Annotated in this window: 59 protein-coding genes; 25 read left to right on the top strand and 34 right to left on the bottom strand. The window is 69.5% G+C overall.

Features of this window, described 5'->3' with window-relative positions:
- The first annotated feature begins 134 nt into the window (after nt 1–134).
- Both Ato02nite_RS20780 and Ato02nite_RS20775 read left to right on the top strand, forming a co-directional pair.
- Nucleotides 135–1,001, top strand: coding sequence for an ECF subfamily RNA polymerase sigma factor, BldN family (locus Ato02nite_RS20780; RefSeq protein ID WP_438873059.1), 867 nt, complete (start codon nt 135–137; stop codon nt 999–1,001).
- A 181-nt stretch (nt 1,002–1,182) separates the two neighbouring features.
- The gene (locus Ato02nite_RS20775) at nt 1,183–2,349 is read left to right on the top strand and encodes a DUF5667 domain-containing protein (RefSeq protein ID WP_246607262.1); all 1,167 of its coding nucleotides are present in this window, start codon (nt 1,183–1,185) and stop codon (nt 2,347–2,349) included.
- Nucleotides 2,350–2,450: 101 nt separating this feature from the next.
- Here the strand turns inward: Ato02nite_RS20775 and Ato02nite_RS20770 are convergent, their stop codons facing one another.
- The 5 genes from Ato02nite_RS20770 to Ato02nite_RS20750 form a co-directional block, all read right to left on the bottom strand.
- Nucleotides 2,451–3,455 (bottom strand): lysophospholipid acyltransferase family protein, encoded by a 1,005-nt coding sequence (locus Ato02nite_RS20770; RefSeq protein WP_213008250.1) that lies wholly within the window; start codon nt 3,453–3,455, stop codon nt 2,451–2,453.
- The gene (locus Ato02nite_RS20765) at nt 3,452–4,561 is read right to left on the bottom strand and encodes an NAD-dependent epimerase/dehydratase family protein (protein ID WP_213008249.1); all 1,110 of its coding nucleotides are present in this window, start codon (nt 4,559–4,561) and stop codon (nt 3,452–3,454) included. The genes Ato02nite_RS20770 and Ato02nite_RS20765 overlap by 4 nt, the downstream gene beginning before the upstream one ends.
- Before the next feature lie 79 nt (nt 4,562–4,640).
- Nucleotides 4,641–4,742 carry a 30S ribosomal protein bS22 gene (locus Ato02nite_RS20760; protein ID WP_007465623.1) on the bottom strand — a complete coding sequence of 34 codons (102 nt, stop codon included), beginning with the start codon at nt 4,740–4,742 and terminating at the stop codon, nt 4,641–4,643.
- Nucleotides 4,743–4,915: 173 nt separating this feature from the next.
- Nucleotides 4,916–5,128: a helix-turn-helix domain-containing protein gene (locus tag Ato02nite_RS20755; RefSeq protein WP_020512985.1), complete on the bottom strand. Its 213-nt coding sequence runs from the start codon at nt 5,126–5,128 to the stop codon at nt 4,916–4,918.
- 166 nt (nt 5,129–5,294) lie between these two features.
- Nucleotides 5,295–6,215 carry a proline dehydrogenase family protein gene (locus Ato02nite_RS20750; RefSeq protein WP_213008248.1) on the bottom strand — a complete coding sequence of 307 codons (921 nt, stop codon included), beginning with the start codon at nt 6,213–6,215 and terminating at the stop codon, nt 5,295–5,297.
- A 78-nt stretch (nt 6,216–6,293) separates the two neighbouring features.
- Here Ato02nite_RS20750 and Ato02nite_RS20745 point away from each other — a divergent pair, with 78 nt between their 5' ends.
- On the top strand, nt 6,294–6,830 hold the full coding sequence (locus Ato02nite_RS20745; RefSeq protein ID WP_213008247.1) for a CGNR zinc finger domain-containing protein: 537 nt from the start codon (nt 6,294–6,296) through the stop codon (nt 6,828–6,830).
- Here the strand turns inward: Ato02nite_RS20745 and Ato02nite_RS20740 are convergent.
- Entirely contained in the window at nt 6,817–7,638 is an 822-nt protein-coding gene (locus Ato02nite_RS20740; RefSeq protein ID WP_213008246.1) for a sugar phosphate isomerase/epimerase family protein, read from the bottom strand. The two genes, Ato02nite_RS20745 and Ato02nite_RS20740, sit on opposite strands and share 14 nt — an antisense overlap.
- 111 nt (nt 7,639–7,749) lie before the next feature.
- Between Ato02nite_RS20740 and Ato02nite_RS20735 the strand changes: the two genes are divergently transcribed.
- On the top strand, nt 7,750–8,595 hold the full coding sequence (locus Ato02nite_RS20735) for a DUF3109 family protein (RefSeq protein ID WP_213008245.1): 846 nt from the start codon (nt 7,750–7,752) through the stop codon (nt 8,593–8,595).
- Here Ato02nite_RS20735 and Ato02nite_RS20730 read toward each other — a convergent pair.
- Together Ato02nite_RS20730 and Ato02nite_RS20725 are read right to left on the bottom strand one after the other, a co-directional pair.
- Complete coding sequence (locus Ato02nite_RS20730) at nt 8,577–9,260, bottom strand: response regulator (protein ID WP_213008244.1); 684 nt, start codon at nt 9,258–9,260, stop codon at nt 8,577–8,579. The two genes, Ato02nite_RS20735 and Ato02nite_RS20730, sit on opposite strands and share 19 nt — an antisense overlap.
- A gap of 31 nt (nt 9,261–9,291) precedes the next feature.
- Nucleotides 9,292–10,593: a sensor histidine kinase gene (locus tag Ato02nite_RS20725; protein WP_438873058.1), complete on the bottom strand. Its 1,302-nt coding sequence runs from the start codon at nt 10,591–10,593 to the stop codon at nt 9,292–9,294.
- Nucleotides 10,594–10,791: 198 nt separating this feature from the next.
- Here Ato02nite_RS20725 and phoU point away from each other — a divergent pair, with 198 nt between their 5' ends.
- A complete protein-coding gene (gene phoU / locus Ato02nite_RS20720) occupies nt 10,792–11,445 on the top strand; it encodes a phosphate signaling complex protein PhoU (protein ID WP_213008243.1) in 654 nt (217 codons plus the stop codon).
- 66 nt (nt 11,446–11,511) lie between these two features.
- On the opposite strand, the gene Ato02nite_RS20715 is transcribed toward phoU, so the two are convergent.
- Nucleotides 11,512–12,258 (bottom strand): phosphoglyceromutase, encoded by a 747-nt coding sequence (locus Ato02nite_RS20715; RefSeq protein WP_213008242.1) that lies wholly within the window; start codon nt 12,256–12,258, stop codon nt 11,512–11,514.
- Nucleotides 12,259–12,390: 132 nt separating this feature from the next.
- On the opposite strand from Ato02nite_RS20715, the gene Ato02nite_RS20710 reads away from it, so the two are divergent.
- Both Ato02nite_RS20710 and Ato02nite_RS20705 read left to right on the top strand, forming a co-directional pair.
- On the top strand, nt 12,391–13,629 hold the full coding sequence (locus tag Ato02nite_RS20710; protein ID WP_213008241.1) for an MDR family MFS transporter: 1,239 nt from the start codon (nt 12,391–12,393) through the stop codon (nt 13,627–13,629).
- Between the two features lie 58 nt (nt 13,630–13,687).
- Entirely contained in the window at nt 13,688–15,007 is a 1,320-nt protein-coding gene (locus tag Ato02nite_RS20705; RefSeq protein ID WP_213008240.1) for an MFS transporter, read from the top strand.
- A gap of 913 nt (nt 15,008–15,920) precedes the next feature.
- Here Ato02nite_RS20705 and Ato02nite_RS20700 read toward each other — a convergent pair.
- Together Ato02nite_RS20700 and mshA are read right to left on the bottom strand one after the other, a co-directional pair.
- Complete coding sequence (locus tag Ato02nite_RS20700; RefSeq protein WP_213008239.1) at nt 15,921–16,421, bottom strand: type III secretion system chaperone family protein; 501 nt, start codon at nt 16,419–16,421, stop codon at nt 15,921–15,923.
- Nucleotides 16,415–17,683: a D-inositol-3-phosphate glycosyltransferase gene (gene mshA, locus Ato02nite_RS20695; RefSeq protein ID WP_246607261.1), complete on the bottom strand. Its 1,269-nt coding sequence runs from the start codon at nt 17,681–17,683 to the stop codon at nt 16,415–16,417. The genes Ato02nite_RS20700 and mshA overlap by 7 nt, the downstream gene beginning before the upstream one ends.
- A gap of 138 nt (nt 17,684–17,821) precedes the next feature.
- On the opposite strand from mshA, the gene Ato02nite_RS20690 reads away from it, so the two are divergent.
- Both Ato02nite_RS20690 and Ato02nite_RS20685 read left to right on the top strand, forming a co-directional pair.
- Nucleotides 17,822–18,577, top strand: coding sequence for an SDR family oxidoreductase (locus Ato02nite_RS20690; protein ID WP_213008237.1), 756 nt, complete (start codon nt 17,822–17,824; stop codon nt 18,575–18,577).
- Nucleotides 18,578–19,333 carry a class I SAM-dependent methyltransferase gene (locus Ato02nite_RS20685; protein WP_213008236.1) on the top strand — a complete coding sequence of 252 codons (756 nt, stop codon included), beginning with the start codon at nt 18,578–18,580 and terminating at the stop codon, nt 19,331–19,333.
- A 68-nt stretch (nt 19,334–19,401) separates the two neighbouring features.
- On the opposite strand, the gene Ato02nite_RS20680 is transcribed toward Ato02nite_RS20685, so the two are convergent.
- The 3 genes from Ato02nite_RS20680 to Ato02nite_RS20670 form a co-directional block, all read right to left on the bottom strand.
- The gene (locus tag Ato02nite_RS20680; protein ID WP_213008235.1) at nt 19,402–20,949 is read right to left on the bottom strand and encodes a CBM96 family carbohydrate-binding protein; all 1,548 of its coding nucleotides are present in this window, start codon (nt 20,947–20,949) and stop codon (nt 19,402–19,404) included.
- A gap of 170 nt (nt 20,950–21,119) precedes the next feature.
- The gene (locus tag Ato02nite_RS20675) at nt 21,120–21,524 is read right to left on the bottom strand and encodes a response regulator (protein WP_213008234.1); all 405 of its coding nucleotides are present in this window, start codon (nt 21,522–21,524) and stop codon (nt 21,120–21,122) included.
- Nucleotides 21,525–21,608: 84 nt separating this feature from the next.
- Nucleotides 21,609–22,763 (bottom strand): S8 family peptidase, encoded by a 1,155-nt coding sequence (locus Ato02nite_RS20670; protein ID WP_246607260.1) that lies wholly within the window; start codon nt 22,761–22,763, stop codon nt 21,609–21,611.
- A 245-nt stretch (nt 22,764–23,008) separates the two neighbouring features.
- Here Ato02nite_RS20670 and Ato02nite_RS20665 point away from each other — a divergent pair, with 245 nt between their 5' ends.
- Nucleotides 23,009–23,221 (top strand): DUF7455 domain-containing protein, encoded by a 213-nt coding sequence (locus Ato02nite_RS20665; protein WP_213008232.1) that lies wholly within the window; start codon nt 23,009–23,011, stop codon nt 23,219–23,221.
- Nucleotides 23,222–23,275: 54 nt separating this feature from the next.
- Nucleotides 23,276–24,763, top strand: a complete 1,488-nt coding sequence (locus tag Ato02nite_RS20660; RefSeq protein ID WP_213008231.1) for a sensor histidine kinase — start codon at nt 23,276–23,278, stop codon at nt 24,761–24,763.
- A 44-nt stretch (nt 24,764–24,807) separates the two neighbouring features.
- On the opposite strand, the gene Ato02nite_RS20655 is transcribed toward Ato02nite_RS20660, so the two are convergent.
- The 8 genes from Ato02nite_RS20655 to Ato02nite_RS20620 all read right to left on the bottom strand — a co-directional run bounded on the left by Ato02nite_RS20655 (nt 24,808) and on the right by Ato02nite_RS20620 (nt 31,789).
- Entirely contained in the window at nt 24,808–25,650 is an 843-nt protein-coding gene (locus Ato02nite_RS20655) for an SRPBCC family protein (protein ID WP_246607259.1), read from the bottom strand.
- Nucleotides 25,651–25,731: 81 nt separating this feature from the next.
- Nucleotides 25,732–26,457 carry a hydrolase gene (locus Ato02nite_RS20650; protein WP_213008230.1) on the bottom strand — a complete coding sequence of 242 codons (726 nt, stop codon included), beginning with the start codon at nt 26,455–26,457 and terminating at the stop codon, nt 25,732–25,734.
- A 101-nt stretch (nt 26,458–26,558) separates the two neighbouring features.
- Nucleotides 26,559–28,118 carry a methyl-accepting chemotaxis protein gene (locus Ato02nite_RS20645; RefSeq protein WP_213008229.1) on the bottom strand — a complete coding sequence of 520 codons (1,560 nt, stop codon included), beginning with the start codon at nt 28,116–28,118 and terminating at the stop codon, nt 26,559–26,561.
- Between the two features lie 54 nt (nt 28,119–28,172).
- Nucleotides 28,173–28,415, bottom strand: coding sequence for a carbon storage regulator CsrA (gene csrA / locus Ato02nite_RS20640; protein ID WP_213008228.1), 243 nt, complete (start codon nt 28,413–28,415; stop codon nt 28,173–28,175).
- 82 nt (nt 28,416–28,497) lie between these two features.
- On the bottom strand, nt 28,498–28,896 hold the full coding sequence (gene fliW, locus Ato02nite_RS20635; RefSeq protein WP_246607257.1) for a flagellar assembly protein FliW: 399 nt from the start codon (nt 28,894–28,896) through the stop codon (nt 28,498–28,500).
- Between the two features lie 41 nt (nt 28,897–28,937).
- Nucleotides 28,938–29,852 carry a flagellin N-terminal helical domain-containing protein gene (locus Ato02nite_RS20630; protein ID WP_213008226.1) on the bottom strand — a complete coding sequence of 305 codons (915 nt, stop codon included), beginning with the start codon at nt 29,850–29,852 and terminating at the stop codon, nt 28,938–28,940.
- 19 nt (nt 29,853–29,871) lie between these two features.
- Nucleotides 29,872–31,302 (bottom strand): flagellar hook-associated protein FlgK, encoded by a 1,431-nt coding sequence (flgK, locus tag Ato02nite_RS20625; RefSeq protein ID WP_213008225.1) that lies wholly within the window; start codon nt 31,300–31,302, stop codon nt 29,872–29,874.
- A 1-nt stretch (nt 31,303) separates the two neighbouring features.
- Nucleotides 31,304–31,789, bottom strand: a complete 486-nt coding sequence (locus tag Ato02nite_RS20620) for a flagellar protein FlgN (RefSeq protein WP_213008224.1) — start codon at nt 31,787–31,789, stop codon at nt 31,304–31,306.
- Nucleotides 31,790–32,041: 252 nt separating this feature from the next.
- Between Ato02nite_RS20620 and Ato02nite_RS52550 the strand changes: the two genes are divergently transcribed.
- The 14 genes from Ato02nite_RS52550 to Ato02nite_RS20550 all read left to right on the top strand — a co-directional run bounded on the left by Ato02nite_RS52550 (nt 32,042) and on the right by Ato02nite_RS20550 (nt 45,103).
- Nucleotides 32,042–33,319: a flagellin N-terminal helical domain-containing protein gene (locus Ato02nite_RS52550; protein WP_213008223.1), complete on the top strand. Its 1,278-nt coding sequence runs from the start codon at nt 32,042–32,044 to the stop codon at nt 33,317–33,319.
- Between the two features lie 153 nt (nt 33,320–33,472).
- Nucleotides 33,473–34,825 carry a flagellar filament capping protein FliD gene (fliD, locus tag Ato02nite_RS20610; protein ID WP_213008222.1) on the top strand — a complete coding sequence of 451 codons (1,353 nt, stop codon included), beginning with the start codon at nt 33,473–33,475 and terminating at the stop codon, nt 34,823–34,825.
- Between the two features lie 50 nt (nt 34,826–34,875).
- On the top strand, nt 34,876–35,256 hold the full coding sequence (gene fliS, locus Ato02nite_RS20605) for a flagellar export chaperone FliS (protein WP_213008221.1): 381 nt from the start codon (nt 34,876–34,878) through the stop codon (nt 35,254–35,256).
- A 2-nt stretch (nt 35,257–35,258) separates the two neighbouring features.
- A complete protein-coding gene (locus tag Ato02nite_RS20600; RefSeq protein ID WP_246607255.1) occupies nt 35,259–35,573 on the top strand; it encodes a hypothetical protein in 315 nt (104 codons plus the stop codon).
- A 170-nt stretch (nt 35,574–35,743) separates the two neighbouring features.
- A complete protein-coding gene (flgB, locus tag Ato02nite_RS20595) occupies nt 35,744–36,091 on the top strand; it encodes a flagellar basal body rod protein FlgB (protein WP_213008220.1) in 348 nt (115 codons plus the stop codon).
- Nucleotides 36,092–36,094: 3 nt separating this feature from the next.
- Nucleotides 36,095–36,487, top strand: coding sequence for a flagellar basal body rod protein FlgC (locus Ato02nite_RS20590; protein ID WP_213008219.1), 393 nt, complete (start codon nt 36,095–36,097; stop codon nt 36,485–36,487).
- Between the two features lie 5 nt (nt 36,488–36,492).
- Nucleotides 36,493–36,840, top strand: a complete 348-nt coding sequence (fliE, locus tag Ato02nite_RS20585) for a flagellar hook-basal body complex protein FliE (RefSeq protein WP_213008218.1) — start codon at nt 36,493–36,495, stop codon at nt 36,838–36,840.
- A 1-nt stretch (nt 36,841) separates the two neighbouring features.
- The gene (gene fliF / locus Ato02nite_RS20580) at nt 36,842–38,461 is read left to right on the top strand and encodes a flagellar basal-body MS-ring/collar protein FliF (RefSeq protein WP_213008217.1); all 1,620 of its coding nucleotides are present in this window, start codon (nt 36,842–36,844) and stop codon (nt 38,459–38,461) included.
- Nucleotides 38,462–38,556: 95 nt separating this feature from the next.
- The gene (gene fliG, locus Ato02nite_RS20575) at nt 38,557–39,582 is read left to right on the top strand and encodes a flagellar motor switch protein FliG (protein WP_213008216.1); all 1,026 of its coding nucleotides are present in this window, start codon (nt 38,557–38,559) and stop codon (nt 39,580–39,582) included.
- Nucleotides 39,566–40,240: a FliH/SctL family protein gene (locus Ato02nite_RS20570; protein ID WP_213008215.1), complete on the top strand. Its 675-nt coding sequence runs from the start codon at nt 39,566–39,568 to the stop codon at nt 40,238–40,240. Before fliG ends, Ato02nite_RS20570 begins: the two co-directional genes overlap by 17 nt.
- 21 nt (nt 40,241–40,261) lie before the next feature.
- Nucleotides 40,262–41,569, top strand: a complete 1,308-nt coding sequence (locus Ato02nite_RS20565; protein ID WP_213008214.1) for a FliI/YscN family ATPase — start codon at nt 40,262–40,264, stop codon at nt 41,567–41,569.
- 118 nt (nt 41,570–41,687) lie between these two features.
- Entirely contained in the window at nt 41,688–42,134 is a 447-nt protein-coding gene (locus Ato02nite_RS20560) for a flagellar FliJ family protein (protein WP_213008213.1), read from the top strand.
- A gap of 4 nt (nt 42,135–42,138) precedes the next feature.
- Complete coding sequence (locus tag Ato02nite_RS52545) at nt 42,139–43,134, top strand: transglycosylase SLT domain-containing protein (protein ID WP_213008212.1); 996 nt, start codon at nt 42,139–42,141, stop codon at nt 43,132–43,134.
- A 37-nt stretch (nt 43,135–43,171) separates the two neighbouring features.
- Nucleotides 43,172–45,103: a flagellar hook-length control protein FliK gene (locus Ato02nite_RS20550; RefSeq protein ID WP_213008211.1), complete on the top strand. Its 1,932-nt coding sequence runs from the start codon at nt 43,172–43,174 to the stop codon at nt 45,101–45,103.
- Nucleotides 45,104–45,165: 62 nt separating this feature from the next.
- Here the strand turns inward: Ato02nite_RS20550 and Ato02nite_RS20545 are convergent, their stop codons facing one another.
- From Ato02nite_RS20545 to Ato02nite_RS20490, 12 genes are all read right to left on the bottom strand, one after another.
- On the bottom strand, nt 45,166–45,405 hold the full coding sequence (locus Ato02nite_RS20545; RefSeq protein WP_203812110.1) for a hypothetical protein: 240 nt from the start codon (nt 45,403–45,405) through the stop codon (nt 45,166–45,168).
- The gene (locus Ato02nite_RS20540; RefSeq protein ID WP_246607254.1) at nt 45,402–46,979 is read right to left on the bottom strand and encodes a hypothetical protein; all 1,578 of its coding nucleotides are present in this window, start codon (nt 46,977–46,979) and stop codon (nt 45,402–45,404) included. Before Ato02nite_RS20540 ends, Ato02nite_RS20545 begins: the two co-directional genes overlap by 4 nt.
- Complete coding sequence (gene flhA, locus Ato02nite_RS20535) at nt 46,969–49,020, bottom strand: flagellar biosynthesis protein FlhA (RefSeq protein ID WP_213008209.1); 2,052 nt, start codon at nt 49,018–49,020, stop codon at nt 46,969–46,971. Before flhA ends, Ato02nite_RS20540 begins: the two co-directional genes overlap by 11 nt.
- A 92-nt stretch (nt 49,021–49,112) precedes the next feature.
- The gene (locus Ato02nite_RS20530; protein WP_213008208.1) at nt 49,113–50,204 is read right to left on the bottom strand and encodes an EscU/YscU/HrcU family type III secretion system export apparatus switch protein; all 1,092 of its coding nucleotides are present in this window, start codon (nt 50,202–50,204) and stop codon (nt 49,113–49,115) included.
- Nucleotides 50,205–50,215: 11 nt separating this feature from the next.
- Nucleotides 50,216–50,980 (bottom strand): flagellar biosynthetic protein FliR, encoded by a 765-nt coding sequence (locus Ato02nite_RS20525; RefSeq protein ID WP_213008207.1) that lies wholly within the window; start codon nt 50,978–50,980, stop codon nt 50,216–50,218.
- Nucleotides 50,977–51,810 (bottom strand): flagellar type III secretion system pore protein FliP, encoded by an 834-nt coding sequence (gene fliP / locus Ato02nite_RS20520; RefSeq protein ID WP_213008206.1) that lies wholly within the window; start codon nt 51,808–51,810, stop codon nt 50,977–50,979. Before fliP ends, Ato02nite_RS20525 begins: the two co-directional genes overlap by 4 nt.
- 3 nt (nt 51,811–51,813) lie before the next feature.
- On the bottom strand, nt 51,814–52,197 hold the full coding sequence (locus Ato02nite_RS20515) for a FliO/MopB family protein (RefSeq protein ID WP_213008205.1): 384 nt from the start codon (nt 52,195–52,197) through the stop codon (nt 51,814–51,816).
- 5 nt (nt 52,198–52,202) lie between these two features.
- Entirely contained in the window at nt 52,203–52,976 is a 774-nt protein-coding gene (gene fliN / locus Ato02nite_RS20510) for a flagellar motor switch protein FliN (protein WP_213008204.1), read from the bottom strand.
- Nucleotides 52,973–53,920, bottom strand: a complete 948-nt coding sequence (locus tag Ato02nite_RS20505; protein ID WP_246607253.1) for a flagellar motor switch protein FliM — start codon at nt 53,918–53,920, stop codon at nt 52,973–52,975. The genes fliN and Ato02nite_RS20505 overlap by 4 nt, the downstream gene beginning before the upstream one ends.
- A gap of 112 nt (nt 53,921–54,032) precedes the next feature.
- Nucleotides 54,033–54,488, bottom strand: a complete 456-nt coding sequence (locus tag Ato02nite_RS20500) for a flagellar basal body-associated FliL family protein (RefSeq protein WP_213008203.1) — start codon at nt 54,486–54,488, stop codon at nt 54,033–54,035.
- A gap of 13 nt (nt 54,489–54,501) precedes the next feature.
- Nucleotides 54,502–55,524: a flagellar motor protein MotB gene (locus Ato02nite_RS20495; protein ID WP_213008202.1), complete on the bottom strand. Its 1,023-nt coding sequence runs from the start codon at nt 55,522–55,524 to the stop codon at nt 54,502–54,504.
- A gap of 3 nt (nt 55,525–55,527) precedes the next feature.
- A partial coding sequence (locus Ato02nite_RS20490) for a motility protein A (protein ID WP_213008201.1) occupies nt 55,528–56,063 on the bottom strand: 536 nt, incomplete at its 5' end.

Raw genomic sequence — 56,063 nt, 5'->3', positions numbered from 1 at the left:
TCGGATCGGGCCCGCCGGGCTGAGGAGGCGCAGTGAGTCATGTGTACGCCGGAGACCCGTACCACCGCGACGTGTTCGCGGCGCGCCTCGCCATCTCCGAGGGCCTGACCTCCCTCCGCCGATCGGTCGACGACATGATCGCCAACACCATCCGCGGCGAAGGTGCGAAGCGGACCAGCAACCGACGCCCTGTCAACGAGTCACCCGGGGTGCGGGTCCCGCCCACCGGTAACGCCAAGCCGATGCCGGGTGGTGGCCGGGTCGCCGTGCCCGGTCGTCCGCCGATGCCGGCCCAGCCCACCGCCGGTCAGCGCAGCCAGCTGCCGGAGAGCACGGCGCCGGGCGAGGCGACCGTGGTGGTGCCGGCCCAGAGCACCACCGGGCCGCCCAGCGAGAGCGAGCCGCCGAAATACCCGGCCCGCCCCGATCCGGGCGACGCCGCCGCCGAGGTGTGGGCGCTGGTCGAACGAGCCCAGGCCGGCGAGTCCGAGGCGTTCGGGCTCATCTACGACCGGTACGTCGACACCGTGTTCCGGTTCGTCTACTTCCGGGTCGGCAACCGGCAGCTCGCCGAGGACCTGACCTCGGACACCTTCCTGCGCGCGCTCAAGCGCATCGGCAGCTTCACCTGGCAGGGCCGCGACCTCGGCGCCTGGCTCGTCACGATCGCCCGCAACCTGGTGGCCGACCACTTCAAGTCCGGGCGCTACCGCCTCGAGGTGACCACCGGGGACGTGCTCGACGCCGACCGCGAGGACCGCGGTCCGGAGGGCAGCCCGGAGTCGGCCGTGGTCGACCACATCACCAACGTCGCCCTCCTCACCGCGGTGAAGCAGCTCAACCCGGAACAGCAGGAGTGCATCGTGCTGCGCTTCCTGCAGGGCTTCTCGGTGGCCGAGACGGCACAGACCATGGGCAAGAACGAGGGTGCGATCAAGGCTCTCCAGTACCGGGCCGTCCGGGCGCTCGCCCGCCTGCTGCCCGAAGGGTTCCAGTGGTGACCCAGGTCTCGCACATGTCGATCTACGTTGCCCGATATCAGCTGTTCGGCCCCGTAACCGGGGGCGAGTGTCACGCGTTTGTCCGGGTGCGACCCCGAAAGGCCTTACCAGCCACCGGTTTCGTCGCAACCGTCGGCGACGCTGCCGACGAGACAGTCACGAGCGAGGGGAGGTGCCCGCGGTGAGCTTCGACTTCTTCGACCGGCGGAGCGCCGAGCGCTTCGCGGAGCTTCTCGACGAGAGCACCGGCGGCCGGCGGCACCACAGCCACGGCCCTGCCGACGAGCGGCTCGCCGAGTTGGTCGCCATCGGTTCCAGCCTCACCGCGGCCAAGCCCGGGGTCCAGGTCGATCCCGAGTTCCGCATCGGTCTGCGAGCCATGCTGGTCGCCACCGCCGAACGGGACGGCATCGGCCGTTCCGCCACCGCCGCCGAGTCCGACGGGCTGGTGGCCGCCGCTTCGGCGGCACCGGGCCGGGCCGGGCTGCGGGCCACGATCCTCGGCCAGGGTGGCCGGCGGATCCGGGCGCGCGGCGCAATCGTCATCGGCGTCGCCGCCGGTGCACTGGCGGTTTCCGGTATCTCCGCAGCAAGCGAGAACGCGTCGCCCGGCGACGCGCTGTACGGGGTAAAGCGCTCCACCGAGCGAGCCCAACTGGCCATGGCCGGTTCCGACGTCACCCGGGGCCAGCTGTCGCTGGACTTCGCCCGCACCCGGCTCGCCGAGGCGGTCGCCATGCCCGGCAGCGCGGCCGGCTTCGCCGGGGTGCTGGACGACATGGACGCCGACACCCGCAAGGGCGTCCGGCTGCTGGACACCTCGGCGGTCGCGCACCGCGACGTCAAGCCGCTGGCCACCGTCGACACCTTTGTGCAGCAGCAGCGGCAGACGATGCTGCCGGCGCTGGACAAACTGAGCCCGGCCAACAAGGAACGGGCCACGCAGTCGCTGTCGCTGCTCGACGCGGTCGGCAAGCGCGGCGACGAGCTGCGCACCGGGCTGAACTGCCCGCAGGTGCTCTCGGCCGGTTCCGACCTGCTCGGGCCGAAGCTGAAGGACTGCACGAGTACGGCCGACGGCACCGCGTCGAACCGGCCCAACGGGCACAGCGGCAAGTCCACCACCCGGGACAGCGACAAACCGAAGGCCAAGGCGGACCGGACCACGCCGCCCGCGAAGCCCGGCGCGACCATCAAGCCCGACGTCGCGGCCAGCCCGACCGTTTCGCCGGCCCCCGGCGTCGCACCGCTCGGCGGAACACCGCTGAGCCCGTCGGAAGAGCCCGCCGAGACCGATGCCGACGACCCGGTCGGCGGCCTGCTCGGGGAGCTCTTCGGCTTCAACTAGGGCGATTCGGTTACAGATATGGCGAGGGGCGGTTGCCGGGAGTTACCGGACCGCCCCTCATCTGTCACTATAGGCGGCTTCTGTCACCGGCCGCCCTCGTCTCAAAGTCCAAACGGATCCGGGCGTTTTTCCAGCAATTCCAGCAGAGTGGCCTGGATCGTCTCGCGAACCTGGTCGGCGAGGTTGTAGACGACCATCGGATCGTCGGCGTGCTCGGTCAGGTGCGCGGTGGGGATCGGCGGGCAGAACTGGATGAGCCACTTGCTCGGCAACGGCACCAGACCCAGCGGGCCCAGCCACGGGAACGTCGGCGTGACCGGGAAATATGGCAGGCCCAGCAACCGGGCCAGCGGCTTGACGTCGGCCAGGATCGGATAGATCTCCTCGGCACCGACGATCGCCACCGGGACGATCGGGGTGCCGGTGCGCAGGGCGGCCGAGACGAACCCGCCCCGGCCGAAGCGCTGCAGTTTGTAGCGGTCGGCGAAGCGCTTGCCGATGCCCTTGAAGCCCTCCGGGAAGACGCCCACCAGGTGGCCGCCGCTCATCAGGCGCTCGGCATCGGGGTTGCAGGCCACCGTGGCACCGGACTTGCGGGCCAGCTCGCTCACGATCGGCATCCGGAACACCAGGTCGGCGCCGAGCAGCCGCAGGTGCCGATCGGCCGGGTGCTGATCGTGCAGCGCCGTCGTCAGCATCAGCGCGTCCAGCGCGACCGTGCCGGAGTGGTTGCCGACGACCAGGGCACCACCCTCGCCGGGCACGTGCTCGATGCCGAAGACCTCGGTGCGGAACCAGTCGTGGTAGAGCACCCGCAGCAGCGGGTGGAAGACCGCGTCGCTGAGCTCGCGGTCGAAGCCGAAGTCGTCGACCTCATAGGTGCCCGCGAGGCGCCGGCGCAGGAAGGCGAGACCGGCGGCGACCCGCTGATCCCAGACGTCGACGGGACGGGCGGGCTCGGGCTCCGGCGACTCTGCGGCATGGCCGTTCATCTGCGGCACCTCCGGGATCGGCCGCCGGCCGTTGACCCGGGCCGGAGCGGCCGGTTTGGGGAGCGTGAAGTCGGCGTGACCGGGCAGCATGTCACGGTACTCGTGCTGGCTCACGCCGCATCACCCTTGACGGATGCCGTCGCCCTATCGGCGACCTTGCTTTCGGCGGTCTTGCTTTCGGCGCGCAGCCGGCGGACGCCGTCGAGGATGGCCCGCTCGGCCGCCTCGATCCGCGCGGCGGTCAGCGAGGAACCGTTCGCGTGCGCCCGGATGAACTCGTCGAAGGCGGCCGCCGTGGTGCGCGGCGTGAAACCGAACTCGTCGAGCAGCCTGGTGGTGTCGACCACCCGGCCATGGACGAAGAGGTCGACCTGGTCGAGGCCGATCTGACCGATCCCGACGTTGCGGGCCAGGCCCCACAGGGTGGAGAAGGTGCCCTCGGGCAACGGCAGGGCGATCCGGCCGGCCCGGCGCACGGCCTGGGACAGTGCGAGCACCCCGGCACCGGCCACGTTGAACGTGCCCGGGTGGTCCTCCAGCACCGACCGGTGCAGCACCTCGAGCGCGTCGTCGACGTGCACGAACTGCAGCCGGGCGTCGCGACCGAAGACGGTCGGCACGAACGGCTGGGCGAACAGTCGGGTGAGCGTGGTGTCGGCCGTCGAACTGATGAACGGCGCGAACCGCAGCACGGTCGCGGACACGTCGGGCCGGCGGCGGCGGAATCCGCGGACGTAACCCTCGATGTCGAGGATGTCGCGGGCGAACGAACCGCGCGGCACCGCCCGCGGCTCGGTGTCCTCGGTGAAGACCGCCGGGTCGCGGAACGACGCACCGTAGGCGGCCGTCGACGAGCGCACGACGATCTTGCGCAGGCCGGGAGCACCCTGGGCGGCGGCGAGCAGTTGCATCGTGCCGATGACGTTCTGCTCCTTCATCGCCTGGCGTCCGCCATGCTGCGAATCAGGGGCACTGGTCACCGCCATGTGCACAACTGCCTCGGCGCCGAGATCGGCCATGGCGCCGGAAGCGGCGCGAGCGTCGGCCCGGACCAGCTCGACGTCCTCCAGGACGGCCCTCAGGGCCGGTGGAGGCTCATGCGGATCCAGGCCGACGACGCGTTCGATGCGCGGATCGGCGGCCAGACGGGCGGCCACCCGGGCGCCGAGAAACCGGCTCACGCCGGTCACCACGACGACACGGGGCGGTGAGGTCACCAAGGGGCGGACCTTCCGGTGCGGCTTCCGATGCGACCAAAGAGGTAAGTGCGGGCCGGCCAGGCTAGCGCCCGGCCCCCGATCACTTACCCAAACGGCGACGCTGGACGCGGGTCTTGCGCAGCAGCTTGCGGTGCTTCTTCTTCGCCATACGCTTGCGGCGCTTCTTGACCACGGAGCCCATACGAATTTGCCTCTCGAAACCATGTGGGTCGGACCCGGATGCCCACCGGGGCACGACCGCGTCCGTTCTGGACGGCGTCCCGGATCCCTCGCCGCGCGAAGCAGCGGCGGGTAATACGCCGGGAGCCAACCGCACCAGCGTACCGGCCCGATGGGGGCAGGCCCAAACGGCCCCTACGCGGTCTGGGAGAAGGCGCCCCGCAGATAGTCGTGCACCGCGTGCTCGGGCACCCGGAACGACCGGCCGACCCGCACCGCGGTCAGGTCACCGCCGTGCACCAAGCGGTAGACGGTCATCTTGGAGACCCGCATCAGCGCGGCCACCTCGGCAACGGTGAGGAACCGCACCTCCGAGAGTCGTTCCTCGGTCTGGGCTGGACCCGTCATCTTCCCTCGCACCGATCCTTTCGCGGGCACGTCCCCCGGCGGGCGACTTACGTGCGTGTCATCAGAACGTTATCGATACGACTGTGACCAACGCGATGCGTTCCGTGAAATGACCATAAAAAGTCAAGGCCGACACGCCAGTTATGTGCCGATTTAGCCCGAAAGGTTACTTCCCTGGGACAAGGGCGCGGCCGAACAGCGACACGCTCGAGGGACGCTCGGCCAGGCGACGCATGAGGTAGCCGTACCACTGCTCGCCGTACGGCAGGTAGACCCGGACGATGTTGCCGCCCGCCGCCAGCCGCGCCTGCTCCTCGGTGCGCATCCCGTAGAGCATCTGGAACTCGTACTCCTCGGCGGAGCGGTCGAACCAGCGGGCGCGGTCCTCGGCGATGGCGATGAGCCGGGCGTCGTGGGTCGCCACCATCGGGTAGCCCTCCCCCGACATCAGAATGTTCAGACAGCGGACGAACGACTTGTCGATGTCCAGCGGGTCCTGGAACGCGACCGACTCGGGTTCCGAGTAGGCCCCCTTGCAGAGCCGCACCCGCGACCCGGTCGTGGCCAGTTCCCGGCAGTCGCCCTCGGTGCGCCGCAGATAGGCCTGCAGCACCGCACCGGTCGACGGGTAGTCCTTACGCAGCCCGGCCAGGATCTCCAGGGTGGAATCAGTGGTGGTGTGATCCTCGGCGTCGAGGGTCACCGAGGTGCCCGCGTCGGCCGCCGCCGCGCACACCGCCAGGGCGTACTCGAAGGCGAGTTTGTCGTCGATGCGCTGGCCCAGCGCGGAGAGCTTGACACTCACCTCCGCCGCCGGCGTCAGGCCGGCACTCGCCAGCCGGCCGAGGAGCTCGGTGTATTCGTCGCGGACGGCTTTCGCCTGCTCCGCCGTCGACGTCTCGGGGGCCAGATGGTCCACCGTGATCGCCAGGCCGTCGTCGGCCAGCTCGCGCGCCGCGCGAAGCGCGTCCGCCACGTCGTCACCGGCCACGAACCGGCGGGCGGCGTTCTTGCTGAGGGTCGCCGAGGAGACCAACCGCCCCAGGCGGGACGAGTCCGCGGCGGCCAGGAAGACGGAACGGAGCATGGGCCGAGGGTATCGCCCGAAACCGCGCCGGTCGCGGCAACCATGTCCGTCCGCGCGCGGTGCGGCTACCGTTGTCGGGTGAACTTCGATGCGTACGCCCGAACCGCGGTCGACCTCGTCAACGCGGAGCTCAGCGACCTCGCCGGCCTGCGGGCCCTGTTCGCCGACGACCAGTCCTGGATGCGGGAACACATCATCGAGAAGGACCTCGGCGTGTTCCGCCGCGCCCAGCGACGACTGCGTGACGTCTTCGAGCTCGGCACGGCCGGCCGCGACGCCGAGGCGGTCAACGAACTCAACTCGCTGCTGGAGACCTTCCCCGTGCAGCCACGCATCTCCGGTCACGACGCCAGCGACTGGCACATGCACGTCACCAGCCGCGGCGCGTCGGTCAGCGCGGAATACCTGGCCGGTGCCGTCTGGGGCCTGTCGGTCTGGCTCTGCGAGTACGGCAGCGCGCGTTTCGGCATCTGCGCCGACGAGCGCTGCGGCAACGTCTACCTGGACACGTCGTCCAACAACTGCCGGCGCTTCTGCTCGGAACGCTGCGCCACCCGCTCGCACGTGGCAGCGCACCGCGCCCGCAAGCGAGCCGCCAACCTCACGCCCGCGTAATCGCCGGAGCCGAACTGCTAGCCGGGGCGAGGTGGCGCCGGGCGAACTCCAGTGAGTCGCGCAGGTCCTTCTCCCGGGCCGGGCGGCTCGCCGCCTTGCGGGTCGAGACCTCCAGCGCCACCGAACCGGTGAAACCGCGCGCCACCAGCGAACGCAGCACCTCGGCGCACGGCTGGTTGCCGCGGCCGGGCACCAGGTGCTCGTCGCGGCCCTCCCCGGTGCCGTCGCCCAGGTGCACGTGCTTGAGGCCGGAGCCCATCTTCTGCATCATGTCGAGCGCGTCGATCCGGGACGCGGAGCAGTGCGAGATGTCGAGCGTGTAGGCGTCGAAGCCGGTCTCGGTCGGGTCCCAGCCCGGGGTGTAGGGCACGAACCAGCGTCCGGCCATCTTCACCGGGAACATGTTCTCGATCGCGAAGGAGATGTCGGGGTGCCGCTGCTGCACCTTGGCCAGGCCCGCGGCGAAGTTCTTGGCGTAGTCGCGCTGCCAGGTGAACGGCGGGTGCACCACCACGGTCGGCGCGTCGAGCGACTCGGCCAGCTGGGCCGCCCGGGTCAGCCGCTCCCAGGGGTCGGAACTCCACACCCGTTGGGTGACGAGCAGGCACGGCGCGTGCACGGACAGGACCGGCACGCCGTAGTGGTCGGTCAGACCCTTCAGGGCGCCGGCGTCCTGACTGACGGCGTCGGTCCACACCATGACCTCGACACCGTCGTAACCCACGGTGGCGGCCATCTCGAAGGCAGCCGCGGTCGGCTCGGGGAAGACCGAGGAGCTGGACAGAAGCACGGGAACGCGGGAACTCACCCTTGAAAGGGTAGACCCGTCTGTCGCGCAAGCTCGCCACACGCCCGGGTATATGCGGTCATACCGGGCGGCAACCCGGTATTAGTCACCTGCACGCGTACGCTGTCGCGAGTGACCCGCCGTGACCAGATCCGCCCCGAGGTCGGCCTTGATTTCCCTCGTGAGTGGATCGAGTTTCTCGATCCGGCCGACGAACAACACCTCGTTCGCGCCGACCTGACCTGGCTGCTCTCCCGCTGGACGTGCGTCTTCGGATCGGCCTGCCACGGCATCGTGGCCGGCCGCGCCCACGAGGGCTGCTGCACGCACGGTGCGTTCTTCACCGACGCCGACGACGAGAACCGGGTGAAGGCGGCGGTCCAGAAACTCAGCCCGGAGACGTGGCAGCACTACCGGCGGGGCTTCAAGAACTACACCGAGATGGACACCATCGACGGGGCGAAGCCGGCCCGGCGCACCGCCATCCAGACCGAGGACGGACCGTGCGTCTTCCTCAACGACGCCGACTTCCCGGCCGGCGGCGGCTGCGCCCTGCACGCCCAGGCGCTGCGCGACGGCGTGCACCCGCTCACCTACAAGCCGGACGTCTGCTGGCAGCTGCCGGTCCGCCGGGAACAGGACTGGATCAAGCGCCCGGACGGCACCAAGATCCTGCAGTCCACCCTGACCGAGTTCGACCGCCGCGGCTGGGGCCCCGGCGGCGCCGACCTGGACTGGTGGTGCACGTCCTCACCCGAGGCGCACGTCGGCTCGGACCCGATGTACATCACTTACGGCCCGGAGCTGGCCGCCCTGGTCGGCAAGGCCGCCTACGACAAACTCGCCGAGCTGTGTACGGCCCGGCTGAAGTCCGGCCTGATCGCCATCCACCCGGCCACCGTGGCAGCCGGGTCACCCACCCAGCGAGGCGGCCGCGAACCGGCCACCCCGACGACCCCTCACGGCTCGAACTTGTAGCCGAGGCCGCGCACCGTGACGATGTAGCGCGGGGCCGAGGGCTCCGGCTCCACCTTGGAGCGCAGGCGCTTGACGTGGACGTCGAGGGTCTTGGTGTCGCCGACGTAGTCGGCGCCCCACACCCGGTCGATCAGCTGGCCTCGGGTCAGCACCCGGCCGGCGTTGCGCAGCAGCAGTTCGAGCAGCTCGAACTCCTTCAGCGGCAGCTGTACGCCGGCGCCGTCGACCGTGACGACGTGGCGTTCCACGTCCATCCGGACCGGGCCGGCCGCCAGCGTCGGGGTGGTCACCTCGGGTGCGTCGGCGCCCTGGCGGCGCAGCACGGCGCGGATGCGGGCGACCAGCTCGCGCGGCGAGTAGGGCTTGGTGACGTAGTCGTCGGCACCGATCTCCAGGCCGACCACCTTGTCGATCTCGCTGTCCCGGGCGGTGACCATGATGATCGGGACGGCGGAGCGCTGCCGCAACTGGCGGCAGACCTCGGTGCCGGACATCTCCGGAAGCATGAGGTCGAGCAGGACGATGTCGGCGCCGGTCCGGTCGAACTGCGTCAGGGCCGAGGTTCCGGTCGGGGCGACCGACACCTCGAAGCCCTCCTTGCGCAGCATGTACGACAGGGCGTCGGAGAACGACTCCTCATCCTCGACCACGAGCACGCGGGCCAATGTGGTTCCTTCCATCTTCCGGTCTCCGGGACTAGCGCCCGGCCGCACCGGACTCGATCTCAATTGCCGCTGGTAACGGCAAGGGGGTTTCGGGGGGTCTCGCAGGTAGGCGCAGGGTGAACGTCGACCCGTCGCCGAGGGTGCTGGTGACGTCGACCCGGCCGCCGTGGTTGGTGGCGATGTGCTTCACGATGGCCAGGCCGAGGCCGGTGCCGCCGGTGGACCGTGACCTGGCCTGATCGGCTCGGTAGAAGCGCTCGAAGATCCGGTCGACGTCGTGCGGGGCGATGCCGATGCCCTGGTCCTCGACGTCGACCTCGACCCAGTCGTCGCCCTGACGCAGCGTGATCGACACCACGGTGTCCTCGCCCGAGTAGGCGATCGCGTTCTCGACCAGGTTGGTCACCGCGGTGGCCACCTGACTGTCACTGCCGTACACCGTCGCGCCCTTGGGACCGGTGTACTTGACCTCGATGCTCTTCGCCGAGGCGGTGGTGCGGGTGCGGTCGATCACCTCGGCGATCACCCAGTCCACCGAGACCGGCTCGGGGGTGGGCAATGGCTCGGCACCCTGCAACCGGGTGAGCTCGAGGAGTTCGTTGACCAGCCGGCCCATCCGGGCCGACTCGTGGTGGATGCGCTCGGCGAAGCGCCGGGCGGCGACCAGGTCCTCGGACTTCTCGTCGTCCGGCTCGAGCTGGCTGGCCGGAATCTCGGTGGCGTCCAGCAGCGCCTCGGCGAGCAGCTGCAACGCACCGATCGGGGTCTTCAGCTCGTGGCTGACGTTGGCCACGAAGTCCCGGCGGACCCGGGCGAGCCGGTGCGACTCGGTGACATCGGCGGCCTCGATGGCCACGTGCGTGGAATTCAGTGCCACCGCTCGCAGGTGCAGGCCGAGCGGGGCGGACGCGGCGCCGGCGCGGCCGCGCGGCAGGTCGAGCTCCACCTCGCGCCGAACGCCGGTGCGTCGCACCTGGCCGGCGAGGGTACGCAGGATGGGGTGCGCCGCGATCGTGCCGGGCGCCCCGCCGGAGCGCAGCAGGCCCATCGCGCGGGCGGCCGGGTTGACCAGCACCGGGTGATCCTCGGCGTCGAGCACGACCACACCGACGCGCAGCGAGTCGAGGCTCTTCCGGCCGAGCCCCTTCATGCCGTGCTTGCCGGCGGCGGGCGAACCGTCGTCCGTCTCGATGGTGCGTCCCCCCTCGTCCGACCGGGCGCCGGCTGAACCGGCCTGCTCCGGCGCCTTGCGGGCACGGGCCAACACCACACCCACGACCGCGCCCACGGCGAGCGCGACGAGGGCAAGGAGGATGCTGTACGCCAAGTCCACGCAGCGATCGTAGGGTCATTGTTTACCTGGGCCCTACGATCAACCGGACATAACGGGCGCGCGTCGAATAATGTTCACCACTGCGCCCGGCGTCGTTCACCGGTGTTCACGTTCAGGCCGTAGAACGGACCTAGGTTTAGCACCAACCAAGGTCGTGCCCTGCCCAAACGGCGCGACCCAGACCCCCGGGACGAGGACATGCGCGAGGAGTTCCAGGCAGATCTCAACGAGGTCAGTCGCCTGCTGGTGACCATGGCGGAGGCCGTACGGGCCGCCATGCGCAAGGCGACCACCGCCCTGCTCACCGCCGACCTCAAGGCCGCCGAGTCGGTCATCGAGCGGGACGCCGAGGTCGACGAGATCTACAAGCAGGTGGAGGCCAAGGTGGCCGACACCATCGCACGACAGGCGCCGGTCGCCTCCGACCTGCGCATGGTGATCACCGCCCTGCACATCTCCGCCGATCTCGAGCGGATGGGCGATCTGGCCGAGCACGTCGCCAAGACGGCACAGCGGCGGCACCCGTCGCCGGCCGTGCCGGCCGAGCTGCGGCCGGTCTTCAAGGGCATGGCCGAGGTGGCCGACCAGATGGCCGAGCAGATCGCCGATCTGCTCGCCAAGCCGGAGGCCGAGGCAGCCGCCGCGCTGGAGAAGGCCGACGACGGGATGGACGACCTCGAGCGCGAGCTGTTCAAGGTCCTGCTGCACGACGACTGGCCGTACGGCGCGGAGACCGCGATCGACGGCGCCCTGCTGGGCCGGTTCTACGAGCGCTACGCCGACCACGCCGTGAATATCGGCGAGCAGCTGGTCTTCCTGGTCACCGGTCAGCCGGTGGACGGCCTGAGCTAACCGCTCGGCCGCGAAAAGGCCGGGACGCCACGGGGGCGTCCCGGCCTTTTCCCTGTTCGGGAGGAACTAGCGGCCCTGGTTGGCGACCGCGGCCGCGGCGTCCTTGGCGGCCTGCGGGTCGAGGTAGGTGCCGCCCTTGTTGATCGGGCGCAGGTTGTCGTCGAGGTCGTAACGCAGCGGGAAGCCGGTCGGGATGTTCAGCTTCGCGATCGCCTCGTCGGAGACGTCGTCCAGGTGCTTCACGATCGCGCGCAGCGAGTTGCCGTGCGCGGCGACCAGCACCGTCTTGCCGGCCTGCAGGTCGGGCACGATCGCGTCGTACCAGTAGGGCAGCGCCCGCTCGAGGACGTCCTTGAGGCACTCGGCCTTGGGCTTGAGCTCCGGCGGGAGTGCCGCGTACCGCGGGTCGGCGAACTGGGAGAACTCCGAGTCGTCCTCGATCGGCGGCGGGGGCACGTCGTACGACCGGCGCCAGAGCATGAACTGCTCCTCGCCGTACGTCTCGAGGGTCTGCTTCTTGTCCTTGCCCTGCAGTGCGCCGTAGTGGCGCTCGTTGAGCCGCCAGGAGCGCTTCACCGGAATCCAGTGGCGGTCGGCGATGTGCAGGGCGATCTCGCTGGTCCGGATCGCGCGGCGCAGCACGCTGGTGTGCACGACGTCGGGCAGCACGCCGTACTCCTTCAGCTGCTCGCCGCCGCGGCGGGCCTCGTCCTCGCCCTTGGCGTCCAGGTCCACGTCGACCCAGCCGGTGAAGAGGTTCTTGGCGTTCCACTCGCTGTTGCCGTGTCGCAGCAGCACCAGAGTCCCAGTCATGACCTCCATCCTGCCGCAGGCCCGATCGCCGCGGGCGGCGACCCGGCAGTGGCGCCCGCCACGTGGAAAACCGGTTGCCCCGGCCCATAGGTTGTAAGTGATTACGGGCGGTTCGGCACTTACGGAGATGACGTGCGGGGTTGGTTTCAGCAGGCCGCGGGTGGATTGCCCCGGCAGTTCTGGTTCCTGTGGGTCGGAACGCTGATCAACCGCCTCGGCTCCTTCGTGGTGATCTTCCTGGCCATCTACCTGACCGCCGAGCGGCATTTCAGCCAGAGCCAGGCCGGCCTGGTCATCGGCCTGTACGGGGTCGGCGGAGCGATCGGCACCACGGTCGGCGGCGTGCTGGCCGATCGGTGGGGCCGGCGGCCCACCATGCTCACCGCCCAGTTCGGCGCGGCGGCCCTGATGCTCACGCTCGGCTTCGCGTACGACTACTGGCAGATCCTCGCGGTGACCTTCCTGCTCGGGGTGTTCACCGAGGCGGTACGGCCGGCCTTCTCGGCGATGATGATCGACGTGGTGCCCGACCGCGACCGGGTGCGCGCCTACTCGCTGAACTACTGGGCGATCAACCTGGGGTTCGCGCTCTCCGCGGTCGGCGCCGGCCTCGCCGCCAAGGCGGATTACCTGCTGCTGTTCGTGATCGACGCGGGCACCACCCTGATCACCGCGATCATCAGCCTGGTGTTCCTGGCCGAGACCCGCCCGTCCGGTGGCCGGACCCGGCACTCGGGCGCCGGCCTGGGGGCGGCTCTTCGGGACCGCACCTACCTGCTCTACCTGACGATCAGCCTGGGCACGGTCATCGTGATGATGCAGCACCTGTCGACCCTGCCGATCGCGATGACGTCGAACGGTCTGTCCGCGGCGACGTACGGCTGGGTGATCGCCGTCAACGGATTGCTGATCGTGCTCGGGCAACTGTTCGTCCCACGGCTCATCGAGGGCCTCGACCGGTCCCGGGTGCTGGCTCTCGCCTCGCTCATCATGGGAGTCGGCCTCGGGCTGGTGGCGTTCGCGAACGCGGCCTGGTTCTTCGCGCTCACCGTGGTGATCTGGACGCTCGGCGAGATGTTGCAGTCGCCGTCCAACGCGGCGACCGTCGCGGCCCTGTCGCCGGCCTCGCTGCGTGGCCGCTACCAGGGCCTCAACTCACTGACCTGGTCGGTCGGGACGGCGCTGGCGCCGATTCTGGGCGGCCTCACCCAGGAGCACCTCGGCAACGTCGCACTGTGGATCGGGTGCTTCGGCGTGTGCGTGCTGGTCGCGGCCGGGCATCTGATCACCGGGCCGCGGCGGGAACGGCGGATCGCCGAGCTGATGACCCGGCCCGCCATGGTGCCGGTCACCGACGAGTCGCGGGTGTGACCGCCCGGCGGTAATCTCCTAATGGAACTGTTAACACTGCTTCCAATTGGGGGTTGGGGTGCGGGGTTGGCTGCGCGCGACGGCCGGAGGTCTGCCCTCGGCCTACTGGTACCTCTGGGCCGGACTGCTGATCAACCGGCTGGGCGGCTTCGCGGTCCTGTTCCTGTCGCTCTACCTGACCACGCAACGCGGCGCCGGGACCGCGATGACGGGACTCATCGTCGGGACGTACGGGATCGGCGGGGTGATCGGCACCCTGGCCGGCGGCGTCCTCGCCGACCGGTGGGGCCGCCGGCGCACGCTGGTCTGGTCCCACCTGGCCTGCGCGGTCGTGCTGGCCGGGCTCGCCTTCGCCGGCAACCTCGGGCTGATCGCCGCGCTCTGCGCCCTGATGGGCCTGGCCCAGTCGATGCCGGGGCCGGCCTTCGTCGCCGCGATCATCGACCTGGTTCCGGCGGACCGGCGGTTGCGCGCGTTCAACCTGGAGTTCTGGGCCTTCAACCTGGGCACGGCGGGTGCCTCGCTGGTCGCCGGCGTGCTGGCCGAGTGGAGCTACATCGGCCTGTTCCTGCTGGACGCGGCGTCGGCCCTGGCCGCCGCGCTGATCATCGCCGGACGGGTGCCGGAAACCTTGCGCCGGCCGCCGCCGGCAATTCAACAAGATCGCCGAGGGAGGGCTCCGGCGACCGGCTCAGCCGCGAGAGCGGCGACCGGTACGGGCACCGCAAGCGGCGCGGGTGCCGACTCGGCCAGCAGCGATGGTGGGCTTCGGGCGGTGCTCGGCGACCGGATCTTTCTGGCCTTTGCCGGGCTGACGCTGCTGCAGGCGCTGGTCTACACGCAGAACAACACGATCGTTCCGTTGGCCATGCGGGAGGACGGGTTGAGCCCGTCCGCCTACGGCCTGGTGGTCGCGGTGAGCGGGGCGCTCATCGTGGTCGGGCAGCTCTTCGTGCCGCGACTGATCGACAACCGGCCGAAGGCCCGGGTCCTGGCCGCGGCCCAGGCGATCACGGCGGTCGGCTTCGGCGTGATCGTCCTGGCCGACCACCTACCGGTCTACCTGGCCGCCGCGGTGATCTGGACGATCGGCAGCATGCTGGCCGCTCCCCCGAACGCCGCGATCAACTCCGAGCTGGCGCCGGCCGCGCTGCGCGGTCGCTACCAGGCCGTCTTCTACCTGACGTTCCCGGCCGCGGCATTTCTGGCGCCCGCACTCGGCGGCGCGAGCCTGCAATACCTGGGCAGCTGGCACTGGCTGGTGGTGGCCGGGGTGGGCTTGGTGGCGGCGGTGCTGCACCTGGCCGCCGGCCCGAGCCGTGAGCGACACGCGGCCGCCATCCGGTCAGAGACCGCAGCGACCGCGGAGGTCCGCTAGACACAGAGGTCAGGGTCGCGAGAATCAAACCCGCTTTCCGGTACGGGCCACACCGTCACCAACCGCAACATCACCCGACCGCCGCCACCCCGCAAGCAGGGCGCCACACCAGCACGTGCCGCGGCTCTCGCGCAAGGAAACACGCAGCCCTCGCGCGGCAACGATGGCCGTCGCCCGGGACTGTTCGGTGGGCGGGTCGGGGTGGCGAGCTTGGGCCGGGCCCGCCCGCAGCGGGCGCGCGGAGGGTGGTTGCGCCTGCCGGGACCGAGTGCCACCGGAGTGAGCCGGCGCGTACCGAAAGATCTTCCGCGGGAAAATGTCCCGCCCTCCGTTTGGAGGAAACCTGGGCCGGGGTCGCGTTTTTTCTGGAATTGGCGGGACCCGACCCGAAACGCGCAACCAGGCGACCAGGCCAGCAGCGGGCGAGACCAGAGCCGGCAGCAACCCGCCAGCCAGACGGGACCAGAGCCGAAGCGAGGAGGCCGACACGACCGGTCGGCCGAAAAGAGCCTGGAAACAAAGCACCGGCGGCGGCGGACGACGCCCATCCCCATAGGCGTCGCCCGCACTAACCGCCGGTCTCGGGTCGCGCCGTCCCCCAACGGCATATGCCACCCGTCCCCAAACGCCCACCGCGGCGACCATTTCTGATCAACCAGTTCCCCGAACTAACGGCCAGGCGTCCATTGATTACGCTAGTTGGGGCGGTCAAGGCTTACAAGCCACTTGGCTGTCTGCCATCTGTCTGCACCGTCACAGTCACCGACAAATAGCCGATCGGCGGATCGCCTGCTCAATCATCCGGTCGCCCGGACTCCCCATCGGTAACCATTTGTTCATCGTTGTTGCGCTGGTGACGGGCGCCGCATGATTATGCGTCGCACCCTATCGATCGGGTAAACGCGGGCACCAATCACCCAATTTCGGGCACATCCGGGGCCAGGTGCTTGAACGCCTGAAGATTTGCTGTGGATTCGCCGCGCTTTACCCGCCACTCCCACTCGCGGCGGATCGAGGTGCCGAAGCCGATCTCCAGCATGGTGTCGAAGGACTCGTCGGCATAGGTGAGAACGGCGCCGAGCAGACGGTCCAACTCATCTTCGTCCAGGGATTTGAGCGACACCCGGCCGGTCAGGTAGACATCGCCGACCGCATCGATCGAGAACGATACGCCGTACATCCGGGCGTTGCGGCGCAGCAGCCACGCCCACAGCTCCTCGCGGCGCTCGTCGGGCTGGCGCATCACGAAGGCCTCGATGCGCAGCGCGTGCTCACCGACGATCAGGTTGCAGGCGGTCTTGAGCTTGTGGGTGCCGGGCAGCGTGACCACGTAGGCGCCGGGAGCGGTGGTGTCCCACTCCAGTTCCCGGTCGGTGAGGACCTTCTCGACAAGGGAGATGAGAGAGCTCACCATGCGTACGCCTCGAGCCGGGCGGCGATCATCTCGCGGTGCTGGGCCACCGCCCCACGGTAGACCTGGAGCAGTCCTTCGGCCGTACGGTCCCAGGAGAAGCCGGCCGCACGAGCCACCGCGCCCCGCGACAGGGCCGCGCGATGCCGCGGAGCGGCGAGCAGCGAGTCCAGCGCGTGCGCCCAGTCCCGCGGGTCGTGCCCGTCGACCAGCACCCCGCTCACCCCGTCGCGCACCGCGGTGACCAGGCCGCCGACCGCGGCCGCGACCACCGGCGTGCCGCACGCCTGCGCCTCCAGCGCGACCAGCCCGAACGACTCGTTGTAGGACGGCACCGCGACCAGGTCGGCGCAGCGGTAGAGGGTGGCGAGGTCGTCGCCGGTCTGCGGCGGCAGGAACAGCACCCGGTCGGCGACGCCGAGCGAGGCCGCCAACTCGATCAGGGCGGTGGGCCGATCGAGGCCGCTTCCGCTCGGCCCACCGCAGATGACCATGGTGACCGACGGGTCGGTCATGAACGGCAGGGCGGAAATCAGCACATCGGGAGCTTTGAGTGGCTGAATCCGGCCGACGAAAGCAACAATTCGGCCCGAGGGCGGCAGCCCCAAGCGGGAGCGGGCACCGGGGCCCGGCCGGAAGCGGTCCAGGTCGACACCGGGCTGCACGACCGCGGTCCGCGCGGGCGCGGCGTCGTAGTGGGTGACCAGGTCCTGCGCCTCGACCGCGGTGTTCGCGACGAGCCGGTCGGACTCGGCGATCACCTGCTCCTCGCCGATCACCCGGGCCTTCGGTTCGGGGCGGTCGCCGGCCGCGAGCCAGCGGTTCTTCACCTTGGCCAGGGTGTGCGCGGTGTGCACGTGCGGCACTCCCCAGCGCTCCCGGGCCAGCCACCCGACCTGGCCGGACAGCCAGTAGTGCGAGTGGATCAGGTCATATCGGCCCGGCGGGTGTGCCGCCTCGGCGCGCAGCACGCCGTTGGCGAACGCGCACAGCTGGGACGGCAGGTCCTCCTTGGCGAGGCCCTCGAACGGACCGGCGGTGACGTGCCGCACGGTGACACCGGGCACCATCTCGACGATCGGCGGCAGGTCGCTACGGGTCGCCCGGGTGAAGATCTCCGTCTCGACGCCGAGGCGCGCGAGTCGCTTGGAGACCTCGACGATGTAGACGTTCATGCCGCCCGCATCGCCGGTGCCGGGCTGTTCCAGGGGGGAGGTATGCACCGAAAGGGTGGCGATGCGCCGCGGGGCCGGCCAGTCAACCACGATATTTCCTCCCGAAGCGGTCAAACGTAACGTTGACTTGTTACGTCTTTGTCAATCTTCCCCGTACTTGCTTCTGCAACCACATACAGAGCACCCGTGGGTGACTGAAGTCATCGGCGACGAGGAAGGATAAGAGGCATGCAGAACATCGCAGTGATCACGGGCGCCTCCAGCGGAATCGGTGCGGCCACGGCTCGCCGGCTGGCCCGGGAGGGTTTCCACGTGGTGGCGGCAGCGCGCCGCGTCGACCGGCTCGAGGAGCTGGTCAAGGAGATCGGGCCGGCGGCCACCGCGGTCGAGTGCGACATCACCGACGACGCCTCGGTGGCCGGCCTCGCCACCGTCGTGGCCGGCCTCGACGGCGAGCTCACCCTGCTGGTCAACAACGCGGGCGGGGCCCGCGGCCTCGATCCGGTGGCAACCGGCGGGGTCGACGACTGGCAGTGGATGTACGACGTGAACGTGCTCGGCACGCTCCGGGTGACCAAGGCGCTGCTGCCGGCCCTCGAGCAGAGCGGCCGCGGGACGATCGTGACGATCGGCTCGACCGCGGCGTTCACGGTCTACGAGGGCGGCGGCGGTTACACGGCGGCCAAGCACGCCCAGAACGCGCTGGTCGGCACACTTCGGCTCGAACTGTCCGGCAAGCCGGTCCGGGTCACCGAGATCGACCCGGGCATGGTGCGCACCGACGAGTTCTCGCTCAACCGCTTCGACGGCGACCAGGCGAAAGCCGACTCGATCTACGACGGCGTCAAGGAACCACTGGTCGCGGACGACATCGCCGACTGCGTCGCGTTCATGGCCACCCGCCCGCACCACGTCAACATCGACCGGCTGGTGATCCGGCCGCTCGCGCAGGCCGCGCAGCACAAGGTGCACCGGGAGAAGTAGGTGCCGAAGCCGGTCGGCGCGATCACCCGAGGGACGACCAATCCCAACCGGCTGCGCCGTGTCGACAACTTCATCGCGTACCGCTTCCGCGATCTTCTTGCGGCGGCCACCGATCCGCTGGTCATCGACCTCGGATACGGTGCGACGCCGGTCACCGCGGTGGAGTTGCACAGCCGCCTGACGGCGGCGGTGCGGGCGGACGTCACGGTGGTCGGTCTGGAGATCGATCCGGTACGCGTGACGGCTGCCATGCCGTACGCGGATCCGCCGGGTCTGGATTTTCGCCGTGGTGGTTTCGAGCTGGCCGGCCTGCGACCGGTCGTGGTGCGTGCCTTCAACGTGCTGCGGCAGTACTCCGAACCAGAGGTCGAGGCGGCCTGGCGGCAGATGACCGCGACCGGCGCGCGACTGGTCGAGGGCACCTGCGACGAGCTGGGCCGGATCGCCACCTGGGCGGTGGTCGCCGACGAGCGGCCGCAATCGCTGACCCTCTCGGCCCGGTTGTCCGATCTGGACCATCCGGCGACGTTCGCCGAGCGGCTGCCTAAGGCGCTGATCCACCACAACGTCGACGGTGAGCCGATCCACGAGCTGCTGCGCGCGCTCGGCCGGGCCTGGGACACCGAGGCGACCCCGTTCGGGCCGCGGCAGCGCTGGCTGGCGACCTGCCGGCGGATGCGCGACGAGGGCCGTCCGGTGCTGGACGGCCCCGGCCGCTGGCGGCTCGGCGAATTCACGGTGCCCTGGCCGGAGTAGAACGCCGGGATAAAGGTCGGGCCGGTCCTCCGCAGCGGACCGGCCCGACCCCAGGGGGTGAGTAAAGATCAGTTGTTCAGCTTGACGTCGAAGATCGGGGACGCCGCCACCTTGCGGAACGCGGTGAGGCTGTCGGCGGTCGAGTTCACCGCGATGTTGCGGTCGCCCTCGTCGTCCCGCGCGGTGTCGAAGTAGACGACCGCCTTGATCTTCGGGTGGGCGGCCAGCTCGGGCAGGACCGAGTTGAACGCGGCGGCCTTGCTGGCCGGGTAGGAGACCCGGTGGTACATGCCCCACTCGGCCACCATGATCGGCTTGCTCGGGTGGTTCTTGACGGACCAGTCGTAGAAGCCGAGACCGCCACCGGTCGGCTGCCGGTCGAGCAGGTCACCGAAGTCACCGAAGTGGTAGTAGCCCTTCTCCACGCTCACGTACGAGTCGAGGCCGACCCAGTCGACGACGTCGTCACCCGGGTAGAGGTCCTTCCACCACGACTGGGCCATCCACTTCTCGTTGCCCATGTAGGCCAGCACGTTGACCACATTGGTCACCCCGTCGGCGCGCAGCCGCTCGATGACGTGCCGGTACATCGCCGCGTAGTCCTTCGCGGTCATCCCCGAGGCCGCGCCGGTCTGCACGTCGTTCTCCGGCTCGTGGTGCAGGGCCAGGAAGAACTTCTGGGTGCCGTAGTTGGCCTTCACGTAGTCGGCCCACGCGTCGATCCGTGCGTCCTTCTGCCCGGCCGCGACCTTGGCCCAGGTGGTGCCGTAGGCGACCTTCCAGTTGAGCAGCAGGACCCGCGGCTTCGCGGCGTCCCGGGTCATCGCGATCTCGGCCTTGGTCGGGAACTTCTCGTCGCCCTTGTGGTAGGCGTGGAAGATCGTCGAAGTCCGGCCGGTGAGTCCCTCCCAGTCCTTGAGCGCGGTGTCCCGCGGCAGGTCGGTGAAGCCGCCGGCCGCCGCGCCCCAGAGCACGCCGCAGTCGGGCACCAGCAGGTCACCGGTGGCGCAGGCGGCCGGCGCCGCCGGCGCCGGGGTGTAGTTCACGACCAGGCGCGGTCCACCCTGGTCACCGGACTCGGCCGACTGGAAGCGGGTCACCGCCGTCGTCGAGGCGGACCGGAGGGCGAACATGTAGGTGCCCGCTCCGGTCACCGTCGAGCTGAGGTCGATGGTCACCGACTGGTCGGTGGCCCGCGGCACGGCCGAGCCGACCGCGGTCGCGGCGATCTTCGGCTGGGTGGCCGCGGTGATCGCGTTCTCGGCCCAGGTGCCAGTCACCGGGTAGACGCTGAGCCGCGCCTCGGCCGGCTTGCCGTCGTACGGCAGGATCAACCGGGCGTTGCCGACGGTCGCGCCGGCCGGGAATCCGCCGGTCCGGAACGTCAGGAAGGTCGTCCGGGTCTCGCCGTCGGACGCGCCGACCACGAGCTTCTCCGCCTCGCCGAAGTTGGCGGCGGTCCGGGTGCTGGAGACGTACGCGTCGTCGCTCGCGAAGACGGTCCGGATCGCCGGCCCGGTCGCGGTGGTCGCCGCGCCCGCCTGTCCGCCCATCAGGAAGCCGGCGCTCACCGCTCCGATGGCGACCGCTCCCACTGCCGCGTGCTTGCGCTTCACTGCTGTCTCCCCGCTGATAATTCGGATCGGTCGTTGCTTGACCTCACCGTCGACGGGAGCCGGTTCTCAGTTGGTGAAAGCGCGGGTGCAGCACGGGAGCGGACACGATGGACGCCGGACAAAGAAGAGCGCCGCCGTCATGGTGACGGCGGCGCTCGTGAATCAGATGGCTATGGCGTGGCGCTCTCGGCGAGCACCGAGCGCAGCGCCTCGATCAGCAGCTCCGTGCTGAACGGCTTCTTGACCAGCAGCGCGTCCGGCTCGATCGACCCTTCGGCGACCGCCATCTCCTTGGGCAGGCCGGAGATGTAGACGACCCGCATGCCCGGGCGCAGCTCGGTGGCGGTCCGGGACAGTTCGCCACCGGAGACCCCGGGCAGGCCCAGATCGGTGACCAGGATGTCGATCTCGCCGGGGTGGTCCCGGCAGGCCGCGATGGCCTCCTGCGAGTCACCGGCGATCAGGGTCGAGAAACCGCGCCGTTCGAGCATGCGGCGCATGATGTCGCGTAGGTCCTCCTCGTCGTCGACGACGAGGACGGTGGGCCGGTTCTCCGCGTCGGGCGCCTGCGACATGGGTCCTCCAGGTTTCGCGTCGAGTACCCGATTCACGCTATCGGTGCCCGGTTGCACCGCCAGACCTTTACGACATCCGACCGGTCAGTGCGTTTTGGCCGCCGTCACGCCGCTGAGGTAACCGGTGAACAGCAACCGGTTCGGCGAGCTCGCGCCGGGATTGCGGACCAGGCCGCTGCCGGCCCGGCCGACCAGATCGTCCCGGACCTGGGCCGGGGTCCAGTCCGGGTGAACGGCGAGCACCAGGGCCGCGGCCCCGGCCACGTGCGGGCTCGCCATCGAGGTGCCGCTCATCGTCTTGGTGGCGGTGTTCGAGCCGTTCGCCGCGGACTCGATCCGGACGCCCGGCGCGAAGATGTCGAGACAGGAACCGTAGTTGGAGAAGGACCCACGGGTGTCGTTCACATCGGTAGCGCCCACCGTGATCGCGGCCGGGATCCGGGCCGGCGACTGCTTGCACGCATCCCGGTGGTCGTTGCCGGCCGACACCGTATAAACGACGCCGCTCGCGATCGACCGGTTCACCGCGTCGTCGAGGGCCTTGCTGGTGGTGCCGCCGAGGCTCATGTTGGCCACGGCCGGTTTCTTCGCGTGCTCGGTGACCCAGTTGACGCCCGCGATGATGTCCGAGTAGGCACCGCTGCCCTTGCAGCCCAGCACCCGGACGGCGACCAGCTTCACGTCCTTGGCCACGCCGTAGGTCGCGCCGCCGATCGTGCCGGCCACGTGGGTACCGTGCCCGCTGCAGTCCTGGGCCACGGCGTCGTCGTCGACGAAGTCCCAGCCGTTGCTGGCCCGGCCACCGAACTCCCGGTGGGTGACCCGGACACCGCCGTCCAGCACGTAGGCCGTGACGTTCGAGGCGGCCGGGGCGGTGAACGACTTCGACAGCGGCAGCGAGCGCTGGTCGAGGCGGTCCACACCCCAGGTCGGGGTGGTGGTGGCCGCGGCGGTGACGGTCGCGTCCGGCTCGACGTACCGGACCGACGGGTCGGTGGCGAGGTGGGCGGCCTGGGCGGCGGTCATCCGGGCGTGGAAGCCGTCGATGGCGGAATAGGTTTCGGCGACTTCACCGCCGTACCGTGCGGTCAACGAAGCCGGACCGACGCCGGCCTTGACCATCACGATGTAGCTGTTGGCGATGCCGCCCGGCTGGGCGGCCATCGCGGTTCCGGCGGCTCCGCCCACCATGGCGGCGGCGGTGACGGTGAGCAGAGCGAGTCGGGTGGCGATGCGCAAGCTGGTTTCCTCTCGTTGGCTTCGGCCCACTCGACGGGGGGATACAGGCATGCCGAAGGCTGCTGAGGGAATGGTGAGAACTGTTCCCGGGCTACCGGGGACCCGGCTGGTTGCAGCTGCGGTGCACCGAATTCCGCCCAGCGCTGACCGCCCGGAACCCTGGCCGGAGAAACCTAAGGCTGTGCGGTGGAGGGCCGATCTACCCGCTGTACCGCTGCACACCGCCACCGAGCAAGGAGAGCGATATGACCAGCCTGCTGTCGCCCGAGATCACCACCGTTGCCGAGCTGACCGACCGCTGTGACCGATGCAGCGCGGCCGCGAAGTTGGTGGTCACGCTTACCAGCGGCGGCGAGCTTGCGTTCTGCGGGCACCACGCCAACCGCCACCACGACGACATCGTCCGGGTCGGCGAGCGCATCCAGCTTGAAGAGGGCTACGAGTGGGCCGGTAAGTAACCGCCTGACAAAAAGTCCGCGTTATGCTCATTTACTCCGTAGTGAGGAGCTTATGTGCGTATTGCGGCGCATGATGTGGGCAGGTTTTCCCGGCTGACCGCCGGGTGCGCCGGGCTCGCGGTCGCGACCGCGGGCGTGCTCGCCACTGCTTACAGCGCGCCGCCGGACCTCGGTCCGGCGGCCGCGCTCGTTCCGGCCGGAATCGCCCTACTTTTACAGGTGCTGCCCGCCGGCCGGGTCGTGCGCGTCGCCGCCCCGCTGGTCGCCCTGGCCGCCGCCGTGCTCGGTGCCACCGCACTGGACCAGCATCCGGCGGCCGCGATCGCCACCGTGCTCGCCGGGCTCGGCCTGGCCTTCCTCGACGTCCGGGTCGCCCGCTTCCGGGCCGCCGACCCGCTGGTCGCCGGCGCCGCGATCGTCGCGCTGGCCGGCTTGGTGCCGCGCGTCTTCGAAGATCCCGATCCGCGCGGGCTGATGCCGCCGGCCGTGGCCGGTTCACTGCTGGTTCTCGCCCTCGGCGCGGTGCTGGCCCGGCCCCACGAGGAGCCGGACGATCGGCAGGAGTTCGCCTCGGCTCTGCTGCAGTCGATGAACGAGGCCGTCATGGTGCTCGACGCCAACCACCGGGTGATCGACGTCAACCGGCGCTGGCGGGAGCTGACCGGGCACGGGCCGGACGAACCGATCCGGCTCGACCCGCCGCCGCTGCCGCCGACCGGCGGCGACTGGCTGATGCCCCGGGTCGACGGCAGTGCGGTGCCGGTGCTGGCCACCGTCGCGACGATCCCGGACGCGGACGGGGCGCCGCGGGCCTACGTGGCCACCTACGTCGACATCGGCGACCGGAAACGGACCGAGGAGACGCTCAACGCACACAACACCGAACTGCGCGAGGCGAACGCCCGGCTGGAAACCGCGCTGGCCTTCAAGAACGACCTGACCTCGATGCTCACCCACGACGTGGCCCAGCCGATCAGCTCGATCGCGAGCCTCGCCGAGCTGCTCCGGGCGGACTGGGCCGACCTGCCCGACGACATCCGGCTCGAGCTGGCCACGAAGATCGACAAGAACACGCAGCGGTTGATCAAGATGATGAACGACCTGCAGCTGCTCTTCCGGCTGGACACCGGCTCGGTCACCGCGCGGCAGGCGCCGGTGCCGCTGCTGGAGGTGGCGTCCCAGGCCGCCGCCGAGGGCGTGGAGATCGCGATCGACGACGATCTGGCGGCGCTGGCCGACCGGGGGCACCTGACGGTCGTGGTTCAAAACCTGGTCAAGAACGCGCTTGCGTACGGGAATCCGCCGGTACGGATGACCGGCGCGCGCCGCGGTGATCAGGTGGAACTGGTCGTGCAGGACAGCGGCCCCGGCATGCCACCCGAGCTGGTGCCGACCATTTTCGGACGTTTCATGCGGGGTGCCGGGCTCGGACTGTTCATCGTCCGGCACCTGGTCGAGGCGAATGGCGGAACGATCCGGTACGAACCGGTCGAACCTCGCGGCGCACGCTTCATCGTGACATTGGATTCGGCACCTATTTGAAAGGGACCCCCGGGTAAGCCCGGGGGTCCCTCCTCAGCGGTCGATCACATGTCGTGGGCCGAGCCCCGGTCCTCTTCGTTGATCATGCCGTCTCCCCAGGCGTCCTTGTGCGTGGTGCGGCCACCCATCCGAGCGGTGCCGGCCGCGCCGCCGCTGACCGGGCCGGCCCGGCCGATCCGCCGCCCGGGCGCCAGCACGTCGTCGAGATCGTGCTCGTCGTTGATGCCGGGCGCGGTGGTGATGTCCACAGTGGTGCCGAGGTTGTGGCGGGGAAGGTCGACCCGGCTCGAGTTGCTCCGCTCGGCCGCACTCGTTCCCCAGCCGGCCCCCGGGTGTGGATTGCGGTTACGGATCCGGGCGGCCACGCTTGCCGGGCTGGCGTTCGCCGCGAGCGTCTTGGTGCTGGCCCCGGGCAGCGGCCGCTTCGGTGACGGGCGGGTCGCGCCGCCGATCGGCTTGGCCCGGCCGCCGAGCACGCCGCTCTCCACCAGACCCTTGAACGTGGTCAGATCTTCCTTCAGCCGCCTGGTCAGCGACGCCTGGCCGTGCCGGTCGCTCGGCATCAGAAAGGCGATGTCCGCCTCGAGCTGGGCGACGATCTGCGTCTTCGTCTCGCCCAGCGGACGCAGCGTGAGCGTCTCGGCAAGCAGCGGCCCCTCCATGGTCGACCAGGAGACCCGCTCGTCGATGGACCGCTCGGTGATCTGCGCGTCGAACTCGCGCCGCTTCCCGTCGACGTCCATGATCCAGTGTGTCTGGTCGAGGCCGATCGGGGTGACCTGGCGGACGCCGCTCATGAACCGTGGGTAGTTCTCGAACGCGGCGAGCTGCTCGTACACCGTGTGCAGCGGTGCACTCACCTCGATGGCCTGCTGAACCATACTCATCGCATCTCTCCCATGCTTCGGATGCTTCAACCGGGCATGATCGAGCGTACGGAGACGACTACTGATCGTGTTCTGTTTCGGTCATACCCGGCGCAGGTACTGCCACTGGCCGACCTCGGCCGCGTACCGGGCGTCACTCGCGGGAACCAGCGTCACCCGTGCCGCGCGCAACAGCGCGACGATCCGCGCCGACGGGCACCGCCACGCCTCGCTGACCTCGACGATCGTGCCGGTCTCCCGGCAGGCCGCGGCGAGCGCGTCGACCATGTCCGGGGTGATCGCGGCGTCGTCCAGGCCGACCTGGGCGAGCAGGCTCAGCGGGCGGGCCAGCTGGGTCGGGGCATAGCGGGAGGCCCGCTCGAGACCACGCACGGTGGCGACGATGACGCTCTCGGCGACCTGCTCGGCGGTCAGCTCGCCGGCGCTCAGCATCGCGCGCACCTCGCGCGGGGCGAGCGGACCGGTGGCCAGCGGCAGGCGGGAGACGGCGACCGAGATGGCCTCCAGCGGTCCCAGGTCGGCGGGCCAGGCCAGCCAGCCGTCCGGCTGCACCACCTCGACCTCGGCGGCGACCCGCAGGGTCATCTCGGTGCGCAGCTGCGCCCGGCGCACCGCGTCGGCGTAGGCCGGCAGCCAGGTGGTGTCCGGGCCGACCTGGTCGGCGAAGGTGAGCGCGGTGAGCCCGGCCCGGTCGGCGGCCGAGACGACCACGCCGACACTGTCGCGACCGGCCGCGAACCCGGTGTGCGCATGTGCGTCCACCGTAAGGTCCAGCGCCTCGATCACTGTTTCCCGCTCTGCGCCCACTATTTCTCCCAGGCTCGAGATCTTCCGTCCTGGTACAGAATGCGGGAGCGGTGTTGACAGGCCCGGTCGTCGGGCGGTGCAGTCCGGTTTCACAAAGCCGCTCAGAGGCGGAACGCTCCAACGAGTCCGCGCAGGTCATCGGCGGTGCGCGCGACCTCGGTGGAGGCCTCGCGGGTCTGCTCGACGCCCTGCACCGCCGAGGCGCTGGCCGCGGCGACGTCGGAGATGTTGTGCGCGATCCGGGACGAGCCGCTGGCCACCTCGGCGATGCTGCGGCTCATCTCGCCGGTGGTCGCGGTCTGCTGTTCGACCGCGCTGGCGATGGTGGTCTGGAAGTCGTTGATCTGCGCGATGACCTCGGAGATGCGGGAGATCACCTCGACCGCCCCGCCGGTGTCCTGCTGGATCGCGTTGACCCGGGTGCCGATGTCCTCGGTCGCCTTGGCGGTCTCCTGGGCGAGGTCCTTGACCTCGGAGGCGACCACCGCGAAGCCCTTGCCGGCCTCGCCCGCCCGGGCGGCCTCGATGGTGGCGTTCAGCGCGAGGAGGTTGGTCTGCTCGGCGATCGAGGTGATCAGCTTGATCACGTTGCCGATCTCCTCGGAGGAGGTGCCGAGCTGGCGGATCGTCTCGGTGGCCCGGGCCGCCTCGGACACCGCGATCGCCGCGATCTGGGCCGCCTCGCTGGTGTTGTGGGAGATCTCCCGGATCGAGAGACCCATCTCCTCGGAACCGGCCGCGACCGATTGCACGTTGCGGGAGATCTCCTCGGCCTCGGCCGAGGCCGCCGACGTCTGCCGGTCGGTGTCGCCTGCCGCCTCGGCGATCTGGGCGGCCACCGCGGACAGCTCGCCGGCCGCGCTGGCCAGCTGGTCCGCGTCCTTGCCGATGGTCTCCAGGGAATGGTGGATCGAGTCGAGCGCACCATCCAGGCCACCGGCCATCCGGCCGAGTTCGTCGCGACTGGTGATGCCGCTGCGCGCGGTGAGGTCGCCGGCCGCGACCTGGTCGATGACGGCACCGAGCCGGCGAACCGGGACCAGGATCGAGCGGGCCATCGGCACGGCCAGCGCGATCATCACGATCAGGCCGACCCCGGAGACGATGAGCACGGTCCACTGGGTGGTGCTCGAGATGTGCCGCAGTTCGGCGCGTTCCGCGACGACCAGGGCGCTCACCTCGTCGACCAGACCGCCGAGTTCATCGTCGGTGACGTGGTTGCGCTCGGAGATCTCGTCGAGCCGCGACTGCACGGACGCCACGTTCATCTTGGCGTCGGCCGCGAACTGGGTGATGAAGTCGCTGAACGACGTGAAGTCGGCCCGGTAACCGGCGAACTTCGCGGTGAGATCGGCCGGCATCCCGGCGGCCTCGACCGCGTCCGCGGCCTCGGTGGAGGAGTCCACGTCGTCGCTGACGTCCTGGGTCACGTCCTGGCCGAGAGCGGAGCGGTAGGCGTCCACCTTCAGTTCGCTCTGCCGGGTGTCCAGGTGGTTGAGCGCGGACGCTCCGGCCTGCAGGCCGACCAGTTTCAGACCCTGGCTGGTCATCTTGCTCTGGCTGATCACCGTGATCACGGCGAGAGCCGCCAGCACGACCGCACCGATCGCCACGATCAGCGTGAGCCGCTTGGCGATGCCGATATCTGCCAGTCGCGCCATCGATCCCCCCAGGATCCGGGTAGGCCCCGGCGCGATGCACCGGGGCACCCCCGATCAGCCGGATTCCTCCGGCGACTGCAGCATCTTCGTGATCGCCCGGACCGCATCGTCGGTGGGCGAGGCCGCCTCGCGGTTGGCCGCCTGCAACTCCCGGAACACTTCCTCACGATGGACCTGAATGTCGCGCGGGGCTTGGATGCCCAGCCGGATGACATCCCCGCGCGCCTCGAGCACCGTGATGATCACGTCGTTCCCGATCATCACGCTCTCGCCGGCTCGGCGAGTCAGCACAAGCATCCGGTGCCCTCCCCCATCCGTGGACGGACAGCAACGCGAAAGGCGCGGTCGCGGACCGGGCGACCGCGCCGCCGACGGGACGTCAGTAGGCCCGGTGCATGATCGCGCGGACCGGGTAACCGGAACCGCTGAGCACGACCTGCATGGCCCGGTGGGTGTCCCGGTCGACCACGATCGGTGCCATCAGGTTGGCCGTGGTCTCGTCGGTGCCGGCCGTGATGACCGTCATCAGCAGCAGCCGGTCGGGGTCCTTCGAGTTCAGCGCCGCGAAGACCTCGTTCTCGATCTCCGGGGCGTAGTCCGGGAAGAACGGCTCCGGCGGGGCCACCAGGAAGCGCAGGTCCGGGTCCTGGATGGACGTGAAAGCGTAAAGCAGTCCGTCCTCGTTGAGACGAACCAGAACGAACTCCCGATGTGCCGGGAAGCCGGGCATGGGCACCGCCATCGTGATGGTCGGCAGACCCAGCGACGGGTCGATCATGGACGCCTCAATCGGTCGGGACGCGGTGCGAGTACTCATGGTCACCTCAGGAAATCGATGAGCGAGGGCTGGATCACCTTGGCCGTGGCGGCCAGGGCGGCCTGGTACGAGGTCTGCTGGATCTGCAATTCCATGATCGCCTTAGGCAGATCGACATCCTCGATGTCGGAAAGCTGCGACGTCACGGATAACAGATGGTCGTCTGCGGACTGCTTCATCTGTTCAATCCGATTATATCGGGCGCCTACATCCGAAAGTGCGGATTTAAGTAAATCGTGGGCACTATCCAGATTTTGTAGGCTTTGGTCCAACGAGGCCGAATCGCCGCTGCGGATATCGGCGGAAAGCTTCTTCAGAACGCCGAAGAGCTCGGTATCGGTACCGGGCTCACCGAATGCCTCCGGACCGCTGATCTCGATGCGTACCTGCGCATTCGCACCGACCGTCCGGGTCGTCTGATTCTTGTTGCCGGCGAACACGATGTCGCCACTTCCGTCGGTCGCGTCGGCGTACGCCACCGAGCCGGGCGTGCTGCCGCCGAAGACCGGCCGATTCAGGTACTTGGTGTTGGCCTCGCTGAGCATCGACTGGCGAATGTTGTCGATCTCGACGGCCAGCGCCTCACGGGACTGGTCGTTGTTGGCCGAGTTCAGGGCCTGCACGGTGAGATCGCGGACCCGGATGATCGTGCTCGAGGCGTCGCCGAGCTTGTCCTGAATGGTGCCGAGCCAGCCGAGACCGTCGTCGGCGTTGCGCGCGTACTGCTGGGTCGCCCGCACCTCGCCGCGCAGCTGCAACGAGGTGACCGTGCCGGTCGGCGAATCGGACGGCCGGCTCAGCAATTTGCCGCTGGAGATCTGGGTCTGAAGCTTCTGTCCACGAGCGAGGGAGCGCTGCAGATCGCCCAGCGCTTTGGTGGTCATGCTCGTTTCGGTGGTCCTGCTGGGAATGGTCATGCGTTATTTCTCCCCGCCATTACCGGCCGACCAGGCCGGTGCGGTTGATGAGCTGATCGAGCATCGAGTCGATCGTCGTGAGCACCCGCGACGCCGCTTCATAACCGCGTTGGTAGGTGAGCAGATGGGTCATTTCCTCGTCGAGGTTGACCCCCGATTCGCCCTGCCGGGCCGAGTCCACCTGATCGGTCACCGAATCCTGGATCTCGCTGCGCCGGGCGGTCGCCTGCGCCGAGACACCGAGCCGGCCGATCATCGACTGGTACGTCGCGTCCGGCCCGTTGGGGTCGACACCCATGCCGGACAGCTTGTCGGCGTTGTAGTGGTCGAGCGAGGGATCCGTACCGTTCATGTCGGGGTTGCCCTGGGAGAAAGCGACCTGCGACGCGTCGGTGAGCGCCACCTTGATCTTGGCGGCGGTGGTGCCGTCGAAGAACAGGGGCACGTCGGGGTCGCTGCCGTCGCCCGGCTTGCCGTCGATCGTGTACCCGGCCGACATGGTGCCGTTCACCGTGTCCGCGATGCCCTTGGCCACGCTGTCCAGGTCCTTCACGATGCCCGGCAGCAGGGTGTTCATCGAGTCGAGCATCGCGCCCATGGTGCCGCCGGCACTCGCGTCGGTATCGGTGTCGGTCCACTTCAGCGACACCTTGTCGCCCGAGGCCATGACCTCGTCCAGGGTGCCCGGGCCGGCGAGCTCCAGGCTCCGGGCGTTGAAGCCCTCGACCAGGCCGACGTTGCCGATGTAGACGTTGGCCGTGCCGTCGTCCTTGAGGATCGCGGTCGCCCCGGACAGCTCGGAAAGCTGCATGACCTGGCGGTCGCGCTCGTCCTGGAGCTCGTTGGCGGGCAGGCCGGCCTTCTGCGCGATCGCGATCTGGTTGTTCATGTCGGCGATCCCGGCGGCCATGGTGTTGACCTGCGTGACGTACGCGTCCATCTGGTTGTGTTGGTCGTCGAAGTGATGCGAGAGGGAGGTGTACGTGTCGTTCAGGGTGGTGGCGACGGTGTGGCTGCGCTCGATGAGGGCGCTGCGGGTCGAGGGGTCCTGCCAGTTGTTGGCGACGTCGTTCCAGCCGTCCCACATGTCGTGCAGCCGGGCCTGGAGAGCGGTGTCGCTCGGCTCGGCGAGCACGCTCTCGACCTGGTCGTAGGTGCCCTTGGTGTTGGCCAGGTAGGCCGAGCTCGCGTGCTCGGTGCGACCGCGGTCCTCGAGGTACTGGTTACGGCCCCGCTCGATCGCGGCGACCGTGACACCGTTGCCGACCTGATCGGTCGTGGAGTAGACGCCCGGGTTCAGGCTGCCGGTCTGGGACTGCATCCGAATGCGCTGCCGGGTGTAACCCTCGGTATTCGCGTTCGCGATGTTCTGACCGGTGATGTCCAGGCCTCGCCGCTGCGCGTAGAGCGAGCTGAGCGCCGTGTTGATACCGCCGAAAGTGCTAGCCATATCAGATCGCCTCGTCAACCAGGCTGGAGCGGCGCACGCCGCCGGAAACGGTCTGGCCTTGCGGTCCGTACGTTTCCACAGTTTCGGCGAACGCGAGCATGGTTTCGCGTGCTGCGCGCTGGCCGGCGGTGAGCAGGTCCCGGTTCACATCGGCGAGCGCGCTGATCTCGGAGGTCAGCATCAGGAACGCCTTGCGGTGCTGGTGCAAAAGATCGGACCAGGGGGGCGGCGCGGCGTCGGCCAGTTCACCGAGGGAGGCCTCCGCACCGAGCCCGAGCTCGACCGCGACGTCCTGCGCGTAGGCGGCCCGGATGACCTCGGTCTGCCGGATCTGGTCGAGGACCACCTCAACCTCGCGGGTGGCGTGGCTGAGCCAGCGGGAGCGGTTGGACGCGAGGAGCAACTGCTCCTCCTCAAGCTTGAACAGCAGCATCTCCAGCAGCTCACGTGAACGCCACAGGACGCTGGCCAGGTCGGTCAGGCTCACCCTGGTCCTCCGTCTCGGTGTCGGGCACGCCCCCTCGACATGCCCGCTCATTCGGACAGGTCGGCACGTCCGCCCCGCCGCTGAGGAATTTGGCCCGATCAGCTCATTTCACGTTTCTTCGGGTTTGCCGGAAAAGTGCGAAGAAATCTCAGAGACTGCTCAATGACCGTCGGCGGCACGCCGATCGGACCCGGCGTATCGCCACGGCCTCACGGATGGGCCGGAAAGACCCCGCTCAAGGAGGAATTACCAATGGGTCTCCGTATCAACCAGAACATCGCCGCGCAGAACGCCTACCGCAACCTGTCGGTCACCGACGGGCAGATGTCGAAGTCGCTGGAGAAGTTGTCCAGCGGTTTCCGCATCAACCGGGCGGCGGACGACGCGGCCGGCCTCTCGATCTCCGAGGGTCTGCGCGCACAGGTCGGCGGTCTCAAGGTCGCCGTGCGCAACACCCAGGACGGCGTCAGCGTCGCGCAGACCGCTGAGGGCGCGCTCAACGAGGTCACCACGATCCTGCAGCGCATGCGTGACCTGTCGGTCCAGTCCGCCAACAACGGCGCCACCGACAAGGAAGCCGCCTCGGCCGCCAACAAGGAGATGACGCAGCTGAACGCGGAGCTCGACCGCATCGGCAGCACCACCGCCTTCGGCAAGGCCAAGCTGCTCGACGGCAGTTTCGGCGCCACCAAGCGCACCGCGCTCGACACCACCACGCCGGCCAACACCCAGGTCGCCGGCGCCAATGGCCTGCCGGTCGTTCCGGCCAGCGCGCAGGGCAGCTACACCGTCGACCTCACGAAGATCAGCGGCCAGACGACGATCACCCAGAAGGACGGCAGCACCGTCGACCTCACCACCCTCAACGGTGGCAAGGGCATCACGGTCACCGTCGCGGGCAGCGCCGACGACACCAGCCCGGCGGACGTCGTCAAGCGGTTCAACGAGGCGGTCGGCTCGGCGCTGCGGGACTACAACCTGCAGGGCAACGAGGTCAGCATGACCTCCACCACCACCAAGGACGGAACCACGTCCTACCAGCTGCAGGGCGTCGGCGACTTCACCGCGGCCGACGACGGCACCACGGCCCTCGCCGACCTGAAGATCGACGTCGCGACGACCCTGGCCGACGTGAGCGGCGGCAACACCGGCCAGTTCCAGGTCGGCGCCAACGCCAAGGAGCGCATCGCGTTCAGCATCGGCGCCGTCGACTCGGGCACGCTGGGCACCAAGACGGTCGACCTGACCACCGACCCGACCAGCGCGATCACCACGCTGGACAAGGCGCTCACCACGGTCTCCGACCAGCGCGCCTCGCTCGGTGCCTACCAGAACCGCTTCGAGCACACCATCAACAACCTCAACGTGGCGGTGGAGAACCTGTCCGCGTCGGAGTCCCGCATCCGGGACACCGACATGGCGCAGGAGATGGTCTCCTTCACCCGTGCTCAGATCCTCACCCAGGCCGGCACGTCGATGCTGTCCCAGGCCAACCAGTCGGCGCAGAACGTTCTCTCGCTGCTCCGATAACCGAGCTGCTACCGCTTGGAACTGAATACGCAACGCTCACGGCCGAATAGGTGGGGGTAGCCGGCAGAACCGCGCCGGTTGCCCCCGCTTCTTTTCCGCACCGAAAGGCAGGCCACTGTGTCGTCCAGCTCTGTAGACGGACTTGTCAGCGGCATGAGCACGTCGACGGTGATCGCCCAGCTCATGCAGGTGGAGCAGGCTCCGCAGAACCGTCTGAAGGCCAAGGTCACCACGGCGCAGACCGCCTCGGCCTCGTACACGTCGGTGAATGCCAAGGTGGCCGCGTTCAAGAGCGCGGCCGGGGCGTTGAACCAGCTCGGCACCTGGCGCGCCATCGCGGCCACCTCGAGCTCCTCCTCGGTCGCGGTCAGCACCTCCACCAACCTCAGCGCCACCACCGGCAGCCTCACCTTCGACGTCACCTCGCTGGCCAGCAAGCAGGCCACCACGATGAAGGTGACCACCTACGTCGACGGTGACGGCGACGGCAAGCTGGACACCAAGCCCGCCCCCATATCGTCGGCGCCCGACACGATCTCGATCACCACCACCGCCGGCAAGCAGTACGACATCGACATCACCGCGGACAAATCGGCCGCCGGCATCGCCAAGGCGATCAACGACTCCGACGCGGGCGTCTCGGCGTACGTCATGAAGACGTCGGACAGCGAAGGCGTTCTGCAGATCACCGGCCGCAAATCGGGCGCCAGCAACGGTTTCACCATCACCGGCCTGGACGGGCTCGGCGCCAACGGCACCTCGCCGGAGACCACGGCGGCCAAGAGCGCGACGATCGAGGTCGAGGGGGGCGGCAGCTCCACCTACACGGTGACCAGTGACACGAACACGTTCACCGGCCTGATGAACGGCGTCACGCTCACCGTCTCGAAGCAGGAGAACGACGTCACCATCGACGTCACCAACGACACCGGGGCGATCGCCGACAAGATGCAGGCGTTCGTCGACGCCGCCAACGCCGCTCTCACCGAGATCTCCACCCAGACCGCGTACGACCCGGCCACCAAGACGGGCTCGCCGCTGACCGGCGACTTCTCGGTCCGGGACATCGCGTCGAAGATCCTCGGCTCGATCAGCACCGGCCTGAACTGGTCGGAGGAGGCGGCCGGCGGCGCCGACATCACCGACAAGATCAAGTCGCTGAAGAACCTCGGCATCGAGCTCCAGCAGGACGGGCAGCTCAAGTTCACCCGCTCCGAGTTCCTCAACGCGTACGCCACCAACCCGGACCGGGTGAAGGAAGCCGGCCAGAAGCTCGGCACCCAGATCGAGAAGATGACCACCACGATGACGACCAACCTCAAGTCGGTCATCCTCGGGCGCAACAACGAGATCGACAGCCTCAACACCCAGATCAGCAACTGGGACGTCCGGCTCGCGGCCAAGAAGCTGGCGCTGCAGAAGCAGTACTCCAATCTCGAGGTGTCCCTCGGCAACCTCAAGAACCAGTCCACCTGGCTCGCCGGGCAGCTCGCCGGCCTCGGCTGACCCGTACGCATCGTCCTGACCAGCCACCACAGCGTTGATCGAGGAGACCGATGACCGCCCCGCACTTGCGTGACCGTTACCTGCAGGACTCCATCAATACCGCCTCACCCGCCAAGCTCCTGCTCATGCTGTACGACCGCCTCGTGCTCGACCTCATGCAGGCCGAGCAGGCACTGCGCGCGGAGGAACGGGAGGCCGCGCACGACAAGATCACCCACGCCCAGGAGATCGTCATCGAACTGCGCACCAGCCTGGACGTCGAGGCTTGGTCGGGCGCGCCCGCCCTGGCCAACATCTACGGCTGGATGCTCACCGAGCTGATCGGCGCGAACATCGCCCGCGACGCCGACCGGGTGGCGGCCATCCGCAACCTGGCCGAACCGCTGCGCGACACCTGGCGAGAGGCGGCCGCCGCGGCGGTCGCCGGCTGACCATGGACTGGAACGGCGCCTGGATCGACGCTCTGGACGAGCTCGAGTTGGACGTCGCCAACGTCGAGGCGATGCTCGCCGACGAACATCGGCACGCCGAGACCCCGCCGGCCGACCTGTGGAAGCCACCCACGGAGCTCGGCGCCCTGCCGCTGGAACTCAAGCCACGCGCGGACGAGATCCTCACCCGTCAGCTGAAGGCGGCCCAGGAGATCGCCCGGCGGCTGACGGCGAATCGCCGGCAGACCGCGATGACGTCCCGGATCGAGACCGGCGAGGCGGTCAAACGCCCGGTCTACGTAGACCGCGCAATGTAACCGAAGTCCCGGAGCCCCGGATGGGGTTCCGGGACTTTTCGCGTGCAACCTCGCGGCAACCGTTACACGCTCAGCGGATCGGCGGTCAGGCCGAAATGCATGATACGAGCAACGGATTGCTCCCCGAGAAGCCACGGAACGGCACCTGGACTGACCTCCAAGGAGCTGCTGTGTTCGACGACGTCTCGTCATCCTCGCTGCGGGTTGCCGCCGCCGGTCTCGCGGCTCGGCAGACCGCTATCGCGAACAACATCGCAAACATCGAAACCCCCGGCTACCGGGCCCGTAAGGTGGAATTCGAGCAGGCGCTGCACGGCGCGATCGCCAAGGGCGAGTCGCCCTCGAGCGTTTCCCCGAGCGTCCAGGACTCGCTCGAGCCGACCCGCCTCAACGGCAGCAACGTCAACCTCGACGAGGAGACGCTGTCGCACATCGACACCACGATGCGCTACCAGCTGACGCTGCGGGCCATGGATTCCAAGTACTCGATGCTGCGCGACGCGATCAAGGGGGCTTGATAAATGAGCACGTTCAACGCCATCGGAGTCGCCGGCTCCGGCGTGACCGTCTACCGCAAGTGGCTGGACGCGGTCTCCGACAACATCGCCAACATCGACAACACCAGCCGTACGTCCGAGAAGGCCTTCCAGGCACGCTACGTGGTCGCCCAGGAGGCGGCGGACGGCAACGGCGCCCAGGTCGGCGGCGTGGCCATGGGTAGCGCCCAGGGCGTACTCACCTACGAGCCGGACAACCCGCTGGCCGACGGCCAGGGTTACGTCCGCAAGCCGGACATCGACCTGGGCAGCCAGATGGCCCAGATGATGATGGCCCAGCGCGCCTACCAGGCGAACCTCGCGGTCGTCGACCGCGCCAAGGACTCCTACGCCGCCGCGATCAACCTGGGGAAGTGAGTTAGATGATCTCGCCGATCAGTGCCATCAGCGGATTATCCGCGGTAGGCGGTCTGGACTCGGTGTCCAGCGTCGCCGGCCTGGCCGGATCGAACCCGGCGGCGAACGCCGCCGAGGCGGTCAACGGTCCCAGCGAGAGCTTCACCAGCATGCTGTCCAAGGGTCTGGAGAGCGTGCAAGCCTCGCAGTCGAAGGCCAGCGACCTGGCGGTCCAGGTCGCCGACGGAACCCTGCAGGACCCGGCGCAATACACCATGGCCGCCACCGAAGCTCAGCTCGGTCTCCAGCTCACGCTCGCGGTACGCAACAAGGCCGTGGAAGCTTTCCAAGAGATCATGAGGATGCAGGCCTGACATGACCGACCGCCTTCCCGCTCCGGTCCGCCGCGTCACGGACACCTTCCGGTCTTTCACGCCGGGCCAGAAGGCCGTCACGCTCGCGGCGGTGATCGCTCTCGTCGTCGGCGCCTACTTCTTCGCCACCTGGGCGTCGAAGCCGACGTACTCGATCCTGTTCAACAACCTGTCGACCAAGGACGCCAGCGCGATCGTCGAGTCGCTGCAGAAGTCCGGCACGAGCTACGAGCTGGCGAACGACGGCCAGACGGTGCTCGTCCCGCAGGATCAGGTGAACACCCTGCGGTTGTCGCTGAGCGGCGAGGGCCTGCCCGGCGACGCCGGGACCGGTTACTCCCTGCTCGACCAGCAGGGCATCACCACCAGCGACTTCATGCAGCACACGAACTATCAGCGGGCCCTGGAGGGTGAACTCTCCAACACGATCAAGTCGATCGACGGTGTCGAGGCGGCCACCGTGCACCTCGTCATCCCGCAGAAGGACGTCTTCGCCGACGACCAGGACCAGCCGACGGCCTCCGTCCTGGTCGCCTCGAGCTCGACTTCTCCGCTGTCCAGCCAGCAGGTGCAGTCCATCGTGCATCTGGTCGCCTCCAGCGTCGAGGGCCTCGATCCGACCGAGATCACCGTGGCCGGCGCGGACGGCAAGATCCTGTCGACCGGCGGCGGCGCGGCGGTGGGCACCGGCGGGGACAGCGGCAGCGAGTCGCAGACCGTCGCCTTCCAGAACCGGATGAACAGCTCGCTGCAGAACATGCTGGACAGCGTGGTCGGTCCCGGGCATGCGGTCGTCACCACCACCGCCGAGCTGGACTTCGACCAGACCACGACGAACAGCAAGACCTACAACTCCGACCCGTCGCTGCCGGCCCTCTCCGAGACCAACAGCCGCGAGGCGTACAACAACTCCGGTAACTGCGCCGGCGGCGTCCTCGGCCCGGACAACATCTCCGGCCCCGGCTGCACCACCGGCACCACCGGCACCGGTCAGTACGAGAACAGCAACTCGGCCAAGCAGAACGCGATCAACGAGACCACCGAGGCCCGCAAGAGCGCCCCCGGCAGCATCAAGAAGCTGAACGTGGCCGTCCTGCTGGACAGCACCACCGCCGGCACCATCGACCCGGCCCAGGTGCAGCAGCTGGTCAGCGCGGCGGCCGGCATCGACTCGACCCGCGGCGACACCATCGCGGTCAGCGCCATGCCCTTCGACACCAGCGCGGCCCAGGCGGCCCAGCAGGCTCTGAACGCCGCCGCGGTGGCCGACCAGTCGGCCAAACAGCTGACGATGATCAAGACGGGCGCGCTCGCCGCGGTCGTGCTGGCGCTGCTCTTCCTCGCCTGGCGGGCCAGTCGCCGCTCGAAGAAGCGCAAGGCGCTGACCCCGGAGGAGCGCAAGCATCTGGAGGACATGCAGGCCGCGCTGGAGCAGCAGCGCCTCGCGGAACTGAACAGCGCGATCCCGGCCCAGATGCTGGAAGCCGCCCCGGAGAGCTACTCGGACGGGGAAGCTCGGGAGGAACGAGTGCGGGAGATCGAGCAGATGGTCAAAGATCAGCCTGAGGAGATGGCAGTGCTGCTACGCGGCTGGCTCGCCGCCGACGCGCCGGTGCACTGACACGACGAAATGGGCGGTCGGCTTCCGCCGACCGCCCTTTTCGCTCCGTTTGGTAACGCAGAGAAGTTCCCCCGACGGGCTGAGGAGAGTACGCGTTGAGCACACCGCAGCTAACGACGCTGTCGATGACGGGCGTGCGCAAGGCCGCGATCATGCTGGTCCAGTTCGGCAAGGAACATTCCGCGCAGATCATGTCCAGCATGTCGGAGAAGGAAGTCGAGATGATCTCGGCCGAGATCGCTCGGCTGGGCAAGCTCGAACCCACCGTCGTCGACGACGTGATGGACGAGTTCTACGCCATGGCGACCACCCGGTACGCCGGCTCCGGCGGCATGGACTACGCCCGTGAGCTGCTCGAGGCGTCGCTCGGCAAGGAGCGCGCGGCGTTGATATTGGATCGCCTCGAAGCCTCGATGAACGACATCCCGTTCAACTTCCTCAGCCACGCCGACCCCCGGCAACTGCTCTCCTACGTGCAGTACGAGCATCCGCAGACGATCGCGCTGGTGCTCGCACACATCCCGGCCGCGCTCGCCTCGGCGATCCTGGCCGGCCTCTCGCTCGAGGTACAGACCGAGGTCGCGCACCGGATCGCGGTGATGGACCGCACCTCCCCCGAGATCATCCGGCAGGTCGAGGCGGCCCTGCAGCGCAAGCTCTCCACCGTGCTCCAGCCGGACGAGCTCTCCACGGTCGGCGGCCTGCAGCCCCTCGTGGAGATCATCAACCGGGCCGACCGCACCACCGAGCGACTCATCCTGGAGGCCCTGGACGCCCGCAGCCCCGAGCTGGCCGAGGAGATCCGGCGCCGGATGTTCATGTTCGAGGACGTCGTCAACCTCGAGGACCGCGCCGTGCAGCTGGTGCTGCGGCAGGTCGAGCCGGCCGACCTGGCCACCGCGCTCAAGGGTGTACCGGAGACGGTCCGCGACAAGATCACCAAGAACCTCTCCGAGCGCGGCCGGGAGAACCTCATCGAGGAGATCGACCTGCTCGGCCCGGTCAAGGTCAAGATGGTCGAGGAGGCCCAGGCGAAGATCGTTTCGGTGATCCGCTCGCTCGAGGACTCCGGCCAGATCGAGGTCCAGCGTGGCGGCGAGGCCGATGAGCTCATCGCCTGAGGGCCCGCTGCCGTTCCTGCGCGGTTCGGTCGCCGAGTCCGCCGAGGCCGCCCAGTTCGGCGTCGACCTGCGGCACGAAACGCCCAGCTCCGGCGGGGCCTCGGCGAAGGGCCGGGAAGAGGCCCGGGTCGCCGGCTACGCCGAGGGCTGGGCCCAGGGTCAACGCGAGGCCGCGGCCGCCGCCGAGGACGCGGCGGCCCGCGCGCGGGCCAGCGAACTGGCGAACGAACAGCGCCGCAACGCCGCCCTGGCGCAGGCCGTGAACGCGCTCGGCCGGGCCGTCACCGCGCTGGAGAACCAGCTCATGCCGAGCTTCACCGAGCTCCAGGAGGTGGTGCTCACGCACGCTTTCGAGCTGGCCGAGGCGATCGTCGGCCGCACCCTGGAAGACGACCAGCGGCGCGGTGCCGACGCGCTGCGCCGGGCGATGGCGGCCGCGCCGGAGACCGGTGCGCTGACCGTCAGCCTCTGCCCGGCCGACTACCAGACGCTGATCGGTGACGGACCGTCCGACTTCGACTACGAGGGGCGCCGGGTCAGCCTGCGCCCGGACCCCAAGCTGCGCCCCGGCGACGCGCTCGCCGACACCGGCATGGCGTCGGTGGACGCCACCATCGAGGCCGCGGTCCTCCGTGCCCGGGAGGCGCTGCGGATCTAGGCGGTAAGGAGACCGAGCTTCATGACCGACCTGTTCCGGCATCGGATGTCGGCGGCGGTGACCGCGGCCCGGCCGCTCACCCGCGGCCGGGTCACCGGCGCCGTCGGCCTGCGGGTCACGGTGAGTGGGCTGCAGGCCCGGGTGGGCGACCTGGTGCAGATGGGCGAGGGGCCGGAGGCGATCTTCGCCGAGGTGGCCGCGCTGGACGGCCAGCAGCTGTCCTGCCTGCCACTCGGCCCGCTGACCGGGATCGGCGCCGGCACGCCGGTGACCAACACCGGCGCACCACTGCGCGTCGCGGTCGGCCCGGACCTGCGGGGCCGGATCCTGGACGGCCTGGGCCGGCCGATGGACGGCGGTCCGCCGCTTCGCGGCGAGATGGTCAGCATCGAGGCCGCGCCGCCGTCGGCGATGGAGCGACAGCTGGTCGACGCACCCATGCCCCTGGGCGTACGCGTACTGGACACGCTCGTGCCGTGCGGGCGGGGGCAGCGGATCGGCATCTTCGCCGGTTCCGGTGTCGGCAAGTCCAGCCTGATGAGCATGATCACGCGAGGCACCTCGGCCGAGATCAACGTGGTCGCGCTGGTCGGTGAGCGCGGCCGGGAGGTACGCGAGTTCATCGAGCACGACCTCGGCCCGGAAGGGCTGGCCCGGTCGGTCGTGGTGATCGCGACCTCGGACGCGGCGCCGCTGGTGCGGTTGCGCGCCGGCTCGGTAGCCACCCGGATCGCCGAGTACTACCGGGACGACGGGCATGACGTGCTGCTGCTGATGGACAGCGTGACCCGAGCAGCCATGGCGCAGCGTGAGGTCGGCCTGTCGGTCGGCGAGCCGCCGGCCACCCGGGGATATCCGCCGTCGGTCTTCGCCATGCTCGCCTCGCTGCTGGAGCGGGCCGGGCCGGGCGCCCGCGGCAGCATCACCGGCCTCTACACCGTGCTGGTGGAGGGCGACGACCACAACGAGCCGATCGCCGACGCGGCCCGCTCGATCCTCGACGGCCACGTGGTGCTCGACCGCAAACTGGCCACCGCCGGTCACTTCCCGGCGGTCCAGGCGCTCGACTCGATCTCCCGGGTCGCTAACAAGATCACCAGCCGGGAACAGCGCGCCGACGCCACCGAGCTGCGCCGCCTGATGGCCGCCCACCGCGAGGTGCGCGAGCTGGTGGAGATCGGCGCCTACGTGCCGGGCACCAACCCGGAGGCCGACCGCGCCAACGCCCTGTGGCCCCGGATCACCGCCTTCCTGCGCCAGGACATGGACGAACGAGTCAACCCAGCCGAGTCCTGGGCCCTACTGCACGCCCTCGTCACCGCCACTTGAGAGCTCGCGGCCGCCAGCTCAGGTGCAGGTCGGGTGCAGCACTCAGTGAACTCGGGGTCGGGCCGATCCCTTCATATGAGGGAGTCCTGACCCGGACCACCGCTTGGAGGGCCCAACCTTGAAACGCATCTTCGGACTCGCACCCGTGCTCCGCGCCCGCAAGGCGCAGGAGGATGCCGCCCGCGGTGCCGTCAATCAGTCGCGCGCCGAGATTCGCGATGCCCAGGCCTTGGTCAAGCGCCGCAGCCTGCAGCTGGTCGGCGCCGAGGCGCCGAGCGAGGGCACTGCCCGCGCCATGGTCGCGTCGCTGGTCGCCCGGCAGTCGCTGGCCGCCAGCCTGTTCGACGCGCAGCGCATGGTGACCGACGCCGAGCAGATCGAGCGGGAGCGGATGGCCGTCCTCGCCGACGCCGCCAAGCGTCGCCGGGCCGTCGAGATGATGGCCGAGCGGCACGCCGAGCTCGTCCGCTCCCACGACCTGCGGGTCGACCAGGCGTCGCTGGACGAGCTGTCCACCACCTCCAAAGCCCGTAACGCCGCCCGCGGCCTGACCGACGGGAGCTGAGAGCATGAGTCTGGGTGTCAGTGGAGTCCTCTCCCGCATTCAGCAGTTGCAGAGCCAGCTCGGCCTCACCCCGATCACTCCGGATACCGCCTCGGCCGGCACCGTGACCACCAAGCCCGGCGGCGACTCGACGTTCGCCTCGATGCTGACCGACGCCACCGGTGCCCCGCTGCCGACCATCGGCGGGGGCAGCTCCGGCGCCGACGTGGTGGCCGCGGCCAAGAAGTACCTCGGCACCCCGTACGTCTTCGGCAGCACCAACCCGGACAAGGGGCTGGACTGCTCCGGCCTGGTCCAGCGGGCCTACGCCGACCTGGGTATCCAGCTGCCCCGCAACTCCTGGCAGCAGGCCAAGGCCGGCCAGCCGGTGGCGAGCATGGCTGACGCGAAGCCGGGCGACATCCTGGCCTTCGACTCGCCGGTCGACCACGTCGGCATCTACCTCGGCGACAACAAGATGATCGCGGCGCCGAAGCCGGGCGACCACGTCAAGATCCAGAAGGTGTGGGAGACGCCCACCCAGATCCGTCGCGTGGTCACCGATTCCGCCTCGGTCGCCGCCCAGAACATGGCCTCGGTCCGCCCGGCCGCCCTGTCCGGCAACGGTGCGCTGGCCGGTGTCCCGTACGGCGACCTGTTCGTCAAGGCCGGCGCCAAGTACGGCATCTCGCCGAAGCTGCTGGCCGCGGTGGCCAAGGTCGAGTCCGGTTACGACCCGCAGGCGGTCAGCAAGGTCGGCGCCCGCGGACTGATGCAGCTGATGCCGTCCACCGCCAAGGGCCTCGGCGTCGACAACGCGTTCGATCCGGAGCAGGCCATCTTCGGCGGGGCGAAGCTGCTCGCCCGCAACCTGCGCGAATTCAAGTCGGTGCCGCTGGCCCTGGCCGCCTACAACGCGGGCGGCGGCGCGGTGAAGAAGTACGACGGCATTCCGCCGTTCGCCGAGACCCAGGCGTATGTGCCGAAGGTGCAGAAGGCCCTCGCCGCCCTCGGCGGCTGACCCTCGACCGCCCCCGTATCCGACCAGGGAGAGCCGCATGAAGACGCCGAGTTCCGTCACCGGTTCGGACCGCACGAACCCGCTGGACGTCGGACGCCGGACGAACGGCAAGCGCGGGGACGGGGGCGACGAGTTCGGCTCGGCGCTCTCGGCCGAGCTGGGCCGGCCCGACGAGGACACCGACACGACGAAGCGGCCCACCGAGCGCGACGCGGCCGATCGGGCCGCGCGGGCGGCCGCCCAGCGCGCCGACCGGGCCGAGGCCGATCGGGCCGCGGCGAGCCGGGCCTCGCTCGACCGCGCGGCCGCCAATCGGGCCACCGCCGACCGGGCCGCCGCCGACCACGCGGCCGCCGACCGCACCGCCGCGAACCGCGGCGCCCAGCAGCGGGACACCGACGCCGCCCGACGGCTGGCCGACGACCGCGCCGGCGCCGACCGTCCCGAGGTCGACCGGACCGTCGACCGGCGGACGGTCGACGACCGCGCCCGCACCGACAAGAGCCGTCCGGAACCGGACCAGGACAGGGTCACCTCGGCCGAGGGCGGGGACGACAGCAAGGCCGCCACCGGCCCGGCCGAGAAGCCGGCCGACGCCGACGACACCGCTCAGACCGATGACGCGAAGGCGGCCGACACCAAGCCGGCCGACACCGCGACGGCCCAGACCGGCGACGCCGCACAGGCCGCCACCGCCCAGCCGGCCCCGGCCGCGATGGCCGCGATGGCCGCGATGGCCGGTCAGGTCGCCGCCACACCGGTACCGCAGACGCCGGCCACCGCGCAATCCGCCGCCACTCCGGCCGGCACCGCACCGCCCGCCGGGGTGTCGGCGGTCGGCGGCGTCTCGCCCGCCGCCGGACCGAACGCGGCGGCGGCCGCCAACCCCGATGCGGCTGCCACCATCCCGGCGGCCGTGTCGCAGGAGACCATCACCAACACACCGGCCGAGGCCGCGACGCTGCCCGCCGGAACGCTGCGCGACGCCTCCGGCAAGCCGGTGACCGGTGCGAACACGCCGAACGGCCCGGCCCTGCCGGCCGAGCTCGGCAACGCCGGGGTCACCGGCACCGCCACCCAGCCGGCCGCCACGCCGACGGCACCAGCCACGCCCGGCCAGCAACCGCCGACTCCGGCCGCCCTCGCGACCCCGGCCGCCGCGGCCGGCCCCACGCCGCCGGCCACGCCCGCCCCGGCCGACGCCGCCGCGCAGGCCGCGGCCACGGCACCGGCCGCACCCACCGGACCGGCCGCGGCGCAGGCTCAGCCGCCCGTCCCCGCCACGCCGGCCCCCGACGCCGGCGCGCAGCCGGCACCCGCCACGGCCACCACCGCCGCACCCGACCGGGCCGCTCCGGATGCCGCGACCGCCCCGCCGACCGGCATGCCGCCCGCCCCGGCCGCGACTCCCGCTCTCGCTCCCGACGGAACGGCCACGGCCGGCGTACTCGGTCAGGCCGGCCTGGCCGGAGTCTCCGGACCGCAACCCACCGCCCCGGCCGCCCCGGCGGCCGGCACTCCGCCGCCGGCCAATCCGCAGGCACCGCTGCCGCCCGCCGCCGCCCAGGTGGCGATGCGGATCATGCCGCTGAAGCTGGAGGCCGACGGCATCCACCGGCTCACCGTGCACCTGCACCCGGCCGACCTCGGCCCGGTCCAGGTGGTGGCGGAGATCCGCAACGGCGACATCAACCTGCAGCTCACCGGCACCACCGACGCGGGCACGGAGGCACTGCGCAACGCGCTGGGCGACCTGCGCCGCGAGCTGGAGGACTCCGGTTTCGGCAACTGCTCGCTCGACCTGCGGCAAGGCACGGCCCAGCAGGAGCAGGCGCGGCAGCAGTTCTCCGCGCCGGGCTACCCGGGCGGCCGGCGGGACAACGGCCCGGCCGGCCCCGAGGTACCGGCCGAGCCCGCCCCGACGACCCGCCGCACGCCCGGCAGCAGCCGGCTCGACATCCACGCATAAATAGATGGATAGAACGAGACGCCGGTGGACACTCTTGGTGTCCACCGGCGTCTTCGTCCTCGTCAGGCCGTTTTCTCGGCGTCCATCGGGCTGGGCGTGACAGCGGTGGCTTCCCCACCATCGCCGTTTCGTCCGTAACCCGCCGTGACGAACCGCAGTGCGGCCAGCAGCAGTGCCGCGATCGGCACCGCGATGATGAACCTGATCAGCACGTCGGTGAGATCCAGCTGGTCGAGCACGTACCGGTACAGTGCCGGTGCGCTGATCACGAACGCGAACAGCAGGACCGACGGACGGATCATTGCCGCACCGTGCGCGACGCCCGTCGAGGCGGCGCCGCCACCGGCATGATGTCGGTCGCGATCCGCGCGCAGAGCATGGCGGCCCAGGCGTGCGGGGTGGCCGGCTTACCGTCCAGCGAGAAGATCGGCAGATCCAGGCCGAGCACCGATGCCGGGTCCTGAGTGAGCTCCACGCCGTGCACCACGAGCGACTCGACCTCGCCGAGCGTGCGCAGGTGGCGGGCCGTGTCGGCGGTCTTGCGGGTGGCGTCGACGACCGCCCAGACCGCGGTGGCCCCGATCGCGTCGCACATCTCGTTGACCCAGAGCGGGTCGGTGCCACCCACCGGCGCGTCCATCACCACGACCCACGCCTGCTCGGCGTTGTGCAGCTTGTCCACCCGCGACTCGGCCGCCTCGCGGTTCGGGATCAACCGGGACGAGTGCAGGCCGGTGCCGGCCGTCGACGTAGCGGCCAGGAGCAGGTGATTCTCCGGTACGCCGATCTGGTCCAGCAGGTGCCGCGCGATCGGTACGCCGAGGTTGATGTCCCCGGCCAGCACCAGGATCTCCCCCGGCCCGTCCGGAATGCCCGGCGCCGAGGGCCGCGCGGCCAGCACGCTGAGCACCCCCGCGTACGTGTCCGCCCCGGTGATCTGGCTGGCCATCGCCTCCGGCATGCCGACCGAGATGAGGTTGCGGATCACCGGATCGCTGTCGGCCGGAGCCACCACCGGCGGCGGTGTCGCCGCTACCGGCTTCAGCCCGAACGCCGCGGCCGTCGAAGGCGCCGGCGGCGTCTCGATGATCTCCTCGACCGGCGGCTCGTCGATCTCGACCGCGCTGGCCCCGAGACCACCGATCCGCTCGGCCAGACTCGGCTGCGCGTGCTCCGCGTGCTCCGCGTGCTCCGCGTGCTGCGCGACGTGTTCCGGCTCGGCGGCCGGAGCCGGCGGGGCGGACACGACCGGTGCGGTCGCCTTCGGCGGATGGTTCACCGCATGCTCCGTGGTCGCGGCCGGCCGGAACGGGCGCACGGTCGGTGCGTCCTCGCCGCGCAGCGGCACCCCCGCCTTCGGCCGGGGCGGGTTCCGCTCGAAGTCCGGCAGCGGCGCGTGCCCGGTGGAGTCCAGCCCGGCCATCAGCTCGGCGAACGCCGCGTTGGTGTCGCTGTGCGCGGCACCCCGGCCCTCGTCGGCACCGAAGTTGTTGTCCTCGGCCGGGCTCGGTGCCGGGGCCGGGCGAGCGGCCGGCCGGGAGAACGTCGTCTCGCCGGGCCGGGCCTGGCCGAAGGTCGCCGGAGTCACCGTACGGGCGGCCGGGCGGGCCGGCTCGTCCAGGCGATCCTGCGATTCGGCGCGTTCCAGCAGTCGTTCCAGTGTGTGGCCGTTGTCCGAGGTCGGTCGTTTCGCCATGTCATTCCTGTCCTCGTTCGGGTCCGGGACCTCCACGGAAAGCTCGTAATGCTGCTTCGCGAAGAAACCTCCGACGCCGCCACTGCGGACTTTGTCGGCGGAAATGATCCGGACACCGGAGCCGTACTCATCGCGTACCTGAGCCAGCAGTGGCTCGATGGCCGGTCCCTCAAGCAGCACCCGCGTAGGCACCGTTCACCACCCCTATCGTTTCGATCTGTGCTGTGGAACCAGAGATTTCGCCGTACGACAGCACCTGCACCCGGCGTGAGCCGGCGCGCAGCAGGCGCATCAGTGGGAGCCGCAGCTGTGGCGAGCAGGCGAGCACGGGCGACAGGCCCTGTTGCTCGGCGGTCTCGGCCAGGCGAGCGGCCTCGCTGACGATCGCCTCGGCACGCAAACCGTCGATCGCCATGAAGGCTCCCGTCTCGCTTGGCCGCAACGATTCGAGCAGTTGTTGCTCGAGCATGGGATCGAGGGTGATCACCGTGAGCCGGCCGCCGGTGACGTACTGGGCGGCAATGGCCGGGCCGAGCGCGGCCCGCGCCGCCTCCACCAGGCTGTCCTGGTCGACGGAGATCTTCGCTCTCAGCGAGAGCGCCTCGAAGATTCGGACCAGGTCGCGGATGGGCACGCCCTCGTCCAGCATTGCCTGCAGCACTTTCTGGATCTGACCGAGGCTGAGAACCGCCGGGGTCAGCTCCTCCACCACGACCGGGTGCGTCCGCTTCACCATCTCGGTCAGCGCCCGGACGTCCTCGCGGCCGAGCAGTCGGCTCGCGTTGCTGCGGACCACCTCGGCCAGATGCGTGATGATCACACTGGCCCGGTCCACCACCGTCGCTCCGGAGAGCTCGGCCTGGTAATGCAGTTCGGCCGGCACCCATTTGCCGGGCAGGCCGAAGACTGGTTCGACACCGGCGCGGCCGGGCAGGCCCTGCAGCCCGTCACCGATCGCCAGCACGGTGCCGGGTGGGGCCTCGCCGGTGCCGGCGTCGACCCCGGAGATCCGGATCGCGTACGACGAGAGCGGCAGGTCCAAGTCGTCCCGGGTGCGCACGGGCGGCATGATCACGCCGAGCTCCATGGCCATCTTGCGGCGCAGGGCACGCACCCGGTCGAGCAGGTCACCGCTGCTGGTGTCGACGAGGTCGACGAGGTCGGGCGAGAGGGCGAGCTCGAGCGGGTCGACCCGCATCTCGCCGAGCAGCTGTTCCGGCGAGTCGGGGGCCGGCAGCTCGACCGCCTCGGCCGCGGCCTTCGCGGCGACCTCGTCCTCCGGCACCGGGTCCTTGACCCGCTGCGCGATGGCCAGCACGGCGACACCGACCAGCAGGAACGGAATCTTGGGCAGACCGGGGATGACGCAGAGCGCGAGGGCGGCACCGCCACCGATGCGCAGCGCGAGCTTGTTCTGGCTGAGCTGCTCGGTGACGCTGGTGCCCATGTCGCCGGAGGTGGCCGAGCGGGTCACGATCAGACCGGTGGCCACCGAGAGCAGCAGGGCGGGCACCTGGGAGACCAGGCCGTCGCCGACGCTCAGCAGGCTGTAGTGGTTCATCGCGTCGGTGGCCGACATGCCCTGCTGGATCAGGCCCACGGCGAAGCCGCCGACCAGGTTGATCACGGTGATGATGATGGCCGCGATCGCGTCGCCCTTGACGAACTTGGAACCACCGTCCATGGCGCCGTAGAACTCGGCCTCGGCGGCCACCTCGGCGCGGCGCTTCTTGGCCTGGTCCTCGTCGATCAGGCCGGCGTTGAGGTCGGCATCGATCGCCATCTGCTTGCCGGGCATGGCGTCGAGGGTGAACCGGGCGCCGACCTCGGCGACCCGCTCGGCACCCTTGGTCACCACCACCATCTGGACGATCACCAGGATCAGGAAGATCACCAGGCCGATGACCAGGTTGCCACCGACCACGAAGCTGCCGAACGCGTGGATCACCTTGCCGGCGTCGCCGTCCCGCAGAACCAGCCGGGTGGCGCTGATGTTGAGCGCGAGCCGGAACAGGGTGGCCACCAGGAGCAAGGCCGGGAAAACCGAGAAATCGAGAGGCTTCTGTACGAACATACTGACCAGCAGGATCAGCAGGGCCGCCGTGATGTTCACGGCGAGCAGGGTGTCGAGCAGGAACGTCGGCAACGGGACGACCATCATGATGATGATGCCGATTACCCCGATGGGTACGGCCAGTCGACTGAGGTTGCGGCTCTTCACGGCACCTTCCCAGGCACAGGGTGTACCTCACCCCTCACGCAGAGTCTCCCTCGTACGAGGGACGCATGTGAGGAAATCTCCTAAATTTTCGGTTATGCGGCTGCTGAGGTGGAATTGGGGTTGCGGTGCAGGCCTGCCGCCGAACCACGTGCCTTCAGGCTCATCACGAACGCCAGCACCTTGGCCACCGCGCCGTAGAAGTCGGCCGGGATCTCCGCGCCCACCTCGCAGCCGGCGTACAGCGACCGGGCCAGCGGCACGTCCTGCACCATCGGCACCCGGTGCTCGGTGGCCAGCTCACGGATCTTGGTGGCGAGCGGGCCCTGCCCCTTGGCCACCACCCGCGGCGCGCCCTTGGTCGGTTCGTACCGCAACGCCACCGCCACGTGCGTCGGGTTGACCATCACCACGTCGGCCATCGGCACGTCGGCCATCTGCCGGTTGCGGGCCATGGCCATCTGCCGGGCCCGGATCTGGGCCTTGATCAGCGGGTCGCCCTCGGCGTTCTTGTTCTCCTGCTTGACCTCTTCCTTGGTCATCCGCAGCTGCTTGTTGGTGCGGCGGCGGACCACGAAGTAGTCGGCGGCGGCCATCACGATGCCGGCCACCGAGGCGGCCCGGATCAGCCCGATGGTGGCGTCCTTGACCACCGCCAGCAGCGTGCCGAGCTGCAGCTGGCCGGCGGTCATCAGGACCGGGATCTGGTCCTTGGTCTCGGTGTACAGCACCGCCGCGAGCACGGCGGTCTTGACCAGCGCCTTGATCGCCTCCCAGAGCGCCTGCGGCCCGAGCATCTTCTTGATGCCGGGCAGCGGGTTGAGCCGGTTGAACTTCGGGATGAAGAGCTTGGTCGCGATGCGGATGCCGCCCTGCGCGCCGGCCGACGCGATGCCGACCAGCATCAGGGTGACCGACAGGGGAAGCACCGCCCAGGCGATGCCGAAGCCGGCCTCCCGGAGGATGTGCAGGGCCAGAGCCGGTTCCGGCCGGTCGATCACGTCCGGCACCTGGGAGACCAGCTCCTGGGCGTGCTCCATCGCCGTACCCATCGTCTTGGGCAGCAGGATGCTCGCGGCCAGCATGCCGAACCAGGCGCCGATGTCCGGCGTACGCCCGATCTGGCCTTCGCGTTTGGCCTTTTTGAGTTTCTGTGGAGTTGGCTGTTCGGTCTTCTCACCGGACACGGGTCACCACCTCAGCCGCCGGTCAACTTCAGCACGGCGGTGACCGATTTCTCGACCAGGTTCTCGATGACCGGCGGCAACAGGGTGATCGACATGCCGGAGAGCAGCAGCAGGACGAAGATCTTGGCGGGGAACCCGAGCTGGAACGCGTTGAGCGCGGGCGCCACCCGGTTGAGCAGACCGAATGCCACGTCGGTGAGGAACAGCACGATCACCAGCGGGCCGGCGATCTGGATGGCGGCCAGGAACAGCTCGCCGACCCCCTTGAGCAGGACCTGGCTGAACGTGGTCAGGTCGAAGGACAGGTTCAGCGGCATGGTCCGGAACGACTGGAGAAAGCCGCGCAGGATCATCTGATGACCGCCGGTGGCGAACAGGATGGTGACCGCCACCAGGTTGTAGAACCGGCCGAACACCGAGCTCTGGTTCATCGACAGCGGGTCGTAACCCATCGCCAGGGTGAAACCGCCGAAGAGGTCGAGCAGGTCACCGGCCGCCTGGAGGGCGGCGAACAGCATGGCCACGAGGAAGCCGAGCGAGGCACCCACGAAGACCTGGAGGGCGGCGCTGGCGATGATGTCGGCGGTCTGCAGGCTGGGGATGGTGCCGCGCAGGTACGGCGCCATCGGCAGGGTGAGACCCACCGACAGCAGCGCCTTGACGGTGCCCGGGATGAACCGGGAGTTGAACGGCGGGCAGATCATCAGGAAGGCCCCGGTCCGGGCAGCGCCCAGCAGGATCGCGAGCAGATCCGCGATCGGGATGTTCCAGTTCATCGGTAGGACGCCACCAACGCCGTGAGGATCAACCCCCACCCGTTGACCATGACGAACAGCAGGAGTTTGAAGGGCAGCGAGATCGTCACCGGGGGCAGCATCATCATGCCCAGCGACATCAGGGAGGCCGAGACGACCATGTCGATCAGCAGGAACGGGATGAAGATGACGAAGCCGATGATGAACGCGGCCCGCAGCTCGGAGAGCACGAACGCGGGGATCAGCGTGGTCAGCTCGACGTCTTCCTTGTTCCGCGGCTGGTCCGAGCCGGACAGCTTGATCATGAGGCCGACCTCGTCCTCACGGGTGGTCTTCCACATGAAGTCGCGCAGCGGCTGCACGCCGTCCTTGAACGCCTGCGACTGGGTCTTGTCACCCTTGAGATAGGGCTGCACCCCCTGCTCGTTCATGGCCGAGACGGTCGGTCCCATGATGAACAGGCTCAGGAACAGGGCCAGACCGGCCAGCACCTGGTTGGGCGGCATGCTGGTCAGGCCGAGCGCGTTGCGGGTGATCCCAAGGACCATGAAGACCTTGGTGAAACACGTGCAGAGCAGCAGCAGGGCCGGCGCCACCGACAGCACGGTGAGGCCCAGCATGATCACCAGCGAGGAGGCCGGGCGGCTGCCGTCCGGGTTGGTCCCGTTGACGTTGAAATTGATGCTCGGCGGCGACGGCGGGGCCGGCGCCTGCGGTACGCGATCCGGCATCGCCACGGTCACCACCGCCGGGGCCATCGGCGCCGGTCGCGGCTCGGCGGACGCGGCGCCGGGCAGCAGCACCAGCGCCAGGCCGACCGTGGCAAGCAGAAGCAGGATCGCGCGTCGCATGGCTTATCGCCTCGATGTCCGGTCGCGGATCGTTTCCAGGAGGGTCCGGTCGAGCCGGTTCGCGCCCGGGCCGGCCGGGTGGACGGCCGGCAGGTCGGCCGGTTCGAGCGGGACGTGCTCCTCGTGCTCGGGCTTCTCGAAATCGGCGACGTCGGCCTCGCCGAGGAAGTTCACCTGCGCCTCGGTGACCCCGATGATGATCGCCCGGTCGCCCACCCGCACCACGGCCACCTCGGCGTTGCGGTTGATCTGCTGCCGATTGAGTACGGCGAGCGCGCCATGCGCCCGGCGAGCGCTCAGCGGGCGGCGTACCAGCCGCGCCACGGCCCACATCAGGCCGAGGACGACCAGCAGTGAGAAGCCGATCCGCAGGACGAGCTCGAGCAAGGCCGTTACTCCCGCTCGGCGCCCGGGGCGACGATCTCGGTGATCCTGATGCCGAAGTTCTCGTCCACCACGACCACCTCGCCCCGAGCGATCAGCCGGCCGTTGACGAGCAGGTCCGCCGGGCTGCCGGCGGCCCGGTCGAGTTCGACGATCGCGCCCGGGTTGAGCGAGAGCAGTTCACGCACGCTCATCCGGGTACGGCCGAGTTCGGCCGAGACCTCCATCTCGACGTCGTGCAGCATGTCCAGGCCGCCGCGGTTCAGCGCCGCGCCGGTCACTCCGGTCGCCGGCGCCGGCGACCGGGTGGCCACGTCCATCTGGCCGGGTTCCTCGCTCGGCCAGGGGCTCAGCGCGAGGGCCAGCACCGCGCGGACCTCCTCGCCCTCGACCAGCGGGACGACCACGGCGTCTTCCTTGGTGGCCAGCGCGCTCAGCGCGACACCCGGCTCCATCACCTGCCCCGGGTCGAGGACCACCGGTCCGAAGACCCGGGCCGCCGCCTCCAGTGCCGGCCGGACCGCGGCGGTCAGGTCGAGCTCGCCGAGCGGGCTCTCCTTGAGCGCGTCCGCGAGATCCTGGCCGACCACGACGACGACCTCACCGCTGGCCGCACCGCTGAACTTGGCGGTGACCGCCTGGCCCTCGATGACGGTGTCCGCCGAGGCGGCGACCGGGGCGGCGACGGCGAGCGTGCGGCTGGTGGGCAGGACGGCAAGGGCGGCTTCGGCGGCGTTCCGGGCGAGCGCCAGCTGCGGCGCGGTGATGGTGGGCGCGGTCATGGGCGGCCTGACTCCTTGGACGACTCCTTGGGCGGCGGCACCACGAGACAGGCGAGCCGGGCGCCCTGATTACCGGGAACTGCGTGAGCGAAAACGGTCTCGTTGACGGTCACCTCGAGGGGCCGGCTGGTCGCGTGACTCAGCGGGACGACGTCACCGGGACGCAGGTCCACGATGTCATCGGTACGCATACGAATGGGCTGGAATCGGACCGCAACGTCGATCGGAGCCGAGAAAAGACCGGCCGTGAGGTTGCGCAGCGCGAGGTTCTTGCTGGCCCGTTCCTTGTCGCTGAGCACGACCGCCTCGGTGCGCGACAGCACCGGCAGAATCATGTTGAACGGCATGCAGATGCTGGCCAGGCACTCCTCGGCGCCGATCTTCAGTTCGAAGGTGGCGACCACGCAGGCATCACCGGGCGCGTGCGCCCGCAGGAACTGGGCGTTGTACTCGATCTCCTTGAGCTTCGGCTGGATGTCGACCAGGGTCTCGAAGCCGTACCTCAGCTCGCCCAGCATGCGCTCCAGCAACCCGCGCAGCAGAGGCATCTCGACCTCGGTCAGCGGTCGCTCCGGCTGAGGTCCGCCGGGTCCGCCGAGCATGTGGTCGATAGCGGTCATCACGGTGGAGGAGGACATCTCCATCAGGGCCGTGCCGTCGAGCGGATCGAGGCCCACCACCGCGATCACGGTGGGATTGGAGAGCGACGCCACGTACTCGTCGTAGTTGAGCTGCTCGATGGCGGCGAGGGTGACGCTGCTGACCACGCGTAACCGGGTGGTCAGCAGGGTGCCGCAGCTACGGGCATACGTCTCGAACGCGGTCTGCAGCGTGCGGACGTGGTCCCGGGAGAGTTTGACGGGCCGGCGGAAGTCGTACGCCGTGGGCCCCCCGCTCTGCCCACGGCGCGACATCTTGCCCGGGGATCGTGTTCCGGAGGTCACGTCGTCCCCATCGGCTCACTTCCTGAACCGCTGAGCGTGAGGGCCGTATTTAGCCGTAGATCGACGAACGGGCGGGATCACCGAAGTGATCCCGCCCGTCCGTTTCAGTCGATTACTGGGTCACGAAGGCGGTGTAGTAGATACCCATGACCATTTTCTTGCCGTCCTCGGTGTAGGCCTTCACGATCTTGGCGAGCAGTTCTTCCTTGATCGCCTCGCGGCCCTTCTCGGTCTCCAGCTCGGCAACCTTCTTGCCGGTGTACTCGTCGATCGCCAGCTCGATCGCCTCGCTGGTGTCGACCTCCTCGGTGCCGGCATCCGCCGTCTGCTGCAGAGCGAACTGGAGCTTCAGGTAGTGGCTGTCCGCCAGGTTGATGGTCAGAGACTCGTCGATCGCGGTGACCGAGCCCTTCTCGGGCGCTTTGGCCTCGGCGGAGTCGCCCTTCAGCATGAAGAACGCGCCAGCGCCACCACCGATCAGCACGACCGCGGCGATCACAATGATCATCAGCATCTTCTTGGACTTCTTCGGCGCCTCGGCAGCGCTTTCCTTGTTCTCGTCAGCCATTGGAATCCCCCCGTCAGTCGTGCGTGGTCGTGGAAGTAGAAGTGGAAGTGTCAGCGGCGCTGTTCGCGGCCTCGACCGCCTTCTCCAGCGCGGCGGCCTGTGCCGTGGTCTGCCCGGTGTGCAGCTTGGCGTCCGAGCCGGCCGCGGCCGGCAGCAGTGCCGCCTGGTCGGCCGGGAGGGTGGTGAGGACGACGACGTCCACCCGGCGGTTCATCGTGATCGAGCGCGGGTCCTTCGGGTCGATCAGCGGCTTGGTGTCCGAGAAGCCGACCGCACTGAGGCGGTTCTTGGTGACACCGTGGCCGGACAGGTACCGAACCGTGGTCGAGGCGCGAGCCGCGGAGAGCTCCCAGCCGCTCGGGTAGTAGGTGGTGACCGCCTTGAGCTGGTTGGTGTTGCCGTCGACCTCGATGTTGTTCTTCAGCTTCGCCAGCGTCGGTGCCAGCGCGTCCAGGATCTTCTTGCCACCGGACTTCAGGTCGGCCCGGTTACCGGCGAACACCACCTCGTTGGTGACGATGGTGACCACCAGACCGCGCTTGTCGATCGTGAACTTCACGTTGTTGAGCTGGCCGGCCTTGGCCAGCGCGTCAGCCAACTGGTTCTCGACGTTCTTGAGGTCCTGGGCTTCCTTGGCCGCCGCCTGGGCGTTCTGCGAAGCCTTGAGCCGGTCCTCGGCCTTGACAGCCGCCTCGACGGCTGCCTTCTCCTTCTCGGTCATGTTCGACGTGCCGGTCTTGCCGTCACCCGGGTTGGCACCCGGGTCGATCTGCACGATCTCGGCGCTCTGGCCGGCGCCGTCCAGCGTCGAGGTCTGCCCGGAGAACGCGGCGCTCTGCGCACCGAAACCGGCGGACAAACCCGATGCCAGCTCGGCGAACTTCTTCATGTTGACGTCCGACATCGAGTAGAGAACCACGAAGAGTACGAACAGCAGGGTGAGCATGTCGGCGTACGAAACGAGCCAGCGCTCGTGATTGACGTGCTCCTCGTGTTCTTCGTGAGCCTTCTTCCGACGACCCCCACCTGAGCTCATCCGTTACGCCGCCTTCTTGGTGTTAGCGGCCGCCTCGGCCTTCTTCGCCTCATCCGGCGGGAGGAGGCTGCGGAGCTTCTGTGCGACCAGACGCGGGTTCGAGCCGGCCTGGATGGCAAGGACACCGTCGACGACCAGTTCCATCTCCTCCGCCTCGACCGCGCTGAGGCGGGTCAGACGGGCGGCGACCGGAAGCCAGATCAGGTTGGCGCTGAGCACACCCCAGAGGGTGGCGACGAACGCCGCGGAGATCGAGTGACCGAGCGTCTCCGGCTTGTTCAGGTTCTCGAGCACGTGCACGAGGCCCATGACCGTGCCGATGATGCCGATCGTCGGGGCGTAACCGCCCATGTTCTCGAAGAGCTTCGAAGCGGCCTTGTCGGCCTTCTTCTTGGCCGCGATCTCGGCGTGGAGGATGTCGTGCAGCTCCTCCGGGTCGGTGCCGTCGATCGCCAGCTGCAGACCACGCTTCAGGAAGGGGTGCTCGACCGTCTTGACCGCGTCCTCGAGGGCCAGCAGGCCCTCGCGGCGGGCCCGCT

The organism is Paractinoplanes toevensis, assembly GCF_018332695.1.
Classification (GTDB): Bacteria; Actinomycetota; Actinomycetes; order Mycobacteriales; family Micromonosporaceae; genus Actinoplanes; species Actinoplanes toevensis.
This window is presented reverse-complemented; position numbering and strand designations above follow the sequence as displayed.

Excerpts from the sequence above, each read along its gene's own strand:
- Ato02nite_RS20780 (WP_438873059.1), top strand. The coding sequence starts at position 135 with ATGATCGCCAACACCATCCGCGGCGAAGGTGCGAAGCGGACCAGCAAC.
- Ato02nite_RS20760 (WP_007465623.1), bottom strand. The coding sequence starts at position 4,742 with ATGGGCTCCGTGGTCAAGAAGCGCCGCAAGCGTATGGCGAAGAAGAAG.
- Ato02nite_RS20755 (WP_020512985.1), bottom strand. The coding sequence starts at position 5,128 with ATGACGGGTCCAGCCCAGACCGAGGAACGACTCTCGGAGGTGCGGTTC.
- Ato02nite_RS20750 (WP_213008248.1), bottom strand. The coding sequence starts at position 6,215 with ATGCTCCGTTCCGTCTTCCTGGCCGCCGCGGACTCGTCCCGCCTGGGG.
- phoU (WP_213008243.1), top strand. The coding sequence starts at position 10,792 with ATGCGCGAGGAGTTCCAGGCAGATCTCAACGAGGTCAGTCGCCTGCTG.
- Ato02nite_RS20715 (WP_213008242.1), bottom strand. The coding sequence starts at position 12,258 with ATGACTGGGACTCTGGTGCTGCTGCGACACGGCAACAGCGAGTGGAAC.
- Ato02nite_RS20700 (WP_213008239.1), bottom strand. The coding sequence starts at position 16,421 with ATGGTGAGCTCTCTCATCTCCCTTGTCGAGAAGGTCCTCACCGACCGG.
- Ato02nite_RS20690 (WP_213008237.1), top strand. The coding sequence starts at position 17,822 with ATGCAGAACATCGCAGTGATCACGGGCGCCTCCAGCGGAATCGGTGCG.
- Ato02nite_RS20675 (WP_213008234.1), bottom strand. The coding sequence starts at position 21,524 with ATGTCGCAGGCGCCCGACGCGGAGAACCGGCCCACCGTCCTCGTCGTC.
- Ato02nite_RS20665 (WP_213008232.1), top strand. The coding sequence starts at position 23,009 with ATGACCAGCCTGCTGTCGCCCGAGATCACCACCGTTGCCGAGCTGACC.
- Ato02nite_RS20655 (WP_246607259.1), bottom strand. The coding sequence starts at position 25,650 with ATGAGTATGGTTCAGCAGGCCATCGAGGTGAGTGCACCGCTGCACACG.
- Ato02nite_RS20645 (WP_213008229.1), bottom strand. The coding sequence starts at position 28,118 with ATGGCGCGACTGGCAGATATCGGCATCGCCAAGCGGCTCACGCTGATC.
- csrA (WP_213008228.1), bottom strand. The coding sequence starts at position 28,415 with ATGCTTGTGCTGACTCGCCGAGCCGGCGAGAGCGTGATGATCGGGAAC.
- fliW (WP_246607257.1), bottom strand. The coding sequence starts at position 28,896 with ATGATCGACCCGTCGCTGGGTCTGCCGACCATCACGATGGCGGTGCCC.
- Ato02nite_RS20630 (WP_213008226.1), bottom strand. The coding sequence starts at position 29,852 with ATGACCATTCCCAGCAGGACCACCGAAACGAGCATGACCACCAAAGCG.
- flgK (WP_213008225.1), bottom strand. The coding sequence starts at position 31,302 with ATGGCTAGCACTTTCGGCGGTATCAACACGGCGCTCAGCTCGCTCTAC.
- Ato02nite_RS52550 (WP_213008223.1), top strand. The coding sequence starts at position 32,042 with ATGGGTCTCCGTATCAACCAGAACATCGCCGCGCAGAACGCCTACCGC.
- fliD (WP_213008222.1), top strand. The coding sequence starts at position 33,473 with ATGAGCACGTCGACGGTGATCGCCCAGCTCATGCAGGTGGAGCAGGCT.
- fliS (WP_213008221.1), top strand. The coding sequence starts at position 34,876 with ATGACCGCCCCGCACTTGCGTGACCGTTACCTGCAGGACTCCATCAAT.
- Ato02nite_RS20600 (WP_246607255.1), top strand. The coding sequence starts at position 35,259 with ATGGACTGGAACGGCGCCTGGATCGACGCTCTGGACGAGCTCGAGTTG.
- Ato02nite_RS20590 (WP_213008219.1), top strand. The coding sequence starts at position 36,095 with ATGAGCACGTTCAACGCCATCGGAGTCGCCGGCTCCGGCGTGACCGTC.
- fliE (WP_213008218.1), top strand. The coding sequence starts at position 36,493 with ATGATCTCGCCGATCAGTGCCATCAGCGGATTATCCGCGGTAGGCGGT.
- fliF (WP_213008217.1), top strand. The coding sequence starts at position 36,842 with ATGACCGACCGCCTTCCCGCTCCGGTCCGCCGCGTCACGGACACCTTC.
- Ato02nite_RS20570 (WP_213008215.1), top strand. The coding sequence starts at position 39,566 with ATGAGCTCATCGCCTGAGGGCCCGCTGCCGTTCCTGCGCGGTTCGGTC.
- Ato02nite_RS20565 (WP_213008214.1), top strand. The coding sequence starts at position 40,262 with ATGACCGACCTGTTCCGGCATCGGATGTCGGCGGCGGTGACCGCGGCC.
- Ato02nite_RS52545 (WP_213008212.1), top strand. The coding sequence starts at position 42,139 with ATGAGTCTGGGTGTCAGTGGAGTCCTCTCCCGCATTCAGCAGTTGCAG.
- Ato02nite_RS20550 (WP_213008211.1), top strand. The coding sequence starts at position 43,172 with ATGAAGACGCCGAGTTCCGTCACCGGTTCGGACCGCACGAACCCGCTG.
- Ato02nite_RS20545 (WP_203812110.1), bottom strand. The coding sequence starts at position 45,405 with ATGATCCGTCCGTCGGTCCTGCTGTTCGCGTTCGTGATCAGCGCACCG.
- Ato02nite_RS20525 (WP_213008207.1), bottom strand. The coding sequence starts at position 50,980 with ATGAACTGGAACATCCCGATCGCGGATCTGCTCGCGATCCTGCTGGGC.
- fliP (WP_213008206.1), bottom strand. The coding sequence starts at position 51,810 with ATGCGACGCGCGATCCTGCTTCTGCTTGCCACGGTCGGCCTGGCGCTG.
- fliN (WP_213008204.1), bottom strand. The coding sequence starts at position 52,976 with ATGACCGCGCCCACCATCACCGCGCCGCAGCTGGCGCTCGCCCGGAAC.
- Ato02nite_RS20500 (WP_213008203.1), bottom strand. The coding sequence starts at position 54,488 with ATGGCTGACGAGAACAAGGAAAGCGCTGCCGAGGCGCCGAAGAAGTCC.
- Ato02nite_RS20495 (WP_213008202.1), bottom strand. The coding sequence starts at position 55,524 with ATGAGCTCAGGTGGGGGTCGTCGGAAGAAGGCTCACGAAGAACACGAG.